The sequence below is a fragment of the Streptomyces sp. NPDC097129 genome, assembly GCF_055668065.1.
Genome location: NZ_JBVOQE010000009.1, coordinates 334,474 through 390,368, shown reverse-complemented (window position 1 = coordinate 390,368; position 55,895 = coordinate 334,474). Strand labels below are relative to the sequence as shown.

The following is a 55,895-nucleotide window of genomic DNA, read 5'->3' as shown; positions in this document are numbered from 1 at the left end:
AGAGCCTGCCGGAGTTCATGGTCCCGGCCGCGGTGATGGTCCTGGACGCCTTCCCCCTCACGGTCAACCGCAAGATCGACCGCCGCGCCCTGCCCGCCCCCGACTATGTCGCCGGTTCCTACCGCGCACCGCGAGATGCGCGGGAAGAGGCTCTGTGCGCGGTGTTCGCGGAGGTTCTTGGCGTGGAGGCGGTCGGCATTGACGACAGCTTCTTCGACCTGGGCGGCCACTCCCTGCTCGCCACCCGCGTCGTCAGCCGCATCCGTACCACGTTCGGCGTCGAGATTCCGCTGCGGGCACTGTTCGAGACGCCGACCGTCGCTCAACTCGCCGAGCAGATAGGCGGGGCTGCGGGCGCTCGAACCGCGCTGGTCGCCGGAGAACGGCCGGCAGAGGTCCCGTTGTCGTTCGGCCAGCGACGTCTCTGGTTCCTCAACCGCCTCGAAGGCGCAGAGGCAGCGACGTACAACATGCCGGTCGTCCTGCGCCTGACCGGCGACCTCGACCAGGCTGCCCTCCGGGCCGCCTTCCATGACGTGGTCGGACGTCACGAGAGTCTCCGCACCGTCTTCCCGGAGAACTCCGCCGGAGAGCCCTACCAGCACGTCCTCGTGCCCCACGCCCCGCAGAGTGCCGAACTCACGGTGGAGGAAGTGGAGATCTCGGTGTTGGCGGAGCGCCTCGCGGCCCTTGTGGGTACCGGCTTCGACCTGACCACCGAAATTCCCCTTCGTACACGCCTCTTGGCGGTGGGTGACGGATCGCACGTCCTCGTTGTGGTGCTGCATCACATCGCGGGCGACGGCTGGTCTATGGCGCCGCTGGCGCGTGACATCGCCACCGCGTACGCGGCACGTGCCGAGGGCCGCGTCCCGGACTGGGGGCCGCTCCCCATCCAGTACGCCGACTTCAGCCTCTGGCAGCGCGACCTGCTGGGCAGCGAAGACGATCCCGACAGCCTGGCTTCGCGCCAGCTCGCCCACTGGGCCGCGGCTCTGGACGGCGTACCCGACGAACTGGAGCTGCCGACGGACCGGCCGCGCCCTGCCGTGGCGTCTCATCGCGGCGACGCGGTGCCCTTCGCGGTCGATGCGCAGACCCACGACCGCCTCGTCGAACTCTCGCGGGAGTCAGGTGCGAGTGTGTTCATGGTGCTCCAGGCCGCGCTGGCCACGCTGTTGTCGCGGCTGGGTGCTGGTACGGACATCCCGATCGGTTCGCCGATCGCGGGTCGTACGGACGAGGCGCTGGACGATCTGGTCGGGTTCTTCGTCAACACGCTTGTCCTGCGCACGGATCTTTCCGGTGGTCCGACCTTCCGTGAGCTGATCGCGCGCGTCCGGGAGACGGACCTGGCGGCCTACGCCCACCAGGACGTGCCCTTCGAGCACCTCGTCGAGGTCCTGAATCCGGCGCGCTCAATGTCCCGCCATCCGCTCTTCCAGGTGATGCTCGCCCTCCAGAGCAACGACGAGGCCGACCTGCGCCTGCCCGGCCTCACCGTGTCGGCCGGAGTCGATGAGGCGGCCCGCGTCTCGGCCGCCCGTTTCGACCTCACCGTCAACGTCGGCGAGCGCCACACCGAGAGCGGCGAGGCGGCCGGGCTGGCCGGTGTCTTCGAGTACGCGACCGATCTGTTCAACCGCACCACAGTCGAACGCATGGTCGAGCGTTTCGGTCTGTTCCTCGCCCACGCCGTACGGAACCCGGACGCACGCCTGGCGGATCTGGAACTCCTCCCCGAGCAGGAGCGCCACCAACTCCTCGTCGATTGGCAGGGTCCGGCCCGGTCCGAGAACGACGCATCGGCGATCAGCGGAGGGTCGGCCACCGTGCCGGCGATGTTTGCCGCCGCCGCAGCCCGTACGCCCGAGGCGGTCGCCGTCGAGGGCGGCGAAATCCGGTGGACGTTCGCCGAACTCGACGCCCGCTCACGGCTCGTGGCCGAACGCCTGACCGCGCTCGGTGTCGCCGCGGAGACCCCGGTCGCCGTACTCATGGAGCGTTCGGCGGACCTGATCGCGGCTCTGCTCGCCGTGCTCCGGGCCGGCGGCACGTACGTACCGCTGCACACGGGCTACCCGGTCGCACGCATGCGAGCGGTCCTGGACGAGGCCGACGCGCCGGTCCTGCTGACCGATGCGGCGTTCGCTGGGCATGCCCTGGCCGCCGCGCAGCGGGACAAGGGCGTCGCGGTCCTCGTCATCGATGACGTCGCCTCCACAGCTGAGTCCACCACCGTGACCGATGCGGCAGCGGACGAGGCGGACGTGCTTCCGGACACCCTGGCGTACGTGATGTACACGTCCGGCTCCACCGGTGTGCCCAAGGGCGTGGCCGTCTCGCACCGCAATATCATGGACCTCGTCGTGGACTCGGGCTGGAACGTAGGCCCAGGGGACAGCGTGCTGATGCACGCCCCGCACGCCTTCGACATCTCCGTGTACGAGATTTGGGTCCCGCTGCTGAACGGCGCCCGCGTCGTGGTGGCTCCTGAAGGCGCCCTGGAAGCTGCGGACTTGGACAACCTGGTGCGGTCGTACGAGGTGTCACACCTCCACCTCACAGCGGGCCTCTTCCGCGTCGTGGCCGAAGAGCTGGTCACGGCCTTCTCCTGTACGCGGGAGGTTCTCACCGGTGGCGACGTGATCTCGGCTGACGCGATGCGCCACGTGTTGACCCACTGTCCCGAGACGAACCTGCGCACGCTGTACGGTCCGACCGAGACGACCCTGTGCGTGACGGGCACCGTATGGCGGGAAGCCGACGACGTCACCAGCCCTGTGCCGCTGGGGCGGCCGCTGGAGCAGACGCGTGCGTACGTCCTGGACCGCACGCTGCGACCGGTGCCCGCCGGAGTCACGGGTGAGCTGTACCTCGCGGGCGCCGGATTGGCCCGCGGCTACCTGAACCGCCCTGGCCTTACCGCCGAGCGGTTCGTCGCCGACCCGTTCGGGGCACCGGGGGAGCGGATGTATCGCACCGGTGACCTGGCCCGCTGGGAGGCCTCCGGCATCCTGGAGTTCCTGGGCCGGACCGACGAGCAGGTCAAGATCCGCGGCTACCGCGTCGAGTTGGGCGAGGTGGAGTCGGCCCTGTCGGCGCATCCGCGGATCGCGCAGGTGGCAGTGATACCCCGCGAGGACCGGCCGGGGGACAAGCGCCTTGTCGCGTACGTCGTGACGGCGGCGAATGGCGCTGAACAGCCGGATCCGGCCGAACTGCGGCAGTACGTCGCGGAGGGCCTGCCCGAGTTCATGGTCCCGTCGGCCGTGGTCGTCCTCGGAGCCCTTCCGCTGACTCCCAACGGTAAGCTCGACCGCCGTGCCCTGCCCGCGCCGGCGTACGAGACGGCGGCGACCTCGCGCGCGCCGCGCAGCGCCCATGAAGAGGTGCTCTGCGCGGTCTTCGGGGAAGTTCTCGGCCTGGAGCGTATTGGGATCGACGACAGCTTCTTCGACCTGGGCGGCCACTCCCTGCTGGCCACCCGCGTGGTGAGTCGCGTCCGTACCGCTCTCGGAGTGGAACTGCCTCTGCGCGCCCTGTTCGAAGCACCTACCGTGGCGCAATTGGCCGCGTACATGGGCGAGGCCGGCACTGCTCGAACGCCGCTCGTGGCGGTGGAGCGGCCGGCGGTGGTGCCGTTGTCGTTTGCGCAGCATCGGATGTGGTTCCTGAACCGGTTCGAGGGTGCCTCGGCATCGCTGTACAACATGCCGGTCGTGCTACGGATGGACGGTGTGCTGGATCGCGCGGCACTGGCCGCGGCGCTGGGGGATGTCGTCGGACGGCACGAGTCGCTGCGGACGGTGTTCCCGGAGGGGGCGGACGGTGTTCCGTTCCAGGAGATCCGTCCGGCTGGTGCCGGTCTGGTGACCGTGCACATGGAGTCCGCGACGGAGGAGTCGCTGGTCGACCTCGTGGCCGCGTTCACCGGGCGCGGTTTCGACCTGACCTGTGAACTGCCTCTGAGAGTGGGTCTTTTCAAGGGCGGCGGAGCGAGTCACGTACTCGTGGTGGTGCTGCACCACATCGCGGGCGACGGCTGGTCCATGGCACCGCTGGCGCGGGATGTCGCGGCCGCGTACGCGGCACGCACCGAGGGCCGTACTCCGGCCTGGGATCCGCTGCCGGTGCAGTACGCCGATTACGCGTTGTGGCAGCGGGAGCTGTTGGGTGAGGAGTCCGACCCGGAAAGCGTGCTGAGCCGTCAGGTCACCTACTGGACACGGACACTCGCCGGTGTCCCGGAGCGTTTGGAACTGCCGACGGACCGTCCGAGGCCCGCGGTGGCGACATTCGATGGTGACAGCGTCCCAGTGGAGCTCGGCCCGGAGCTCCACGCGTCCCTGGTCCTGCTCGCCCGAGAGTCCGGCGCGAGCGTCTTCATGGTGCTCCAGGCCGCCTTCGCCACTCTCCTGTCGCGGCTGGGTGCTGGTACGGACATCCCGATCGGTTCGCCGATCGCGGGTCGTACGGACGAGGCGCTGGATGATCTGGTCGGGTTCTTCGTGAACACGCTGGTGCTGCGCACGGATGTGTCCGGGGACCCGACGTTCCGTGAGCTGATCGAGCGTGTACGGGAGACGGACCTGGCGGCTTACGCCAACCAGGACGTGCCCTTCGAGCATCTGGTGGAGGTGCTGAACCCGGCGCGGTCGATGTCCCGCCACCCGCTCTTCCAGGTCATGCTCGCCCTCCAGAACACCACACCGGCCGAGCTGCGGCTGTCTTCACTGGAGATGATCGGGCAGGTTTCCAGCAGCACCAGCTCCAAGTTCGACCTCTTCCTCACCATGAGCGAGCACCGGAACGGCGAGGGTGCCCCCGCGGGACTGGCCGGCGTGCTGGAGTTCGCGACCGACCTCTTCGACCGTTCCTCGGCCGTGCGTCTGGTGGAGCGGTTCGTCCGCTTGCTGACCGAGGTCGTGGCGTCCCCGGACGTGCGGGTGGGCTCCACTCGGGTGTTGTCGGCGGATGAGCGTGCGGAGCTGGTGTCGGCCTTCAACGACACGGCGGTGGACGTACCGTGGGTGTCACTCCCCGAGCTGTTCGCGCGTCGCGTCGCGCAGTCTCCGGATGCGTTGGCCGTCGTCTTCGAGGACGTGCGGCTGACGTACGCGGAGCTGGACGCCGCATCGACCCGACTGGCGCACGTTCTGCGCGGTGCGGGTGCGCGACCGGGGAAGACGGTGGCCCTGATGCTGCCGCGCTCCCAGTGGCTGCCGGTGGCGCTGCTGGCCGTGGTCAAGACCGGTGCCGCCTACCTGCCCGTGGATCCGGACTACCCGGCGGACCGGATCGCGTATATGTTCGAGGACGCCGACCCGGTGTCCGTGATCACGGACACCGGCACGGTGGACAACATCCCCACCGACGTGTCCCCCGAGGCGATCGTCGTCGACGCACCCGGCTTTGCCCAGACCCTGGCCGAGGTCGCTTGCGGTCCGGTCGAGGTCCAGGACCTGCGGCCCGAGCACCCCGTCTACCTGATCTACACCTCCGGCTCCACAGGGCGCCCGAAGGGCGTCGTCCTCCCCGCCGGCGCCATGGTCAATCTGCTGGCCTGGCACGAGCGGACTCGTCCCGAGGGTGTCGGGGTGGTCACCGCCAACTTCACGTCGATCAGCTTCGACGTGGCGGCGCAGGAGCTCTTCACCACACTTTGGTCCGGACGCACCCTTGCCGTTCCTCGCGACGAAGTACGCCGCCACCCCGGCGACTTCGCGCGCTGGTTGGACCGGTACCGAGTGAACGAGTTGTTCGCCCCCAACCTGATGGTCGAGGCCCTCGCCGGGGCTGCCGCCGAGCTCGGGCTCTCACTGCCCGAGCTGCGTGACGTGACGCAGGCGGGCGAGGCCCTGACCCTGCACGACCGGGTGCGGGAGTTCTTCGCGGCGGTGCCGGACGGGCGCAGGCTGCACAACCACTACGGGCCCACCGAGTCGCACGTCGTCACGACGCTGGCCCTGCACGGCGATTCCGGCGACTGGCCGGTGTCCCCGTCAATCGGCGCGCCGGTCGACAACAGCCAGGTCTACGTCCTCGACGCCGGCCTCCGGCCCGTCCCCGTGGGCGTGACCGGTGAGCTCTACCTCGCGGGCGCCCAGCTGGCGCGCGGCTACCTCAACCGCCCTGGCCTCACGGCCGAGCGATTCGTCGCCAACCCCTACGGCACCGCCGGTGAGCGCATGTATCGCACCGGTGACCTGGCCCGCTGGCGGGGGGACGGTAAGCTGGAGTTCCTGGGGCGCGCCGACTTCCAGGTCAAGATCCGCGGCTACCGGATCGAGCCGGCCGAGGTGGAGTTGGCGCTGGCCGCCCACCCGCAGGTCGCCCAGGTGGCGGTCCTCGCGCGTGAGAACCGGCCGGGGGACAAGCGCCTGGTCGCCTACGTCGTACCGGCGAACAGCGCCGAACAGCCGGAGCCGTCCGCGCTGCGGCGGTACGTCGGTGAGGGCCTGCCCGAGTTCATGGTCCCCTCTGCCGTGGTGGTCCTGGACCATCTTCCGCTGACGGTCAACCGCAAGCTCGACCGCCGGGCCCTGCCCGCCCCCGAGTACGCCTCGGAGGCCGCCTCGCGCGGGCCGCGCACCGCGCACGAGGAAGTGCTGTGCGCGGTGTTCGGCGAGGTTCTCGGCCTGGAGCGGGTCGGCATCGACGACGGGTTCTTCGACCTGGGCGGGCACTCGCTGCTCGCCACCCGCGTCGTCAGCCGCGTCCGTACCGTCCTCGGTGTCGAGCTGCCGCTGCGGGCCCTGTTCGAGTCGCCCACCGTCGCCGAGCTTGCCCGGCACATCGGGCGGGCCGACACGGCGCGGGTGCCGATCGCCCCGATGGAGCGCCCCGAGCGGCCGCCGCTGGCGTTCGCCCAGCGCCGCATGTGGTTCCTCAACCGGTTCGAGGGGACGGGCGCGTCCACGTACAACCTGCCCATCACCCTGCGGCTGACGGGTGGACTCGACCGCACCGCCCTGGAGACAGCCCTCCAGAACGTTGTCGAGCGGCACGAGTCGCTGCGCACGCTCTTCCCCGAGGGCCCCGACGGTGTTCCGTACCAGAGGATCCTGCCGGTGGACGACGCGCGTATCGGACTCCCCGTGGTCGAGGTGGGGTCGGCGCCGGAATTGGAGGAGCGTCTCGCCGAGGAGGCGTCCCGAGGCTTCGACCTGGCGAGGGAACTGCCATTGCGGGCCTCCTTGTTCGTCGCCGAGGATGGGACGCATGTCCTTCTCGTGGTGCTGCACCACATCGCGGGTGACGGCTGGTCGATGGCGCCGTTGGCGCGGGACATCACGACGGCGTACGCGGCACGCACCGAGGGGCGCGCTCCGCAGTGGGAGCCGCTTCCGGTGCAGTACGCGGACTACGCCTTGTGGCAGCGGGAGTTGCTGGGTGACGAGTCCGACCAGGGCAGCGTGCTCGGTGCCCAGCTGGAGCACTGGACCCGGGTGCTCGCCGGTCTGCCGGAGCAGCTTGAGCTGCCGACGGACCGGCCCAGACCCGCGGTGGCCTCGTACCGGGGCGACAGTGTTCCGGTGGACGTCGCCGCCGGGCTGCACGCGGAGCTGGCCGCGCTGGCGCGTGAGTCGGGCGCGAGCATGTTCATGGTTCTCCAGGCGGCCTTCGTCGTTCTCCTGTCCCGTCTGGGTGCGGGTACGGACATCCCCATCGGCTCGCCGATCGCCGGCCGTACCGACGAAGCGCTCGACGACCTGGTCGGGTTCTTCGTCAACACGCTCGTCCTGCGCACGGACGTGTCCGGCGACCCGACGTTCCGTGAGCTGATTGAGCACGTACGCGAGACGGACCTGGCAGCGTACGCGCACCAGGACGTGCCCTTCGAGCACCTCGTCGAGGTGCTGAACCCTGCGCGGTCGATGTCCCGCCACCCTCTCTTCCAGGTCATGCTCGCCCTTCAGAACAACACCCGGGCCGAACTGCTCCTTCCGGGCGTGACGATGACCGGTCAATCGGCGCGGTCGGCGGTGGCGAAGTTCGACCTGTCGCTGGCGCTGCGCGAGGAGTACGCGTCCGACGGTGCACCGGTCGGCATCACCGGCGGGTTGGAGTTCGCCTCCGACCTGTTCGACGCCTCCACGGTCCGCCTCTTCGCCGACCGTTGGACCCGGCTGCTCGCGGCCCTCGTGGCAGAACCCGATCGGCCGATCGGTGACGCGGACATCCTCACCGCGGACGAGCGACGAGAACTCGTCGGGGAACAGGCCCCGGTCGTGGAACGGCTGGCGGACACACTGCCCGCGCTGTTCGAGGAGCAGGTGGCCCGGACGCCCGACGCCGTGGCGGTCGTCGGCGACGGCGTCCAGGTGACGTATGCCGAACTCGACGCTCGGGCGAACCGCATGGCCCGGCTCCTGGTGGGCCGGGGAGTCGGCCCCGAGTCGGTCGTCGGGCTGCTGCTGCCCCGCTCGGTGGAGCTGCTGGTAGCGATGGTCGCCGTCGCCAAGTCCGGGGGCGCGTACCTGCCGGTCGACCCGGGGTATCCGGCCGACCGCATCGCCCTGCTGCTGTCCGAGGCGAAGCCGGTAGTCCTGCTGACCGACGGGTCGGAGCACGAGGCGGTTGCCGGGCGGCACGACGCAGATGTGACCGTGCTGCGCGTGGCGGACCTCGAACAGGAGCTGTCGGGGCTGGGGACCGGCGGCCTGAGCAACGCCGAACGGCGAGCGGCGCTGTGCGCCGACCATCCTGCGTATGTGATCTACACGTCCGGTTCCACCGGCAAGCCCAAGGGAGTCGTGGCCACACACCGGGGCATCGGCGGGCACCTGCGGTGGATGGCGCGGGAGTATCCGCTCGACGGGCGCGACAGGGTGCTGGCGCGTACCTCGCCGAGCTTCGACGCCTCCGTGTGGGAGCTCTGGCTTCCCCTGGTGTCCGGAGCCACCGTGCAGGTGGTCCCGGCGGCGGTGGCGGCGGATCCGGAGCGCCTGACTGCGTACATGAGCGAGAACGGGACGACAGTCGCGCAGCTGGTGCCCTCCCTCGTCCCCGCCGTGTGCGACGCTGCGGAGGCTACCGGAGGAACGTCGGCGCTGCGCCGGCTCTTCGTGGGCGGTGAGCCGCTTCCGGACGCGATCGTGAAGCGCGTGTCCCGCGTCTGGGGCATGCCGTGCGTCAACCTGTACGGCCCGACCGAGACGACCGTGCAGGTCACCCACCGCGAGGTGGGGCCCGACGCCGCCGTGTCCGGTGAGTCCTTCGTGCCGCTGGGCGTTCCGGTCGCAGGCATGCGAGCGTACGTCCTCGACGGCCGCCTGCGGCCGGTTCCGGAGGGCGTGCCCGGCGAGCTGTATCTGGCGGGCCCCCAGGTGGCGCGCGGGTACGCGGGCCGCCCCGGTCTGACCGCGGAGCGGTTCGTCGCCGATCCGTACGGCCCGGCGGGCGGGCGCATGTACCGCACGGGCGACGTCGTACGGCGCCGTGGCGATGAGCTGGAGTTCGTGGGGCGCGCCGACGACCAGGTCAAGCTGCGCGGCTTCCGCATCGAGCTCGGCGAGGTGGAGGCGGCCCTGGCCGCCCTGCCTGAGGTCGAGCGGGCTGCGGTCGCGGTGCGGGAGAACGCGCGCGGCGAGAAGGTGCTCGCCGCCTATGTGGTAGCGGCCGCAGGCGCGCCGGCAGACCTGGGTGCGCTGCGGCGCTCGCTCGCCGCGGTGCTGCCGGACTTCATGCTGCCGACGGCGATCGTCGAGCTGGACGTGCTGCCGCTGGGCGTGCACGGAAAGCTGGACCGTCGTGCGCTGCCCGCGCCGGAACCGGGCGCCGCCACGCTGTCGGGCCGGGCACCGCGCAATCCCCAGGAAGAGGCGCTGTGCGGGTTGTTCGCCGAGGTGCTGGGGGTCGCGTCGGTGGGGATCGACGACAGCTTCTTCTCCCTGGGCGGGCACTCCCTGTCGGCGGTGCGCCTGGTGAGCCGCATCCGGTCGGTCTTCGGGGCGGAGCTGCCCGTACGGGCGGTGTTCGAGGCCCCGTCGGTGGCAGAGCTAGTCCACCGCTTCGGCACGGAGAGCGGTGGCCATGACGGTTTCGGGGTGCTGCTGCCGCTGCGTGAGGCCACCAGGCCTGCGGGATCCGGTCCGGCGCCGCTGTTCTGCGTGCACCCGGCGGGCGGACTGAGCTGGCCGTACGCGGGAATCCTCCCGCACCTGGAGCTCGACCAGCCTGTGTACGGTCTGCAGGCGCGCGGTATCGCCGAGCCCGCTGAACTCCCCCAAAGCATCGAGGAGATGGCCGCCGACTACGTCGCGCACATGCGCACCGTGCAGCCCGCCGGGCCGTACCGGATCATGGGCTGGTCCCTGGGAGCGGTGATCGCGCACGCCGTGGCGACCGCGCTGCAGGACCAGGGCGAGACGGTGTCACTGCTCGCGCTGCTGGACGGCTATCCGGCGGTGGAGCCCGCCGAGGCGGTCACCGCCATCGACCAGGAGGCCGAGGAGCGACGGATCCTACGTGGCCTTCTTCAGGGGATGGGGTTGGTGGACGCGTCGGACGAGGAGGGCCACGAGCCGTCACTGTCCGAGGCGATCGCGCTGCTGCGTGGGCAGGGCGGGGTGCTGGCCGGGTTCGACGAGGTGACGCTGGCGCGGCTGCTGGCAGCCTGTGTGAACGGGACGCGGCTCGCGGGCCGGTTCACGCCGTCGGTCTTCGACGGCGACGTCGTGTTCTTCACGGCGGCCGCCGAGCGTGTGGCGGATGGCGCCGCCGAGCACGGCGTCGACTTCTCGGTGTGGGAGCCGCACGTCGGTGGCTCCGTGGAGAACTACGACGTCGACTGCGCGCACACCGACATGACGGCCGTCGCGCCGATCCGGGAGATCTCCAAGGTGATCGCGCAGGAACTCCGCAAGCGCGGCTGAGGCCGCATCCTGGCGCACAACCAGCCCCCGGCCCTTGATGGATGACGTGGCACGTGCCCGTGGAGTTGCCATGGGCACGTGCCTGAGCAAGAGGAAGAAGGAAGCGAACTGATGCAGTACAGCCCCGCAGGGGAAGGTGTCCGGCTCGACCACGTCGAGTTCTTCGTGGCGGACGCGGCGGTCCACGCCGCTTCGATGGTGGACGAGTTTGGCTTCCGTGTCTGCGGATCCGCCGGTTTCGGGAAGGACGGCGCCGCGCGCTCGGTGGCGGTGCGCCAGGGCGACGCGGTCATCGTGTTCACCCAGGGCCTGGAAGAGGAGCACCCGGCCGCTGTGTACGTCACCCGGCACGGCGACGGCGTTGGCGGCATCACGCTGCGCGTCGACGACGTACGGGCGGTCTTCGCCCACGCTGTGGCCAACGGGGCGACTGTCATCGAGGAGCCGGTGGACCTGGTGGACGACGTGGTGGAGACCACCGCGGTGATCGGCGGATTCGGCGACGTCGTGCACCGGCTGGTCCAGCCCGCGCCGGGAGCCGACGTCCGCGGCGTCCTGCTTCCTGGGTTCGCGGCCGCCTCGGCCGCCTCCGAGCGGGGCATCGTCCGCGGCATCGACCACTTCGCGGTGTGCCTGGAGGCCGACGGCCTCGTCCCGGCCGCCGAGTTCTACCGGCGCGCGCTCGGCTTCCGGGAGATATTCGAGGAGCGCATCATCGTCGGGGGCCAGGCGATGATCTCGAAAGTCGTGCAGAACGCAACGCACGACGTGACCTTCACCCTCATCGAGCCCGACCTGTCCGCCCAGCCGGGCCAGATCGACGCGTTCCTCAAGGACCACGGCGGGGCGGGGGTCCAGCACATTGCCCTGGCCGCCGGGGACATCGTCGGTACCGTCGGAGACCTTGCGAGCCGCGGCATCGGCTTCCTCACGACACCCGGTACCTACTACGACATGCTGGGCGACCGACTCTCCCCGGAGGCCTACACGGTGGAGCAGCTGAAGGGGCTGGGGATCCTGGCCGACGAGGACCACGGCGGACAGCTCTTCCAGATCTTCGCCAAGTCGACTCACCCGCGCCGGACGTTCTTCTGGGAGGTCATCGAGCGGCTCGGCGCCAAGAGTTTCGGGACGCGGAACATCAAGGCCCTGTACGAAGCCGTCGCCCGCGATCTGGAACAGGCCCACCCGGCCCGGGAAGGCGGTCGCGCATGAGCACCCTCGACGCGACACCGCGCACCGAACCGGCCCAGGGCGCACCGCGCCGCGCGGCGGGCAGCGCCCAGTGGCTGACCTCCGCCGACGCCCAGCGGGCCGCCGAACTGGCCCTGCCCCAGGACGTCCGGGACTTCCTGGAGGGCGGCAGCGGCGCCGAGGCGACGCTCGCCGCCAACCGGGCCGCGTTCGAGGACCTCTTCCTCGTGCCGCGCGTCCTGGCGGACGTGTCCGGCACCGACACGGCGACCACCGTCCTCGGTGCCACCGCGGCCATGCCGGTGGGCATTGCGCCCATGGCGTACCAGCGGCTGTTCCACCCCGACGGCGAGCTGGCCGCCGCGCGCGCCGCCGAGGCGGCCGGTATCCCTTACGTGGCGGGGGTGCTGAGCACGTACACGCTGGAGGAGATCACTGCGGTCTGCTCGCAGACCTGGCTCCAGCTGTACTGGCTGCGTGACCGGGTCCTGCTGACGGACCTGATCGACCGCGCCGAGGCCGCGGGCTGCAAGGCGCTCGTCCTGACGGTGGACGTCCCCCGGATGGGGCGGCGGCTGCGGGACATGCGCAACGCATTCGTTCTCCCGCAGGACGTCGTGGCGGCCAACTTCCCCGCCGCCGCGACCCTTTCCGCACGCCGCGGCGGGGCCGGCATGTCGTCGGTGATGGTGCACACCAGCGAGGCGTTCGACCCGACCCTGACCTGGAACGACGTGGCCTGGCTGCGCGGGCAGACCGATCTGCCGCTGGTCCTCAAGGGCGTGCTGCACCCCGAGGACGCGGCGCGCGCCGCCGAACTGGGTGTCGACGCAGTCGTGGTGTCCAACCACGGGGGCCGCCAGCTGGACGGAGCGGTGGCCGGTCCGAACGTGCTGCCCGCCGTGCGCGACGCCATCGCGGGCCGTGTCGAGGTGCTCCTCGACGGCGGCGCGCGGAGCGGTACGGACGTGCTCAAGGCGCTCGCGCTGGGGGCGTCGGCGGTGCTGGTGGGCCGCCCGGTCCTGTGGGGTCTTGCAGCCGACGGGCAGCGCGGCGTGGAGCGCCTCCTGTCGTTGCTGCGCACCGAGCTGGAGGACGCGCTGGCCCTGTCGGGCTGCGCGGACGTGACGCGGGCGCGGGGCCTGGACGTGCTGCCCCGGGGCGCCTCGCTCCCCTCCTCGGTGCGAAGGGGGCAGCGGTGGTGACGGCGGACCTGTTCGCGGCGGAGCTGCACTCCTCGCTGACCGACGCATTGCTGTCGTCGATGAACTTCCTCAACGAGGTGGCCCAGCGGTTTCCCGAGGCGATTTCCTTCGCCGCGGGCCGCCCGCACGAGGCGAACTTCGACGTGGCACTGATTCACGAGTACCTCGACACATACTGTCGCCACCTGGCGGAGAGCGAGGGCCGCACCGAGGAGCAGGTGCGGCGCGCCCTGTTCCAGTACGGGCGCACCAAGGGCATAGTCCACGACCTCGTCGCCAGGAACCTGGAGGTCGACGAGGACATCGTCGTCGACCCCGAGGCGATCGTGGTGACCGTGGGCTGCCAGGAGGCCATGGTTCTGACCCTGCGGGCGCTGCGCCGCGACGAGCGGGACGTCCTCCTGGCGGTGTCGCCGACGTACGTGGGGATCACAGGGGCAGCTCGGCTGGTGGACATGCCCGTGCTGCCGGTGCGCTCCGGAGACGGCGGCGTCGACCTGAACGACCTGGCCGCCGTGGTGCGGCGGGCCCGCTCCGAGGGGTTGCGGCCGCGCGCGTTCTACGTCGTCCCCGATTTCTCCAACCCGGCGGGTGAGACCCTGTCAATCGAGCAGCGCCGTGAACTCCTCCACATCGCGAATGAGTTCGGTCTTTTGCTGCTGGAGGACAATCCTTACGGATTGTTCCGGGCGCGGGGCGAGCGGCTGCCGACGCTGAAGTCGCTGGACCGCGCCCGCCACGTGGTCTACCTCGGCTCATTCGCCAAGACCGGGCTGCCCGGCGCCCGCGTGGGGTACGTGGTGGCGGACCAGCTCGTCGACGGCGGAATGGGCGGTGCGCTCACGCTGTTCGCGGATGAACTCTCCAAGATCAAGAGCATGGTTACGGTCAACACGCCCCCCGTCGCGCAGGCGGTGATCGGCGGCAAGCTGATCGCCCACGACTACAGCCTGCTGCGGGCCAACGAGCGCGAGATCGCCACCTACGCCCGCAACCTGCGCCAGGTCCTCGATGGGCTCGAGCGCCGCTTCCCTCGCCCGTTCGACGGAGAAGTGCCTGAGGTCACCTGGAACACCCCGGCCGGAGGCTTTTTCGCCGTGGTGACCGTGCCCTTCGACGTCACGGACGAGCTCCTGGCGCTGTCGGCGGAGAAGTACGGGGTGATCTGGACCCCCATGCACCACTTCTACGACGGCGCGGGAGGTGAGCGCCAACTGCGCCTGTCCTGCAGTCTGCTGGAACCGGACACCCTCGACGAGGGGCTCGACAGGCTCGCCGCGTTCATCAAGGACCAGGTGTGATGCGCCAGGCGAAAGAGCGGCACCGCGCCAAACCGGCCCCCGTGGACCGAGGGCTGCGCCGCCTGCTGTCGTACAGCCTCCGCCACCGCCGTACGGTCGCGTGCGCGCTCCTCGCCACGCTGCTGGTCACCGGCGCGGCGCTGATGGTGCCGCTGATCCAGCGCACGGTCGTTGACCGGGTCGTCCTCACCGACGAACTCGGCCTGCTGCCTTGCGTGGCCGCCTTGGTCGCCACAGGCCTCGCGCGGTTCGGCGCGGGCGCCGCGCGGCGCTACCTCGCGGCCCGGCTCTCGTACGACGTGCAGTACGGCTTGCGCAACGACATCTTCCGCACCCTGTCGCGGCTCGACGGAGCGCGCCAGGACGAGTTGAGGGCCGGACAGGTCGTCAGCAGGGCGATCTCCGACCTCACCATGGTTCAAGGTCTGCTGATGCTCCTGCCCCATGTGCTCGCCGGCCTATTGATGTTCGTCCTGGCGCTGGGCGTCATGCTGGTGCTGTCGCCCGCCCTGACCCTGGTCATGCTGCTGGTGCTGCCGCTCCTGCTGCTCACCGCGCTGCACAGCGACCGGCGCATGTACGGGGCGGCCCGCGAGGCGCAGCAGCGCGAGGCGCTGGTCGCCGGGGTCGTCGACGACTCCATCGCCGGCGTCCGCGTCGTGAAGGGCTTCGCGCAGGAGGCACGGGAGATGCGGCGGCTGGAGGCGGCCGCGCGTCGACTGTTCACGGCCCGCTCCCGCGTCGTAGGGCTCAACGGCCTGTACGGTGCGACCCTGCAGGCCCTGCCGCTGCTCGGGCAGGTCGGCATCCTGGCCCTCGGGGGCTGGATGGCGGCCCGGGGGAACATCTCAGTCGGCACGTTCGTGGCGTTCTCCACGTACCTCGCCGAGATGGTTGTGCCCATGCGCGGCCTCGCCGCCCTGGTGACCGGGGTCCACCAGGGCCGCGCCAGCGTCGCGCGCGTCTTTGAACTCATCGATACCCGCCCTCTGGTCACCGAGGCCCCCCAGGCGGTGGCCCTGTCCCCGGCGGCCCCGCCGACCGTCGAACTGGACAACGTGACCTTCGGATACGGCTCCGGGGCTCCGGTCCTGAAGGGGCTCACGCTGACGGTCGCGGCGGGGGAGACCCTCGCCCTGGTCGGCGCCCCGGGCTCGGGCAAGTCGACCGTGACGACGCTGCTGCCGCGCTTTTACGACGTACGGCAGGGAGCCGTCCGCGTCGGCGGCACCGACGTGCGCGAGCTGACGCTCGACTCGCTGCGCTCGGCTTTCGGCCTGGTGCCCGAGGACAGCTTCCTGTTCTCCGGCACCATTCGGGGCAACATCGCCTATGGCCGGCCCGACGCCACCGACGAGCAGGTGCGCGCAGCGGCCCGGGCGGCGGGCGCCGACCGGTTCGTGGAGGAACTGCCCGAGGGCTACGACACCGCCGTCGGAGAACGGGGACTGACCCTGTCCGGCGGGCAGCGGCAGCGCCTCGCGCTCGCCCGCGCCCTGCTCACCGAGCCACGGATCCTGCTGCTCGACGACGCCACGTCCCACGTGGACCCGCGCACCGAGGCGGAGATCCACCGCACCCTGCGGCGCATCACCCGCGACCGCACCACCGTGCTCGTCGCCCGCCGCCGCTCCACCCTCGAACTGGCCGACCGCATCGCCGTACTCGACGAGGGACGGCTCGTGGACACGGGCACGCACAGCGACCTCATGGCCCGATGCGCCCGCTACCGGACGCTGCTCGCGCGGCAGGAAGAGACGGCGCCCGAAATCGCGCCGTCGGCGACGGAATCCGAACCACAGGTGGTACGGGCCGGGCCGGTGACCGTGCTGGCGCCTTCCGGCGAGGTGCCGTCACGGCCCGCGCCGCGCGCGCTGGCCCGGCTCACCGGGGCAGCTGTCGCCCCCGCCCTGCGGCCCGAACCGGACTACGGCCCGTCGAGGCTGTTGAGGCCCTTCCGCGTGGCGCTCGCCGTCGGGGCACTGATGGTGGTGCTCGACGCCCTGGGCGGTGTCTTCGTCCCGCTGTTCATCCGCAGCGGGATCGACGACGGTGTCCGGCAGGCGGCCACGGAGGCAGTCCTGGCGATGGCCCTGGCGGCGGGGGCCGTCGTCGTCGCGGGCTGGGGCGTGAGCCTCGCGCAGATCCGCCTCAACGGCGCCACCGGCGAACGCATCCGGTATCTCCTTCGGCTGCGGACCTTCGCCCATCTGCACCGGCTCGACCTCCAGTACTACGAACGCGAGCTGTCCGGGCGGATCATGACCCGGCTGACCGCCGACGTGGAGGCCGTGGCGTCGTTCGCGCAGACCGGGTTCGCCACGGCTGCCGTGAGCGTCCTGTCGACGCTCACCGTGCTGGCGGTGCAGTTCTCCCTGGACTGGCCGCTGGCGCTGGTGGTGTGCGGGGCCGTGCCGGTCCTGCTGCTGGTGACCGTCCTGTTCCGTGCCGCCTCGGCCAAGGCGTACGACGAGGCGCGTGAGAAGGCCGGCACGGTCAATGCCCTGCTGCGCGAGAGCACTGAAGGGCTGCGCGTGACCCAGGCCTTCGGTCGTACGGGCGCCGACGCCGAAAGCTTCGCGCACCATGGGGACGTGTATCGCCGGGCGCGTCTAAAGACGCAGCGGCTGATGGCGCTCTACTTCGGGTTCGTGGAGTTCTTGCCCGAAGCGGTCGCCTCTTGCGTCCTGGTGGTCGGTGCCAGCCGCGTCGCGGCCGGCACCCTCACCGTCGGCACCCTCGTCGTTCTGCTGCTGTACGTGTCGGCGTTCTTTGCCTCCGTACTGCAGTTGTCGCAGGTCCTCGACGGATACCAGCAGGCTTCGACTGGCTTCCGCCGCATCCAGGAGCTGTTCCACGACCCGGCGGGGACACCGCAGGCCGAGGAGCCCCTGCCGGTGGAACGGCTTGCCGGAAACATCGAGTTCGAGGACGTCCGCTTCCGCTATCGGGGAGCGCACCGCGACGCCCTGGCGGGTATCGACCTCACCGTCCCGGCAGGGCAGACCCTCGCGCTGGTCGGTGAGACGGGCGCGGGCAAGTCGACCCTCGTCAAGCTCGTGGCGCGGTACTACGACGTCACCTCGGGCACCGTGCGCGTGGACGGCCACGACGTACGGGACCTGGATTGCGCCGCCTACCGGGGTCGCCTCGGCATCGTCCCCCAGGAGAGCCACCTGCAGGCGGGGACGGTTGCCGGGGCCATCGCCTACGGACGCCCCGGCGCGAGTGGCACCGAGATCGAGGCCGCGGCCCGGGCGGTGGGAGCGCACGACCTGCTCTCCCGGCTGCCCGGCGGCTACGCGCACCCCGTCGCCGAAGGCGGCCGGAACCTCTCCGCGGGGGAGCGGCAGCTGATAGCTCTGGCCCGGGCCCAACTCGTCGCGCCGGACGTCCTCCTCCTGGACGAGGCCACCTCGGCGCTCGATCCGGCCACTGAGGCCGCCGTGTCGGAGGCGATCGGAAAGCTGAGCGCGGGCCGCACCGCGCTGATCGTCGCCCACCGCCCGGACACGGCGGCACGCGCCGACCGCGTCGTGCTCGTCGACGCCGGCAGCGTCGTCGAGTCGGGAACGCACGAGGAGCTGATGGCCGCGGGCGGGCGCTATGCCCGGCTGTGGCGGGGTGACGACCTTGTCGACCTGCCCCTTTGAACCCTCTGACGGCCGCGTCCGGCCGTTACGCACTACGAGATCAACGAACACGAGTTCAACGAACAGAGGAGAACCTTCCATGACTGTGTCCACTGTCGCGGGGACAGCCTTGTCCGAACTGAAGTCTGCCTATGACAAGGACGGTTACTGCCCCTTGCCCCACCGATTCGGCGAGGCCTCGGTCGAACTGCTGCGCCAGCGGGTGGCGGCGATCAGTGCCCAGTCCAGGCCGGAGGTGGTCCACGAGAAGGGCAGCGACATCGTTCGGGCCATCCACGGCTGCCACGAGTTCGACGAGGTGTGCGCGGCTCTCGTGCGCCACCCGGTGCTCGTGGAACTGGCTGAGACGCTGATCGGCGGGCCGGTCTACGTGTACCAGTTCAAGGTCAACCTGAAGCAGGCCCGCGAGGGCGCGGCCTGGCCATGGCACCAGGACTTCGCGTTCTGGAGCGAGGAGGACGGCATGCCGCGCCCCGACGCCATCAACTTCGCGATCCCGCTGGACGACGTGCACGAGGACAATGGTCCGCTGCTCGTCATCCCCGGCTCGCACGACCTCGGGCTGTTCGACCTGCCCGACCGGTCGGCGCGGACCGGCGACTGGCGGCAGCACGTTTCGAACGACCTGGCCTACACGGTGAGCGCGGAACGCGCCGAGCGGATGGCCGAGGAGCGCGGCAGGACCCTGATCCTTGGCGGCGCCGGCTCCCTGCACGCGTTCCACCCGAGCATCGTGCACTCGTCGTCCAACAACGGTTCCGCCGACCGACGCGCGCTGCTTTTGATCACCTACAACGCGGTCGACAACGCACCCGCCAACCCGATACGCCCGGCCTTCCTGGTCGGCCGGGACACGACACCGGTCACGGCTCGCCATGACGAGCGTCTGGTGCTGGAGTCTGCATGACGCGACCGCCGCTCAGACGATGGCTAGGCAGACTGAACCACCTCATGAGGGCCCAGGCGTCCCCCGCGTGCTGCCCAGTCTGCATCGCAGTCCATGCCCGTGGACTCCGCCCACCCGGACACGGGAACGGGCGGTAGCCGCCCGATGGCCCCGGCTTCTCGGCGTCCTCGGCCCCTCTTCGGCCGGGGACGCCCGGCCCCCACTGGGTGCTGCCGCCTCTGGAAAGGGAGGATCCGGCCGATGTCTTCCGCCCGAACATTGCTCGACCTGCTGCCGTCGCGGCAGACAGTCGGGGCTGCCGAACCGGCCTGAAAGGGCGTCGGAAAAGTCAGCGATCGGTCAGCATGAGTCCTGAAAGACCTGGGGAAAGCTGACCGAACATGCGAATCGTTGTAGGCTGCGGAGACCGCCCTTGACCTGCGTGAAGCTGGCAGGGAGCAGACATTTCGGGAGTTTCTTCATGTTTCGTACGATGTTCAAGTCCAAGATCCACCGCGCCACCGTCACCCAGGCCGACCTGCACTACGTGGGGTCCGTGACCATCGACGCCGATCTTCTCGATGCCGCCGATCTGCTGCCCGGTGAGCTGGTGCACATCGTCGACATCACCAATGGGGCGCGGCTCGAGACGTACGTCATCGAGGGGGAGCGCGGGTCCGGGGTCATCGGGATCAACGGGGCCGCCGCCCATCTCGTGCACCCCGGCGACCTGGTGATCATCATCAGCTACGCTCAGGTAACCGACGCCGAGGCGCGGGCGCTGACGCCGCGGGTGGTGCACGTGGACCAGGGGAACCGGATCGTGGCCCTGGGTGCCGACCCGTCGGAGCCGGTGCCGGGCTCCGACCAGGAGCGCAGCCCGCAGGCCGTCACAGCCTGACGCCACCCGGGACCACAGGACCAGGAGCATGGCCATGATCGACATCGAGATCCGTGACGACCGGGGCGCCGGCCGGCTGGAGGCCCTCGGCGACGGCGAGGTCGTCGGACACATCGAGTACTTCGTGCTCGACGCCCCGCGCACCGCCCTGGTCCCGGTCCACACGATCGTCGAGCCCGCGCACGAGGGGCAGGGCATCGCCTCCTCCCTCGCGCGCGAGCTGTACGCCATCGCCGGGCGCGAGGGTGTTCCGGTCGCGCCCCTGTGCCCGTACGTCGTGAAGTGGGCCGCCAAGCATCCCGAGGAGGCCCCGGCGTCCGACCCCGAGCTGCGCACCGCGGCGAAGGAGTGGCTGGCCGCGCACCCCGGGCGGTTCTAGGGCTCGCGCCGACGTCCTTCGCCGACGTGGCGCAGGTCACATCTGAAGCTGTCACATCGGGGCGGTCCGCGGCGTCGTATGGGTGCACGTGACGACGACTCACAAGGAGCCCATGATGGATGCTCGGCTGAACATGTTCGAGAACCCGGTGACGAGCAAGCTCTTCCGGCACTTCAACGCGGCCGGAAAGGTGATCGGTGACTCCTCGCTGCCCGCCTCGACGCAGGAGCTGGTGAAGATCCGGGCCAGCCAGATCAACGGCTGCGGCTTCTGCACCGACATGCACACCAAGGACGCGGCGGCCGCGGGGGAGACTTCGGTACGCCTCCATCTTGTCGCGGCGTGGCGGGAGGCGACCGTGTTCACCGACGCCGAGCGCGCCGCCCTGGAGTTGGCCGAGGAGGGCACGCGGATCGCGGACGCGGCCGGCGGCGTCTCCGACGAGGTCTGGGCGAACGCCGCCAAGCACTACGACGAGGAGCAGCTCGGCGCGCTGGTCGGGCTGATCGCTCTGATCAACGCCTACAACCGCGCCAACGTCCTCGTGCGGCAGCCGGCCGGCGGCTACGAGCCGGGCATGTTCGGCTGACGGGACGTCCGGTCGGGGCGCGGTGCCGTCGGGCCGGGGCACGGGGCTGTCTGGTCGGGGTGCAGGGCCGTGCGGGGCCGTCGGGGGCGGGGCACGGCGGGGCCTGTCGTCCTCGTCCCGGGCGTGTGCGCCGGGACCCCGTGACGGCCGGGTCCCGGTGCCGGGCTCCCGCGTTGGGCCATGCGGAGGGTGCGTCACGGCTCCACCGGGTGACTGGCCGCACGGGCGCCGGGTACGCGGGGGAGTAGTCCAGGAGCCACCGTCGACCGACCGGCCGGAGGACGCCATGACCGACCCGTACCACGACCCGGTACATCCGGGCCCGACACCCGGCCCGCATCCCGAGCAGCCCTACCCGGAGCCGGTGTCGCCCCCGGACCCCTCACCGGGCCCGGGACCTCAGCCGACGCCACAGCCGCCTGGACCGGGACCCCAGCCGACCCCGCAGCCGCCCGGCCCGGGACCCGAACCGACTCCGCAGCCGCCGGGGCCGGGGCCGGAACCCACCCCGCAACCCCCGGGGCCGGGTCCGCAGCCCACGCCGCCACCGCCCGGGCCCGGGCCGGGGCCGGTGCCGCCTCCAGGCCCCGGACCCGGCCCGAACCCGCAGCCCCCTGGCCCGACCCCGCTCCCGGAGCCGGACCCGTCCCCGATCCCCCCGGGCCCCGAACCGGTCCCGAACCCGGAGCCGGGTCCACCGCTGACCTGACCGGGACCTGACCCCTGGCGCGGGAGGCGAGGCGGGGGGCGGGTGAAGGAGCTGGGGTGGGGCGGGTGAAGGAGGTGGGGGGGCAGGCCGCCCCCACCGAGCGCCGAGCCCCGGTCAGCCCGCTACGCCGTGACCTCCGACCGGTCCCCGCCCCACAGCGTGTGGAAGGAACCGTCGCGGTCCACCCGCCGGTAGGTGTGCGCGCCGAAGAAGTCGCGCTGGCCCTGGGTGAGGGCGGCCGGGAGGCGTTCGGCGCGCAGGGCGTCGTAGTAGGCGAGGGCGGCGGCGAAGCCGGGGGTCGGGACGCCCTGGAGGGTCGCGGCGACCAGCACCTCGCGCCAGCTGTCCTGCGCCGCCGCGATCTCCCGCGCGAACGTCTCGTCGCTCAGCAGGCTCGGCAGGTCCGGCCGCGCGTCGTACGCCGTGCGGATGCGGTCCAGGAACGCCGCCCGGATGATGCAGCCGCCGCGCCAGATCGACGACACCGCGCCGAGATCGATGTCCCAGCCGTACTCCTCGCTGCCCGCGGCGATCTCGTGGAAGCCCTGCGTGTACGACACGATCTTCGAGGCGTACAGCGCCTGCTCCACCCGGTCGGCGAAGGCCGCCGCGTCCGCCTTCGTCAGCGGCGACGCCTTCGGGCCGGCCAGATCGCGGGACGCGGCCCGCAGCGCCGCGTGGCCCGAGAGCGACCGCGCGAAGACCGCCTCCGCGATGCCCGACACCGGCACGCCGAGGTCGAGGGCGATCTGGACCGTCCAGCGGCCGGTGCCCTTCTGCTCCGCCTCGTCCACCACCACGTCCACGAACGGCTTGCCCGTCGCCGCGTCGACGTGCGCCAGCACCTCCGCCGTGATCTCGATCAGATACGAGTCGAGCCGGCCGGTGTTCCAGGTGCGGAAGATCTCCGCGATCTCGGCGGGCGTGTACCCGGCGACCTCGCGCAGCAGCTGGTACGCCTCGCCGATCAGCTGCATGTCGGCGTACTCGATGCCGTTGTGCACCATCTTCACGAAGTGCCCGGCGCCGTCCGGGCCGACGTGCGTCACGCAGGGCGCCCCGTCCGCCGCCTTCGCGGAGATCTTCTCCAGCATCGGGCCGAGGGAGTCGTACGACTCCGTCGAGCCGCCCGGCATGATGCTCGGGCCGTTCAGCGCGCCCTCCTCGCCGCCGGAGATGCCCGTGCCGACGAAGTGGATGCCCCGCTCGCGCAGCTCCCGCTCCCGGCGCCGGGTGTCCGCGAAGTGCGCGTTGCCACCGTCGATGATCATGTCGCCGGGTTCCAGCAGCGGGGCGAACTCCTGGATCACCGCGTCCGTCGGCTCGCCGGCCTTCACCATGATCACCAGGCGGCGCGGCCGCTCCAGCGCGTCCACGAACTCCTTGGCGGTCTCGGTCGGGACGAAGTCGCCCTCGTGTCCGAACTCCTCCACCAGCGCGTGCGTCCGCGCCGCCGTCCGGTTGTGCAGCGCGACCGCGTAGCCGTTGCGCGCGAAGTTGCGGGCCAGATTGCGGCCCATCACCGCGAGTCCGGTGACACCGATCTGGGCTGAAGTGCTCATACCGCCTGCTCCCGAAGACCTAGAAGACATAGGGAAGGGTGGGGGGAAGATCGTGCCGTTCCTGACCGTCAGTATCGCCTCTCGACCATGCTGACGTGCCGGTACGGCGGCCGCACGTCCGGCCGCGCCGCACCCCCGGTACGCACGGCAGGCACCAGGCGCCTCAGCCTCCGGCTCAACGGACAGCGATTCCCGGCCACTTGGCCCCGCTGGGAGGCCGAATCGCTGTCTTGTCATGGCCTGTTCCCCGCGCCTACTGTGCCGCTCCTGACGCTCACGTGTGTCGAGGGGGGCTCCCAGCATGGCCGTACGCGGCCGGCACCGCCGGTACCAGCCGAACAGGATCAACCGCGCCTCACTCACCGTCACGGCGGGCGGTGCGGGCCTCGCCCTGCCGCTCATCGGCGCCGGTGCCGCGCACGCCGCCGACGTGAGCACCTGGAACAAGGTCGCCGCGTGCGAGTCCAGCGGCCACTGGAGCGTCAACACCGGCAACGGCTATTACGGCGGCCTGCAGTTCACGCAGTCCACCTGGGCGGCGTACGGCGGCACCGCCTACGCCGAGCGCGCCGACCTCGCCACGCGGCAGCAGCAGATCGCCGTCGCCGAGAAGGTGCTCGACGGACAGGGACCCGGCGCCTGGCCGGTGTGCTCCGTGCGCGCCGGGCTGAACGGCGCAGGTCCCGCACCCGACGTCCACCCGGACACGGCCCGCACCGCTCCCCGCACCGCCTCCCGGTCCGCCGAGCGGCCGGTCCAGCGAACCCCCGGGCGATCCGCCGACCGAACCGCCGGGCGATCCGCCGAGCGGTCGGTGCGCGACGTCCAGCCCCAGACCACTCCGCAGTCCCGGGCGGGCCGCACCGAGATGTACACGGTGGTCCACGGCGACACCCTCTCCGGTATCGCCGAGTCCGAGCACGTGCCCGGCGGCTGGCATCGGCTGTACGAGGCGAACCACGCCACCATCGGCGCCGACCCCGACCTCATCGTGCCCGGTCAGCGGCTGCGCGTGCACGGCGGCGGGACGACGAAGGCCGCCCCGAAGAGCCACGGCCACGCCGGGAGCGCGGCGCCCGCGAAGAAGACCAGGAAAGCGACGCCGCAGCCGAGCCGGAACGCCGGCCGTCACGCCCTCGTCGCGCCCGTCAGCGGTGGCGTCGGCACGATGTACCGGGTGGCCGGTTCCTCCTGGTCGAAGGGCTATCACACCGGCGTCGACTTCCCCGTGCCGACCGGCACCTCGGTGCGGGCCGTCGGTCCCGGCGAGGTCGTCGACGCGGGGTGGGGCGGGTCGTTCGGCTACCAGGTGGTGATCCGGCACGCCGACGGCCGCTACACCCAGTACGCGCATCTGTCGGCGATCTCCGTGCGGGCCGGGCAGTCCGTGGGCGGTGGTCAGCGCATCGGCCGTACGGGGTCCACCGGGAACAGCACGGGCCCACACCTGCACTTCGAGGTCCGCACGGGACCTGGCTTCGGCACGGACGTGGACCCGCTGGCGTATCTGCGCGCCGGCGGCGTCAGGATCTGACCCGGGTGCGATGCCGGTCCGGCCGGTCCGGCACCAGGTCCGGCACGCCCGGCACGAGCACCGGGACGCAGGGGCTGACGTGGAGCGGGGCGCAGATGTACAGCACCTCGTCCGTCGCGCTCGCCGCCTCCCCGTTCGGGTACGCCACCGGACGCCCGCCGTGACCCGACGCCGCGGGAACGGGCCGTACCCCTCCTTGCACGGGCACGGCTGCCACGACGGGCGCCGGTGCCGACGCCGGTTCCGGCACCTGCGTCTCCAGCAACGCCTCCACCAGCGCCTCCGGCGCCGCCGGCTCGCGCACCGCCACCACCTCGACCGGCCCCGTGTCCGCCGCGTCCGTCGCGGCGAGCCCCGCGGGGGCAACCAGCCGTTCCGTCGTCAGCAGGATCAGCCCGCCCGCCGCGAGGACACCGCAGCCCAGCGCGAGCACCGTGCCCGTCGTGCCGTGGCGGAAGGTCTCGCCGAACATCGTGATGCCCACCGCCGCCGCGACCACCGGGTTCACCACCGTCAGGGTGGCCAGCGGCGCCGCCAGACCGGCGCCCCGGTAGGAGGCCTGGGACAGCAGCACCCCCACACACGCGAACACGGCGATGACCGCCAGCGACGGCACCTCGGACACCGCGGGGCCGCCGCCGAGGTCCACGGCGACGGTCTTGGTGAACACCGACGACATGCCGAACGCCACGCCCGAGCCGGTCGCCAGCAGCACACTGCGCACCGCCGGATGCCGGTGCGCGGCCCGGCCCGCCACCATCAGCGCCGCGATCGCGCCGCCCGCGACCAGCGCGGTGGTCACGCGCTGCGCCGTGTCCAGCGACTGCGCCGCCGACGCCCCGACCAGGGCCAGCAGACCCGCCAGCCCCACCGTCGCCATGACCGCGCCGCGCCAGGCGGTCGCCCCGGCCCTACGGCCGACGAACAGCGCCGCCATGGGCAGCGCCAGCACGATGGTGAGCGCGCCGAGCGGCTGCACCAGGCTGAGCGGGCCGTAGGCTAGTGCCACCACGTGCAGCAGCCCGCCGAGACCGTTCAGCGCCAGCGCCCCCCACCAGGCGGGCCGGCGCAGCGGGGCGTAGCTTTCGCCGGGGTCGGTCGCGGCGACCCGCTCCTGCACGATCGCCCCGGCCGCGTAGGCGACGGCGGAGACGAGCGAGAGCAGGACGGACAACGCGAGGGCGCTCATGGGCGGCTCCTCCGCGGAAGGCGGGACCCTGGGCCCCGGCGCGACGAACGGTCGGCGTGCATGAGCAACACGATGCCCCTTCGCCCTGTTCCCGTCGTCGTCCCTGAGCACGCAATGCTTCCTACTGCCGATGGAGTACGACCCGCGCGCCGTCATCCCTCAGGGGGGTGACACGGGCGACGCCCCGGTGATCACGGTCGCGCATCGCCCCTGGTACTACTGCTGCCCGTGGACCTCGACCCCGACCTCGCCGCCCTCAGTCCGCTCGGCGGCTTCTTCCTCCTGCGCGCGGCCGGACCCGGGCAGCGCGCCCTGCCCACCCTCGCGGACGCCTACGGCGGCGGGGGCCCGCGGCTCCAGCCGGATCCGCTGGACGTCCGGGTGCGCCGGGTCGCGGCCGGCATCCGGGCGCCCGAGGCGCGGGTCGCGGCGTCCATCGCCCACCAGGGGCTGGCGGCCCGGCTGTGGTCCGTCGCCCTCGGCTGTGCCGCGCTGTACGGCACGCTCCCCGACCTGGACCCGCGGCTGCTGCACTGGGACCCGGAGGGCAGCGCCCCCGACGACCTGTGGCTGACGGCGCCGCGCCCGGGCACGGACGACACCCACGCCGCGCCAGAGGACCAGGCTCACGCCGGACCAGAGGACCAGGCCCACGCCGGACCAGAGGACCAGGCCCACGCCGCACCGGTGGACCAGGCCCACGCCGCACCGGAGGATCACGCCCACGCCATACCGGTGGACCCCCGGGCCGCCGCGCAGGACCTGGCCCGCGCCGTCCTGGAAGGTCACCTCCGGCCGCTCGCCACCGCTCTGCGCGCCCGTCACCGTCTCGCCCCCGGCCTGCTGCGCGGCAACGCCGCCTCCGCGCTGGTGGGCGCCACCCGGCAGCTGGACCGCTGGGCGCTCGCCCACGACCGCCCCGACGCCGCGGCCCGCGCCCGTACCCTGACCGCCGTCCTGCTCGCCCACCCGGACCTCGCCGGCGCCGGCACCACGACCGGCCTGCAGGGGTTCCGTCGCCGCAGCTGCTGCCTGTACTACCGGGTGCCCGGCGGAGGCGTGTGCGGCGACTGTTGCTTCCCGAGGCCCCCGCGCTCTTCCCCACGCGCCCCGTCTGGGTGACCATGAAGGTGACCGATGGGCAACTGCCGCCGAGCACAGGGGGTCGACGGGTGCGAGTGGGACTGCTGACCCGGGAGTACCCCCCGGACGTGTACGGCGGCGCGGGCGTCCACGTCGAGTTCCTGGCCCGGGAGCTGGCACCCCTGGTCGATCTCGACGTGCACTGCTGGGGCGAGCCCTCCTCGGCGGACAAGGCGGCCGGCATCCTGCGGCACCGCCCCTGGTCCCGCCTCGACGCCGCCAACGACGCCCTGCGCACCTTCTCCGGGGACCTGTCGATGGCCGCCGCCCTCCAGGGCCGCGACCTGGTCCACTCGCACACCTGGTACGCCAACCTCGGCGGCCACCTCGCGAAGCTGCTGTACGGCGTCCCGCACGTGGTGACCGCGCACTCGCTGGAGCCGCTGCGCCCCTGGAAGGCCGAGCAGCTCGGCGGCGGCTACGCCCTGTCGAGCTGGGCCGAGCGCACCGCGATCGAGGCCGCCGACGCGGTGATCGCCGTCTCCGGCGCGATGCGCGAGGACATCCTCGCCTGCTATCCGGCGCTCGACCCGGCCCGGGTGCACATCGTCCACAACGGCATCGACACCGCGCTGTACCGGCCGGACACCGGCACCGACGCCCTCGTCCGGGCCGGCGTCGACCCGGACCGCCCGTACGTGCTGTTCGTCGGCCGCATCACCCGGCAGAAGGGCGTCCCGCATCTGCTGCGGGCCGTGCGGGACATCGACCGGGGCGCGCAGGTCGTGCTGTGCGCGGGCGCGCCCGACACCCCGGAGATCGACCGGGAGTTCCGCACGCTGTACGAGGAGCTCAGCGCCGTACGCGACGGGGTGCACTGGATCCCGCGCATGCTGCCGCGCCCCGACGTGATCCAGCTGCTCACGCACGCGGCGGCCTTCGTCTGCCCGTCGGTGTACGAGCCCCTCGGCATCGTGAACCTGGAGGCGATGGCCTGCGGCACCCCGGTGGTCGCCTCCCGGGTCGGCGGGATCCCCGAGGTCGTCGAGGACGGCGAGAGCGGGGTGCTCGTCGACGTGGACGAACACTTCGAGACGAACCTCGCCCGCGCACTGGACGGCGTCCTCGCGGATCCGGCGGCCGGCCGGCGGATGGGCGAGGCGGGACGGGAGCGGGCGGTCACCCGGTTCGGCTGGGACGCGGTCGCCCGGCGCACGGTGCGGCTGTACGAGGAGATCCTCGGTGGCGGGAAACAGGCTTGAAAAGCCTGACCAGGGGCAGTCATGTGTGAACCAGGGTGAGGGGAGCGGCCATGCGTCGTGGTGGTCCTTCGGTGCTCGGCATCGTGCTCGCGGGCGGAGAGGGCAAGCGCCTGATGCCCCTGACCACCGATCGCGCCAAACCAGCGGTCACCTTCGGCGGGACCTACCGCCTGGTCGACTTCGTCCTGTCCAACCTCGTCAACGGCGACATCCTGCGCATCTGCGTGCTGACCCAGTACAAGTCGCACTCGCTGGACCGGCACATCACCACCACCTGGCGGATGTCCAGTCTGCTCGGCAACTACGTCACCCCCGTGCCGGCGCAGCAGCGCCTCGGCCCGCGCTGGTACCTGGGCAGCGCCGACGCGATCCTGCAGTCGCTGAACCTCATCCACGACGAGCAGCCGGAGTACGTCGCGGTGTTCGGCGCCGACCACGTCTACCGGATGGACCCGCGGCAGATGCTGGCCCAGCACATCGAGAGCGGCGCGGGCGTCACGGTGGCCGGCATCCGCGTGCCGCGCGGCGAGTCGTCGTCGTTCGGCGTGATCACGCCCGGCTCGGACGGGCGGACGGTGCACGGCTTCCTGGAGAAGCCCGCCGACCCGCCGGGCCTCGCGGAGGACCCCGCGTGCGTGTTCGCGTCGATGGGCAACTACATCTTCACCACCAAGGCGCTGATCGAGGCCCTGCACCGGGACGCCGAGGACGAGACGTCCGTCCACGACATGGGCGGCTCGATCCTGCCCCAGCTCACCGAGCGCGGTGAGGCACAGCTGTACGACTTCAGCGCCAACCACGTCCCCGGCGAGACCAGCCGCGACCAGGGCTACTGGCGGGACGTGGGCACCCTGGACGCCTACTACGAGGCGCACATGGACCTCATCGCCGAGCGCCCCGCGTTCAACCTGTACAACCGCCAGTGGCCCATCTACACCCACTCCACCGACCTGTCACCGGCCCGCTTCAACGCCGGCGGCATAGCGGGCGAGTCGATCATCAGCGCCGGCTGTCTGATCCGCGGCCAGGTCACCCGGTCCGTGCTGTCCCCGGGAGTCGTGGTCGACCCGGGCGCGGTGGTGCAGGGTTCGGTGCTGCACGACAACGTCCACGTGGGCCGGGGCGCGATCGTGCGCGGCGCGATCCTCGACAAGAACGTGCAGGTCCCCCCGGGCGCCACGATCGGAGTGAACCCCAGCCGGGACGCCGAGCTGTACACCGTGTCCAAGAGCGGAGTGATCGCCCTCGGGAAGGACCAGCGGGTGCCGTAGGGCTCCCGGGTACGGCGGCCCGACGCCGGCCGCATTCCGCCCCCCGTCCCGGTCGGCTCGCGGCCGTCCGGGTGGGGTGCGGAGGTGTCCGTCCGGGTGGAGTGCGGGAGCGGGCGGCTGCCCTCCGCGCCAACTGACCTCAGATGTCCCATGAGTCCCACCCCTCACTCAAAGGGTGGGACTTAATCTGCTGTTAACTGTGCGTAGCCTGATCGTACTTGACCGTAATCGGTTGCAGGGGTTTGACTGCTGGCTCATCGGTCCGTCGACGCGAGGCAAGCCCTTGACTTCTGATCTGCTCGCACCACTCGACCTGGCGTTCTGGAACATCGAGTCCCCCGAGCACCCCATGCACCTGGGCGCCCTCGGCATCTTCTCCGCCCACTCGCCGACCGCCGGTGCGCACGCGGCCGACCTGCTCGCCGCGCGCGCCGCCGCCGTGCCCGGGCTGCGCATGCGGATCCGTGACGTGTGGCGGCCGCTGCGGACGCGTTCGCCGTTCGCCTTCGGCGGGGCCGTCCGCGAGGGCGTGCCGGACTTCGACCCGCTCGACCACATCCGGTTGCACGCCCCGGCCGCCGACTTCCACGCCGAGGCCGGCCGGCTCATGGAGCGCCCGCTGGAACGCGACCGGCCGCCGTGGGAGGCGCATGTACTGCCCGGCGCGGACGGGCTGTCGTTCGCGGTGCTGTTCAAGTTCCACCACGCCCTGGCCGACGGGCTGCGGGCGCTCGGCCTCGCCGCCGCCCTCCTCGACCCCGTCGACATGCCCGCGCCCCGGCCCCGTCCCGCCGAGCCGCCCCGCGGACTGCTGCCCGACGTCCGCGAGCTGCCCGCGCTGGTGCGCGGCGCGGTGTCCGGGGCGCTGTCCGACGTCGGCCGCGCCCTCGACATCGGCGCCTCCGTGGCCGTGTCCACCCTCGCCATGCGCAGCACGCCCGCGCTGACCGCCGAGCCCTCGGGCACCCGACGCACCGCCGGCGTGGTCCTCGACCTGGACGACGTGCACCGGATCCGCAAGGCCGTCGGCGGCACCGTCAACGACGTACTGATCGCGGTCGTCGCCGGGGCTCTGCGCACCTGGCTCGACGAGCGCGGCGACGGCAGCGAGGGCGTCGCGCCCCGCGCCCTGATCCCGGTGTCCAAGCGCCGCCCGCGCACCGCGCACCCGCAGGGCAACCGGCTCTCCGGGTACCTGATACGGCTTCCGGTCGGCGAGAGCGATCCGCTGGGCCGGCTCGCCGCGGTCCGGGTCGCCATGGACCGCAACAAGGACGCCGGGCCGGGCCGGGGCGCCGGCGCGGTCGCGCTGCTCGCCGACCACGTCCCGGCGCTCGGCCACCGGCTCGGCGGGCCGCTGGTCTCGCAGGCCGCCCGGCTGTGGTTCGACATCCTGGTCACCAGCGTGCCGCTGCCCAGCCTCAGCCTGAAGCTCGGCGGAAACCCGCTCACCGCGGTCCATCCGCTCGCGCCGCTGGCCCGCGGTCAGTCCCTGGCGGTCGCCGTCTCGACCTATCAGGGCCGCGTCCACTACGGCCTCGTCGCCGACGCGGAGGCGGTGCCGGACCTCGACCGGTTCGCGGCGGCGCTGACCCGGGAGGTGGAGACACTGCTCACAGCGTGCGCGGACTGAGCCCGCGCGTTTGGTTCCCGGGTGCGGCGCTCCGTTAGAATTCCGCGTTCGACAGCGGGCGCGGCCGGAGCGCCGCGGGACCAGACCAGGGATCGGCAGCGCGATGACGGTGACAGAGGACGGCTCGGCGACCACGGACGAGGTGGTGTACGGGCCCGGCATCGACCCCGAGCGCCTGGCCGTGTGCCTGAGCGTGCTGGAGGAGCTCGACCGGATCGACGTCGACCACCCCGACGCGATCGCGGTGCGCCGGGCCACCTCGCACATCTACCGCACGGTCAAGCAGCGCCGCCGCCAGGAGCGCCGCGCCGCCAAGACCGCCCACGACCGCGCCGTCACCGAGGCCACCGCCACCGGCTCCGCCGAGCGCATCGACGACGAGACCGAGGGCATCCTGCCGTCCTCCAAGGTCGAGGCCGGCCGGATCGCGGGGATACTCCAGCGCCCCCGCTCCTGCTACACCTGCAAGGCCCGCTACGTCGAGGTCGACTACTTCTACCACCAGCTCTGCCAGGACTGCGCCGCCCAGAACCGCGCCAAGCGCGACGTCCGCGCCGACCTCACCGGCAAGCGGGCCCTGCTCACCGGCGGCCGCGCCAAGATCGGCATGTACATCGCGCTGCGGCTGCTGCGCGACGGCGCGCACACCACGATCACCACGCGCTTCCCCAAGGACGCCATCCGCCGCTTCAAGGCGATGGAGGACTCCGCGGACTGGCTGCACCGCCTCGAGGTCGTCGGCATCGACCTGCGCGACCCCGCGCAGGCCGTCGCCCTGGCCGAGCAGGTCACCGAGGCCGGCCCGCTCGACATCCTGATCAACAACGCGACGCAGACCGTGCGCCGCCTGCCCTCCGCGTACGCGGCCCTCGTCGAGGGCGAGAGCGCCCCGCTGCCCGCCGGGGAACTCCCCGCCCACCACGTGATCGGCGCCTTCAACTCCGGCGCGGTCGACGGCATCGCCGCCCTCCCCATCGGCACCAGCGGCCTGGACGCGCAGAAGGTCGCCGACCTCGCCCTCGTCGCAGGCAACGCCAGCGTCGCCCGGCACCTGGACGGCACCGCCATCGACGCCGGCGGTCTCGTCCCGGACGTCGTCGACAGCAACACATGGGTGCAGACCATCGACCAGATCTCCCCGGTCGAGCTGCTCGAGACCCAGCTGTGCAACTACACGTCCCCGTTCATCCTGATCAGCGCGCTGCGCCCGGCGATGGCCGACGCCGCGAAGAAGGCCGCCAGCGGCCGGGCGTACGTCGTCAACGTCTCCGCGATGGAGGGTGTCTTCAACCGCGGCTACAAGGGCGCCGGGCACCCCAACACCAACGCCGCGAAGGCCGCCATGAACATGGTCACGCGGACCAGCGCCCAGGAGATGTTCGACACCGACCGCATCCTCATGACCTCCGTCGACACCGGCTGGATCACCGACGAGCGCCCGCACTACGACAAGCTGCGTCTGGCCGAGGCCGGTTTCCACGCGCCCCTCGACCTGGTCGACGGCGCGGCCCGCGTCTACGACCCGATCGTGCGCGGCGAGGTGGGCGAGGACCTGTACGGCGTCTTCCTGAAGGACTACGCGCCCGGCAAGTGGTGAGCGCGCACCCCTGTTGAGTGAGCGGCCCTCGCTCCGGCGGGCCGCTCGTCCCGTACCGGCTCAGTCCACCGCGCCGGTACGGGAGTTGTGCGCGGCGACCAGTTCCAGCACCGTGCGCCAGTCCTCCAGGACCCCGCCGTCCAGGGCGTCGGTGCGCGCCTCCTCGTCCGCCTGACGCAGGGCGAGCAGCGCGTCGTCCGCCGCTGCGGGCTCGCGCGGGACCGAGCGGACCAGCCCGTGGACCCGCTCGCCGAGCAGTGAGCGCACCGCCTCGGCCGCCCGCTCGGCGCCGCCGGCCGCGTCCCCGGGGCGCAGCAGCCGTCCCACGGCGAGCACCAGCCCGGCGATCTGGAGTTCCTTGTCGGCGGGCCGGCGGCGGCGCAGCAGCGCCGCGGTGCGCAGGGCGCGGTCGTGCAGATCGCCCGGGGCTCCGGCGCGCGCCGGAAGGTCCTGTACGCCCCGGCAGGCGTACAGCAGATCCATCAGCTCCTCGACGCTGCGCAGTTCCATGTCTCCTGTCCTCCCGCGAGACAGCCGGTGCCGTGCCGGCACGCCAGCAGAGCATGGCCGGCTTATCGATCGGCCAACGGCACTTGAACTGCGGACCGAAGTCGAAGACCCGCGCGGGCACATAGGCCGATCGAGTGACTGATAAAAGGCATCAAACCGGTCAAAAGGGTTCAATTCCCTAGTGGGGACATGTGCGTGACTTGCCATGGTTACCCCAAATTTTCAGCCCCATCGAGCGGGGCCCCGCTCATTTGGTTAGTCTGTAGCGGACGGACAGCAGAACGGGGTCCCACCCACACCCACCGTCCGTCATGGGACAAGCCGGACCACCACGGCCTGATCCACTGTGAGTTGTCGACGCCACCGCGTCCGAACGCCTTGAGAGATACCCGAGCGGGCGTCGAGGAACAGGCCGCAGCATGGCCCGTACGTCCCCCGGGTGACCGACACATAAGGAGTGCGCGGTGACACCAGAGAAGACGAATCGCGAGCAGCGCCCCAAGGAACGCACGGAGCGCGCCGGCCGCCGACCCGGAGAGATCGGCAGCCTCGACGTGTGGGCCCGGTCCGCCCCCATCCGCCTCGCCGGATACGAGGACGACCTCGCCGAGCCGCACATCCTGCCCAGCGTGGACTGACCCCCTTCCGGGCCTGACCCCCTTCCAGGCAGGACCATCGCGATCGCCGGCCGCATGGGCGTGCCAGACTCACGCCCATGCTGATCAGACAAGCCGCGGCCGAGGACTGGCAGCGGATCTGGCCGTTCTGGCACCGCATCGTCGCCGCCGCCGACACCTACGCCTGGGACCCGGACACCACCGAGGAAGCGGCCCGCGCCCTGTGGATGAGCCCGGCCAAACGCGTCTACGTCGCCGAGGACGAGACCGGAGCCGTCGTCGGCTCCGCGTATCTGACGTCCAACTACGGCGGGCCGGCCGCCCGCATCGCCAACGCCGGCTTCATGGTCGACCCCGGACAGGGCAGCCGCGGCATCGGCCGCGCCCTCGCCGGGCACGTGCTGGCCGAGGCCAAGGCCCACGGCTACCGGGGCATGGTCTTCAACGCCGTCGTCGAGACGAACCCGGCCGTCGGCCTGTGGCAGTCCCTCGGCTTCACGATCCTGGGCACCGTCCCGGAGGCGTTCGAGCATCCCCGCCACGGGCTGGTGGGACTGCACATCATGTACAAGCCGCTGTAGCCGAGCCGAGCCGAGCCGAGCCGAGCCGAGCCGAGCCGAACCAGGCCGGGTCTGTCGTCCGGCACAGGAGCGCGCCCCGCGCACGAACGCCCCCCGGTCGGCGGCCGGAAGCGTGCCGAGCAGAGGTTTCCTCGCCCTCCCCGGACGGCCGCCCGTACGGTGTTCCGGAGCCGGCGGCCTTCCGCGGTGAGGGAGAGCAGACGCACCCGCCGGTCCGCCGGATCGGGCCGGCGGGTGGGCAGCCCGCGGGACTCCAGGTCGTCGCCCGGCCGCCGCCCGTCGAGATCCTGCGCGCATGCCGGGGGAGGGGCGCTCTGACCTCGGCCACCTGGCACGCCGACGCCTTCGAACCGGCGGCCACCTGGGCCCTCGCCCGCGCCCGCCTGGGCGTTCCGAGACCTGAGCGCCCGATGCCTGAGCGCCCGGGACCGGCACCCTCAGGTCGTCTCCCCGCGCCAGTCGCCGTCCCGGTGCGCCCAGCGGACCGCGGGTGCCACCGCGAGGCCGGCCAGGGCGAACAGGGCGCCCAACACCGCCCAGCCCAGCGACCCGTGGGCGATCGCGGTGACCGTGACCAGCGCGGGGCCCGCCATCATGCCCGCCGACATGCCCGCGCCGAAGACGCCCTGGTAGACGCCGTGGGCGCGGGCGTCGGCGAGTTCGTAGCCGAGGGTCCAGCCGCCGGCCGCCGACAGCACCTCGGCGAACACCTGCACCACCGCGCCGGCGCTCAGCGCCAGCACCGCCCACAGCGGGGACAGGCCGGCCGACAGGGCGTACACCGCGCACGCCGCGGCCAGCAGCAGGCCGGACCAGGCCATCGCCCGCACGGCGACCGGCACCCGCCCGGTGCGGCGGGCCACCGGCACCTGGAGCAGCGCCACCAGCACGCAGTTGACGATCATCAGCAGGGCCGCCGTCCAGCGCGGCGCCCCGGTCCGCTCCACGATCCACAGCGGCAGCCCCACCTCGGACAGCGAGAACTGCACGACCAGCACGGCGTTCAGCACCGTCACCGCCAGGAACGGCAGATCCCGCACCGCACGCCAGCGGCCGCCGGCCGGCGCGCCGCCGTCCGGCCCGTGCCGCCCGGCCACATGCGCCGCCAGTGGCAGCCGCGGCACCAGCAGGGCCGGACCCGCGAACGACAGCGCGTTCAGCGCGATCACCGTCACATACGCGGCCCGCGAGTCCAGTTGCAGCGCCACGGCGCCCAGCGCGCCGCCCGCCCCCATGCCGACGTTCGTCACCATCCGCAGATACGCGCGCGCCTCCACCCGGGTCGCCGCAGGCAGCACGTCCGCGTACAGAGCGCCCTGCACCCCGCGGCTCGCCATCTGCAGGCCCGTCGCCACGATCACCGTGACGAGGAAGCCGGCGTAGGAGTGCACCAGCGTGTACGCGGCCGTCGCCAGGCCCGTACCGCCCCACAGCAGCGCCCCGACCCGCCGGGCGCCCCACCGGTCGGCGGCCCGCCCGGCGGGCACCCCGGCCGCCACGCCGACCAGTCCGGCGACCGTCATGCCGACGCCGACCGCGGTCGCGTCCAGGCCGACGATACGGGTGAAGTACAGGACGCCGAGGGGGAAGTACAGCCCGTTGCCGAGGGAGTTGACAGCGGTGAGCACGGTGGCCAGGCGCAGGCCCGGGTCGGTGGGCAGCAGTCCGCCGGCCCGCGTGGCGCGGCCGGTCCCCGGTACGGGGTGTGGGCGTGTCGTGGTCATGCGGATCAGGCAACCCGGTCGCGGGACCGTCCGGCATTGATTTAGCGTGGCGCTCAATGATCGAGTTCCACTTCGGCATCGGCGACCTGGCCACCACGTCCTTCGCGTACTCCCCGCTGCAGGAGGCGGTGTTCTCGCTGCGCTGCCTGCACGACCCGGCACGCTACCCGCACCACCGGCCATGGCTGCGCAGGATCCGGCCGCGCCTGGCCGGCCTCGACCACGAGGTGCTGACCGCCGTGTCCGCGCCCTGGTTGTGGGTGCCGGACTTCCTCACCCCGCGGCCCTGCCGCGCCCGCCCCTCCTTCGCCGACGAACTCGACACGCTCCGCCGTACCCCGCCGAAGGTCGTCGCCGCCGACTTCCGCGCCGCCTACCGCACCGCGAGCGCGCTGCCCGCGGTCATCGCCCGGGGCCTGACCGACCCGCCGGCCCTGCTGACGCGGGTCGCGAACGCCCTCGAGGGCTACTGGCGCACCTGCCTCGCCGACGCCTGGTGGCCGCGTGTCCAGGCCGTCCTGGAGGCGGACCTCGCCCACCGGGGGCGGGTGCTCGCCGAGCAGGGCGCCGCCGCGATGCTGTCCGGGCTGGACGACCGGCTCACCTGGGACGACGGCCGACTGCGGCTGTCCACCCAGCACTTCGGCGTCCCGGCCCCGTGGACCGACGCCGTCGGCATCGCCGGGCGCGGGATGGTGCTGCTGCCCACGCTGTTCGCCCGCGGCGCCCAGCCCACGATCGATCCGTCCCGCCCGCCGGTACTGGCCTATCCGGCCCGCGGCCGCGCCACCCTCTCCGAGCAGCCCCCGCCGGTCACCGACGACGCGCTCGTCCGCCTCCTGGGCCGCCCCCGCGCCCGCCTGCTGCTCCTGCTCGCCGAGCCCGCCACCACCACGGAACTCGCCCACCGTCTCGGCGTCACCCCGGGCGCCGTCAGCCAGCACCTCACGGTCCTCTACGACGCGGGCCTGCTCACCCGCACCCGCACCGGCCGCCTCGTCCACTACGCCCGCACCGCGCTCGGCGACGACCTGTGCCGTTAGTCCGAGGGTTCGAGGCCCGCGAGGACCGTGCCCGTGCGGTACAGCTCCACGAGCAGCGGCCGCAGGGCGCGCCCGGCCGGGGTGAGCGTGTAGCGGGTGCGGACGGGGAAGCCGGGCAGCCGGTCCTGCTCGGCCAGGCCCCGCTCGCGCAGGGCGTGCAGCCGCTCGGTGAGCACCTTCGGGCTGATCTCCGGCAGCCGGGCGCGCAGCTCACCGAAGGACAGCGGGCCCCGCATCAGTTCGCGCAGGACGAGCGTGGTCCAGCGGCCCGCGACCGCCGACAGGGCGACCTCCACCGGGCAGTCCGGCTCGGGCCGGGCCGTGCGTCCCGCCGCCGAGGGCACCAACTCGGCGTCCCACCCGTGGGTTTCCGTTTGGTGAGCCACGCCGCCACCGGCTTGGCTGCCGCCATGAGCATCCCCGCGAACGATCACGCCCCCACTGTCGCCCTCACCCCGGACGCCGCGCAACACCCCCAGGTGTTCGCCGCCGCCTTCAACTCCGGCAGCCCGCACGAGCTCGCCGCCGTCTACGAGGAGGGCGCGGTGTTCGTGCCCCGCCCCGGGACGGCGGTGACCGGCCCGGACCGCACGGCCGCCAACACGGCGTTCCAGTCGCTCGGCGTACCGATCGCGGTCCGCCCCCGGCACACCTATGTCGCCGGCGACCTCGCCCTGCTCGTCGTCGACTGGGTCATCGACGGCCCCGGCCCGGACGGCGGCCACGTCCACCTGGAGGGCACCGCCACCGATGTCGCTCGCCGCGGGCGCGACGGCCTGTGGCGCTATGTCATCGACAACCCGTTCGGCACCGCCGGGTGACGTCGGTCTCTACAGCGGCGGCTCCTCCAGCGGCGCCGTCCGCCGCCACGGCAGCAGGCCCTCCAACTGCTCGGCGAGCTGCAGGAGTTCCGCCTCCGACCCGGGGCGCCCCACCAGCTGCACGGCGGTGGGAGCGCCCGAGGGCAGCGTGCCGAGCGGGATCGTCGCGGCCGGCCAGCCGGTGAGGTTCCACGGCGGGGTGAACGGCGAGTAGGCGGTGTTGGCCGCGATGTTGCGCAGCCAGCCCCGCTCGTGCCAGGGCGCGGCCTCGGGGGAGCGGCGGGCCAGCGCGGGCGTCAGCAGCACGTCGTACCGGGTGAAGAACGGCTCCAGCCGCTCACCCAGCTGCTCCCGGGCCCGCCCGGTGCGCACGGTGTTGAGGAAACGGCGGCCGACGGCCGCGTGGACGCGGGTGCGGCGGGTCAGCAGGCGCGGGTCCAGACCGGCCGCGTCGACGGCGGTGCCCGCCGTCCAGTGGCTCAGCGCGGTCACCCCGAGCGAGAGCGGATACGGCGGCTCGTCGCGCCGTACCGTGTGCCCGGCGCGCGCCAGCAGCCCGGCCGCCGCACGCGCCGCAGCCCTGTAGGGCGCACTCACCGCGACCCCGGCGAGCGGGCTGCGCAGGGACAGGGCGATCTTGCGGGTGCCGGGCGCCGGAGGCCGTACGGCGTCGGCGCCGGCCAGGACCGACAGGGCCAGGCGGACGTCCTCGACGGTCGTGGCCAGCGGGCCGTTCTCCGCCATGCCGAACCAGTCGCCCTCGCCGATGCCGGCCGGCACCACGTCGCGCCCAGGCTTGATCGTGGCCAGGCCGCAGTTGGCGGCCGGGATGCGCAGCGACCCCATGCCGTCGTTGCCGAGCGCCAGAGGCACGAAACCGGCGGCGACCGCGGCCGCGCTGCCGCCCGAGGAGCCGCCCGCCGTGCGGGAGGTGTCCCACGGGTTGCGGGAGGTGCCGTGCACGCCCTCCGTCGTACCGAAGACGCACAGCTCGGGCACGTTCGTCAGGCCCACGACCACGGCGCCCGCCGCGCGCAGCCGGGCCACGGTGACATGGTCGGCCCCGGCGGGCGTGTCCGGGGTCGCGGCGGAGCCGACGCGCATCGACTCACCGCGCACGGCGAGGTTGTCCTTCACCGCCACCGGCACCCCGGCCAGCGGCAGTTCAGCGAGGTCGCCCCGGCCGCCGACCTCGTCCGCCTCGGCGAGCGCCGCCTGCGCGCGCACCGTGCGGAAGGCGCCGATGCGCCCGTCCAGCCGGTCGATCCGGGCGAGATGCTCGGCGACCACCTCGCGCGGCGTGGCCCGCTTCTCGCGGACGGCGGCGGCGATCTCGGCGGCGGACAGACCGACCCAGCTGGTCACGGGCGCTCCTCGGGGCGATTACCGGTGAGTAGTAGGCAGCACTGTGCCCTGCCGGGCGCCTCCCGTCGAGGGGGCGGCGACCGGCGGGCCCTCACGTGTCGCGCGCCGCACCCGTGCTGTCCCGTTCGATCAGCCGCGGCACCGGCACCCGCACCGTCCGCGCCGGACCCCCGTCCAGCAGCGCGAGCAGTTCGCGGGCCGCCGTGCGGCCGAACTCCACGCTGTCCCGCGACAGCGCCGACAGCCACGGCTCGACCAGCCGGCACAGCGCCGAGTCCTCCCAGGAGACCACCGATACGTCTGCGGGCACCGCGCGGCCCAGCCCCCTCGCGGCCGCGATCCCGGCGACGGCCATCACGTCGTTGTCGTAGACGAGGGCGGTCGGCGCGGGCCGGCGCTCCAGCACCCGGCGGGTCACCGCGGCGCCCTGCGCGTCGGAGTAGTCCGTGGTCACCGACTCCACCCCGGTCAGGCCCCGCCGCCGCGCCTCGGCGCGCAGGGTGCGCATCCGGCGCTCGGTGTGCGCGAGATCCAGCAGCCCGGCGATGTGCACGATCCGCCGGTGGCCCAGCGCGTACAGCCGGTCCACCACCGACGCCATCGCGCCGGCGTCGTCCGCCCACACCGAGGACAGGCCCGGGTGCCGTTCGTCCGGCGCGCCGCCGATCACCACGGCGGGCAGCCCCAGTTCGTCCAGCAGGGCGGGCCGCGGGTCGTCGCTGCGCGGGTCGGCCACCAGCACGCCGTCCACCCGGTGCTCGGCCCACCAGCGGCGGTAGACCGCGCACTCCTCGGTGACGTCCTGCGTGACCTGGAACAGCAGCCCGAGATGGCGTTCGGCGAGCACCTCCTGGATGCCGGAGACCAGTTGGAGGAAGAAGGAGTCCACGCCGAGGGTGTCGGCGGGGCGGGCCAGCACGAAGCCGACCGTCGCCACGCCCTCGCCGGACAGCGCGCGCGCCGCCGTGCTCGGCCGCCAGCCCAGCTGCTCCGCGACCCGGCGCACCCGGTCCCGGGTGACCTCCGAGACGCCCGGACGGCCGTTGAGCGCGAAGGAGACCGCGCTCTCGGAGACACCGGCGCGCCGCGCGATGTCCTTCATCGTCGGCCGGCGCGCCGGCACCCGCTTGCCCGACAACCCGTGCCCCCTTCGGAAACCACCGATGCGCTAATGCGCTTGAGTGCACACAGGCTAAAGCGCATTAGCGATCTGCGGCAAGAGAGTGCAAGAGATCGTTGTCAAACTCGCTGACCTGGCCAAATGGCCAACTAAAGACATTAGTTCGCGTGAATCCATTGACGTCGTCGGGAATCGGCGGGCAAGGTCTGCCCCGGCGCCACCGGCCGGCCGTCCACCCCACCGCACACCGTCCTCGACAAGGAGCACACCGTCGTGCGCATCTCCCGCAGAACCTTCGCCGCCGCTGCCGCCGCCGTCGTCCTGTTGCCGCTGAGCGCCTGCGGCAGCGGCGGCGACGACGGCGGCTCGGACGACGCCTCGGGCAAGGTCCAGGGCGACATCACGTTCCAGACCTGGAACCTGAAGGCCAACTTCAAGGACTACTTCCAGGGCGTCGTCGCCGAGTTCGAGAAGAAGTACCCAGGCACGCACGTCAAGTGGATCGACCAGCCCGCCGAGGGCTACGCCGACAAGATCAGCGCCGACGCGGGCGGCGGCACCCTGCCCGACGTCGTCAACGTCTCCCCGGACCTGGTCGCCCCGCTCGCCAAGGCCGGCCTCGCGCTCGACCTCGACAAGGCGGCCGGGCAGTACAAGAAGGAGTACCTGGACGGCGCCTGGGCCAGCCACCAGGTCCCCGGCCTCGGCGGCACGTACGCCTTCCCCTGGTACCTCAACACCGGGCCGCTGTTCTACAACAAGTCCCTGTTCACCAAGGCCGGACTCGACGCGGACAAGCCGCCGAAGACGTACGACGACCTCTTCGCGGACGCCCTGCGGATGGCCGACCGGACCGACGGCAAGGTAGCCACCCTCGCCAACGTGCCCACCATCGAGGACTTCGGCCGCTACGGCGTCGAGCCGATGAACAAGGAGGGCACCGCCTTCACCTTCAACGACGCCAAGGGCGTCGAACTCCTCACCAAGTACAAGGAGTTGTACGACGCGAAGGCGCTCGACCCGCAGGCGCTGACCGCCACCCCGGAGTCGTCCGGAAAGAAGTTCCTCACCGGGGCCGTCGCCATGAACCCCGGCAGCGCCCTCGACCTCGACAACTTCAAGAAGAACGCGCCGAACCTGTACAAGAACATCGGCATCACCGACCAGATCACCAGCACCGGGCACGTCAACATGTACGTGATGGGCGTGATGGTCAACGCGCAGACCAAGAAGAAGCCCGCCGCGATCGCCTTCGCGCACTTCGTCACCGACGCCGCGCACCAGATGTCCTTCGCCAAGAAGGTCGCCATCTTCCCCTCCACCGCCGGCTCGCTCGACGACCCGTACTTCACCCGGCAGGACGGCAGTGACGAGACCCGGGTGCGCGTCGCCGCCGCCCAGTCGCTGAAGAGCGCGGTCAACTACACGCCGGTGCTGTTCAGCGACCAGATGAAGACCGCGCTGCGCAACGAGGTTGCCAAGGCGCTCCAGGGCAAGCAGAGCCCCCAGGAAGCTCTCGACAACGCTGTCAAGCAGTGCGACACGCTGCTGAAGCAGCAGGGCTGAGCCACCATGGCCGGCTCCACCGCCTCCCGGGTACGGCGCCAACTTCCCGCCAGCCCCTGGCTGTTCGCCGCCCCCGGACTGCTGATCATCGGCGCGTTCGTCCTGTGGCCGTTCCTGTCCACGGTGATCAACGCCTTCACCGACCGCCGCACCCTGGTCCCCGGGCAGTTCGTCGGGCTCGCCAACTTCCGTGAACTGCTGCACGACGACATGTTCTGGACCGGCCTGCGCAACAGCGCGCTCTACGTCGTCGGGGTCGTCCCCGCCCTCGTCGTGCTGCCGCTGCTGCTGGCCCTGCTGGTGCAGAAGAACATTCCCGGCATCGCCTTCTTCCGCTCCGCCTTCTACACCCCGGTCGTCGCCTCGATCGTCGTCGTCGGCCTGATCTGGGTGTGGCTGCTCGACGAGCGCGGACTGGTGAACTCCCTGCTGGAGACGGTCGGAGCGGGCCGGATCGGCTTCCTCAGCGACCAGTGGCTGCTGTTGCTGAGCGCCATGGCCGTCACGGTGTGGAAGGGCCTCGGCTACTACATGATCATCTATCTGGCGGCGCTGGCGAACGTGCCGCGCGAGCTGCACGAGGCCGCCGCCGTGGACGGGGCGGGCGCGTTCCGCCGCTTCCTCACCGTCACCGTGCCCGCCGTGCGCTCCACGATGGTGCTGGTCGGCGCGCTGTCCTCGGTGGCCGCGTTCAAGGTGTTCTCCGAGGTGTATCTGATGGCCGGGCCCAGCGGCGGCCCGGCCGGCGAGGACACCACCCTCGTCATGCTGGTCCAGCGCACCGGCACCGGCCTCACCGGCCGCGTCGGCTACGCCTCCGCCATCTCCCTGGTCGTCTTCGCCGTCACCGTCGTGCTGATGCTGCTCGTGCTGCGCGCCGACCGGAAGGAGGACCGGTGAGCGTCCTCGAGAAGGTGCGGCCCGCGCCCCGCGCCCGGGCCGTGCCCGAACCCCGCCTCACCGACGAACACGGCCGGCGCATCCGGGTGTGGGAGCTGGCCTGGCGCTACGTGCTGCTGCTCGCCGTGCTCGCGCTGACCGCCGGCCCGTTCCTGTGGCAGCTGTCGACCTCCCTCAAGGGGCCGACCGAGGACATCTTCAGCTCCCCGCCCCGCTTCCTGCCCGAGCACCCCACCCTGCACAACTACGAACGGGTCGCCGACACCATCCCCGTCTGGGACTACGCCCTGAACTCGCTGAAGGTCGCCACCGCGAACGTCGTCACCAACTGCGTCGGCTCCGCCCTCGCCGGCTACGCGCTCGCCCGGCTGCGCTACCGGGGCCGGCGCGCCGCCACCCTCGCCTTCGTCCTGGCGATGCTGGTTCCGGTGGAGGGCATCGTCATCGCCCAGTTCACCACCATGCGGGAACTCGGCCTGAACAACACCCTGATCGGTGTCGTCCTGCCCGGCTCGGTCGGCGCGATGAACGTGCTGCTGATGCGCAACGCCTTCCTGAACCTGCCGTACGAGATCGAGGAGGCCGCCTTCGTCGACGGCGCCAACGTCTGGCAGCGCTTCACCCGCATCGCGCTGCCCGCGGTCAGGGGCACCCTCGCCGTCGTCGCGATCTTCGCCTTCATGGGCGCCTGGGACGACTTCCTGTGGCCGCTGATCGTGCTCAGCGACCCGTCCCGGTTCACCCTCACCATCGGCCTGAACTATCTGCACGGCACGTTCGCGAGCGACGAGCGGCTGGTCGCCGCCGGCACCGTCATCGCCGTCGCCCCGCTCATCGTCCTCTTCGCCTGCCTGCAGCGGTACTTCTTCCGCGGCGTCGGCGAGGGCGCGGTGAAGGGCTGAACCCCGCCCCACGCCTCCGCCGTCACGGCCCTGCCCTCACCGCCCCTCTCAAGGACCCCGCGTATGCCCGCTGCCCCGCGCTTCGGCGTCAACTACACCCCCAGCGAAGGGTGGTTCCACCACTGGCTCGACTACGACCCCGGCGCCGTGCGCGCCGACCTGGACTCGATCGCCGCCCTCGGCGTCGACCACATCCGCGTCTTCCCGCTGTGGCCCTACTTCCAGCCCGACCGCGCCCTGATCCGGCCCCGGGCGATCGAGCAGCTTCTCGACCTGGCCGACGCGGCCGCCGAACGCGGGCTCGACGTCAACATCGACGGCCTGCAGGGCCACTTGTCGAGCTTCGACTTCCTGCCCGCCTGGACCCGCACCTGGCACCGGCGCAACCTCTTCACCGACCCCGAGGTCCTCGACGGCCAGGCCGCCTACCTGCACGCCCTGGCCGCCGCGCTCGCCGACCGCCCCCACTTCCTCGGCATGACCCTCGGAAACGAGGTCAACCAGTTCTCCGCCGGCCCCCACCCCGACCCGGACCGGGCGAGCGCCGACCAGATCGACGCCTGGCTGCAGCGCATGCTCGCCGCCTGCGAGAAGGGCGCCCCCGGCCGGCTGCACCTGCACGCCGAGTACGACGCCACCTGGTACCAGGACGACCAGCCCTTCACCCCCGCCCAGGCCGCCCGGCACGGCGCCCTCACCGCCGTCCACTCCTGGGTCTTCAACGGCACCGCCCAGCGCCACGGCCGCACCGGCATCCCCACCGAGCACCACGCCGCCTATCTGATCGAGCTGAGCAAGGCCTGGGCCGGCGATCCGGCGCGGCCGGTGTGGCTCCAGGAGGTCGGCGCGCCCGCCCCCCTGATCCCGCCCGAGCACGCCGCCGCGTTCACCGAGGCCACCATCGCCGCCGCCCTGGACTGCCCCGACCTGTGGGGCGTCACCTGGTGGTGCTCCCACGACGTCTCCCGCTCCCTCGCCGACTTCCCCGACCTGGAGTACGGCCTCGGGCTCCTCACCAACGACCGGCGGCCCAAGGACACCGCACGCGTCCTCGCCCGGGCCGCCTGCGCGCCCCGGGACACCCCCGCCGCCCGCACCACGGCCCTCGTCGTACCCGCCGACCCCGCTCTGCGCTCCCGCTGTGCCCCCGGCGGCCCCGTCTTCGACGCCTTCTTCCGGCTGGTCGCCGACGGCGTCCGCCCCACCACCGTCCTCCACACCCGCGCCCGGGACAGGGCCCATCTGGCCGCCCGGGGCATCACCGAGGTCGTCGCTCCCGAACAGGTACTCCCCACCCCGTAAGGAGACACCCGCTCGTGAACCCCACCGGACGCCCCACCAGACGCACCGTCCTGCTCGCCGCCGGCGCCACCGCAGCCGCCGCGCTGGTGCCCTCGCCGCCCGCGCAGGCCGCCCCCGGGGCGGCGGCGTCGCTCCAGCCGTACGCCTCCTACTGGTACCCGGACTCCCTGCCCGCCGGCAGCCCCGGCCCCGGCATCACGTGGCGCAGCCTGAAGTCCTGGCGCGCGGCCACCGACCCCGACCTGCCCCTCAACGCGGCCTCCGTCCCGCTCGCACCCCGCTTCACCCCGGCCCCGGCCAACGCCACGGCCCGCTCCGGTCAGGCCCGCGTCCAGGCCCTGGTCTCCTTCGGCCCGACGTCCGGCAACCCCTCCCAGGGCTCGGCCACCGCCGACTTCTACGCCCTCACCCACTGGGCGTACATCGACGAACTGGTTTTCTGGGGCGGCTCGGCGGGGGAGGGGCTGATCCTCGCGCCCAACGCGCCGATCGTGGACGCCGCCCACCGGCACGGCGTGCCCGTCCTCGGCAACGTCTTCCTGCCGCCCGCCGCCTACGGCGGGCAACTGCGGTGGACCCGCGACCTGGTACGCAGGGACGCCGCCGGGCACTACCCGCTCGCCGCGCAGCTCGTCGCGGTCGCCTGTGCCCACGGCTTCGACGGGTGGTTCCTCAACGCCGAGACCGGCGGCGGCGACAGCGCGCTCGGGGCGGACATGCTCGGGTTCGTGCGCGAGCTGAGGACGCTGGCGGCGGCCCGCGGGCAGCGCGTGACCTGGTACGACGCGATGACCGTGGACGGCAGCGTCGACTGGCAGAACGCGCTCACCAGCCGCAACCAGCCCTTCTTCCAGGCCGCCGACGACCTGTTCGTCAACTTCGGCTGGAGCACGGGCGGCCTCGCCTCCTCCGGGGCCACCGCCGAGCGGCTCGGCCGCAGCCGCTACGACCTGTGGGCGGGCGTGGACGTGGAGGCGAACGGCTGGGACACGCCCGTGAACTGGGACGGAGTCGTGCCGACCGGGTCGGACCACGTCACCTCGATCGGGTTCTACCGGCCGGAGTGGACCCGCAACCACCTGCCCGGCGACCGGCGTTCCCCCGGCGACTTCCACGCGGCCGACGACCGGTTCTGGACCGGGCGTTCGCTGGACCCGGCGCGCCCCGACCCGGCCGACCCGTGGCGGGCGCCGGCGGTGTCCGTGGCGGACCGCTCGACGGTGACGTCGCTGCCGTTCGCCAGCGTCTTCAACACCGGGCACGGGCTGCGCTGGTACGAGGACGGCGCGGTCGTCTCCGACGCGCCCTGGAACCACCTCGGGCTCCAGGACCGGCTGCCGTCGCGGCGGTGGGCGGTGCACACGGCCGGGCGGCGGCCGGCGGTCTCCTTCGACTTCGCGGACGCCTGGCGGGGCGGGAGCAGCGTCCTGGTCGACAGCGAGGGTGGTGAACTCGACGAACCGGTGGTCGTCGAGCTGTACGCGACACGGCTGCCGCTCGCTGTGAACACGGTCGTCGAGGTGACGCATCGGGTCGACGCCGGGGCTGTGAACGTGGAGCTCGGTGTGGCCACCGCCGAGCCGAGGACACCGGGCGCACCGAGGACACCGGGGGCACCGGGTACGCCGCCGCCGTACACCTATCTGCCTGTGAACGCGGTCAACAGTGACTTCCGGGGCGGGCCGGTCAACGGCTGGCGGACCGTGACCGTGCCGCTCACAGCACTGACGGGCGAAACCCCCACCGGCGGCACCCTGCACGCCCTCGGGATCCGGCTCACCGCCACCGGTGGCGGGCCCGTCCGCTGGCGGCTCGGACGGCTCGCCGTCCGCACCGCACACCGCACGCCGGACGCGCCCACCGGCTTCCGCGTCACCGCGGCCACCGCCGGCGAGCTGCGCCTGGCGTGGAACCGGGCGGGCGGCGACGTACGGCAGTACACCCTGCACCGGGTCCTGCCCGACGGGGCCCGGCGCTTCCTCGGCGCCACCGGACAGTGCGCCTTCCACGCCGCCGGCCTGCGGCCCGAGCAGGGGGAGCGCGCCGCACGGTTCGAAGTGCGCGCGGTGGGGGAGCTGTACACCTCGTCGGCCCCCGCGACGTTGACCCACCCCTGGTAACCACCCGCGGACGATTACGGAGCACCCGCATGCATGACGACCGCAGCCTGGTCGAAGCCCGCCTCAAGCGCGTCCTCGACGAGCGCATCCGCCCCGCCGTCCACCCCGAGTCCGTGCCGCTGGACGTGGCGGTGTGGCACGCGCCCGGCGAGCCGGTGCCGGTCGCGGAGGGCCTGGCCGCCGAGCCCGAGCCGATCGTGGTCGGCGCCCGCTGGGGCGCTCCGTGGGGCACCAGCTGGTTCCGGGTCACCGGCACCGTCCCCGGGGCGTGGGCCGGCAGGACCGTGGAGGCCCTGCTCGACCTCGGCTTCGACGAGAACATGCCCGGCTTCCAGTGCGAGGGCCTGGTCTACCGGAGCGACGGCACCCCGGTGAAGGGCCTCAACCCGCGCAACCAGTGGGTGCGGATCGGGGCGCCCGTCGAGGGCGGCGAACAGGTGCGGCTGCACATCGAGGCCGCCTCCAACCCCGTCATCCTCGACTACCACCCCTTCGTGCCCACACAGCTCGGCGACAAGGACACCGCCGGCAGTGAGCCGCAGTACACGCTGACCCGCATGGACCTCGCCGTCTTCGACGAGACCGTGTGGCAGCTGGTGCTCGACCTGGAGGTGCTCGGCGAGCTGATGGCCGAGCTGCCAGTGGACGCCCAGCGCCGCTGGGACGTGCTGCGGGCGGTCGAGCGGGCCCTGGACGCGGTCGACCTCCAGGACGTCAACGGCACCGCGGCCGCCGCCCGCGCCGAGCTGGCGGACGTCCTCGCCGCGCCGGCCGTCCCCTCAGCGCACCGGGTCAGCGCGGTCGGGCACGCGCACATCGACTCGGCGTGGCTGTGGCCGCTGCGCGAGACCGTCCGCAAGGTCGCCCGCACCACCTCCAACATGACCGCGCTCCTCGACGACGAGCCGGAGTTCGTCTTCGCCATGTCGCAGGCCCAGCAGTGGGCGTGGGTGAAGGAGCACCGGCCCGAGGTGTGGGCGCGGGTGAAGAAGGCGGTGGCTCAGGGGCGGTTCGTGCCGGCCGGCGGGATGTGGGTGGAGTCGGACACCAACATGCCCGGCTCGGAGGCGATGGCCCGGCAGTTCGTGCACGGCAAACGGTTCTTCCTCGACGAGTTCGGCATCGAGAACGACGAGGCATGGCTGCCGGACACCTTCGGCTTCGCCGCCGGCCTGCCGCAGATCATCAAGGCGGCCGGCTCGAAGTACCTGCTGACGCAGAAGATCTCCTGGTCGCAGACGAACAGGTTCCCGCACCACACCTTCCGCTGGGAGGGCATCGACGGCACCCGGATCTTCACCCACTTCCCGCCCGTCGACACCTACAACTGCTCCATGAAGGGCAGCGAACTCGCCCACGCGGAGCGCAACTTCAAGGACAAGGGCGTCGCCCGGCACTCCCTCGCCCCGACCGGCTGGGGCGACGGGGGCGGCGGCACCACCCGTGAGATGGTCGCCAAGGCGGCCCGGCTGAAGAACCTGGAGGGCTCGCCCACGGTGGTGTGGGAGCCGCCGCACGCCTTCTTCACCAAGGCCGAGGCCGAGTGCCCCGAACCGCCCGTCTGGGTCGGCGAGCTGTACCTCGAACTGCACCGCGCGACCCTGACCAGCCAGGCCCAGACCAAGCAGGGCAACCGGCGCAGCGAGCACCTGCTGCGGGAGGCCGAGCTGTGGGCGGCCACCGCCGCCGTACGCACCGGATTCCCCTACCCCTACGAGGAGTTGGACCGTATCTGGAAGACGGTCCTGCTGCACCAGTTCCACGACATCCTGCCCGGCTCCTCCATCGCCTGGGTGCACCGCGAGGCCCGGGCCACCTATGAGCGCGTCGCGGCCGAGCTGAACGGCGTCATCGAGGCCGCCCAGCGGGCGCTGGCCGGTGAGGGCGAGGTGCCGCTCGTGTTCAACGCGGCCCCGCACCCCCGCTCCGGCGTCCCGGCGGGCGGCGCCGGCACCTCGGCGGCCGAGGGACACACGACCCGCGAGGACCGCACCGGTGGCGGCCACGTCCTCAGCAACGGTCTCCTGCGGGTGGAGATCGACGAACGCGGCCTGGTCGTCTCCGTGTACGACGTCGACGCCGACCGCGAGACCCTCGCGCCCGGTCAGACGGCGGCCCTTCTTCAACTGCACCCCGACTTCCCGAACATGTGGGACGCCTGGGACGTCGACAGGTTCTACCGCAACACGGTCACCGACCTCACCGACGCCGACACCGTCACCCCCGGCGAGGACGGGCAGTCGGTGCGGGTCACACGCTCCTTCGGCTCCTCGAAGGTCACCCAGGTGCTGTCCCTGGCGCCGGACGAGCGGCGGCTGGTCATCGACACGGAGGTCGACTGGCACGAGACGGAGAAGTTCCTGAAGCTGGCCTTCCCGCTCGACGTGCACGCCGAACGGTACGCGTCCGAGACGCAGTTCGGGCACTACCACCGCCCCAGCCACACCAACACCTCCTGGGAGGCCGCCAAGTTCGAGGCGTGCAACCACCGCTTCCTGCACCTGGAGGAGCCCGGCTGGGGCGCCGCGATCGTCAACGACTCCACCTACGGCCACGACGTCACCCGCACGGTCCGCGCCGACGGCGGTACGACCACGACGGTGCGCGTCTCGCTGCTGCGCGCCCCGCGCTTCCCCGACCCCGAGACCGACCAGGGCGTGCACCGCTTCCGGCACGCGCTGGTGCCCGGCGCGGGGATCGGCGACGCGGTGCGCGAGGGCTGGCGGATCAACCTGCCCGAGCGGCGGCTGACGGGCGCGGGCGAGGTCGCCCCGCTGGTGACCGCCGACCGGGACGCGGTCGTGATCACGGCGGTGAAGCTCGCCGACGACGGCAGCGGCGACGTGGTCGTCCGCTTCCACGAGGCGCACGGCGGCCGCACCCGCGCCACCCTGACCGCCGGTTTCCCGCTCGCCGGGGTCACGGTCACCGACCTGCTGGAACGCCCGCTGCCGGACGCCTCGGCGCCTGTCGTCGACGGTGACCGTGTCGCCGTACGTCTGCGGCCGTTCGAGCTGGTGACGCTGCGGCTGCGCAGGGGGTGAGGCGTGCGCCCGGGGCGCGGCGACGGGATCGTGCGCCCCGCCCGGGGCGGGCGGTCAGTGCTTGCCCTTCTGCCCCTTCCCCCGGGGCTTCTTGCCCTTCTCCTTCTTCGGCGGGCCGTCCGGTCGGGAGTGCGGCGGCGCCGCCGCGGTGGTGTGCCGCGCCGGTTCGCCGGCCGCCTCCCGGCTCGGGCGGGCGGGGGCCTGAGGCCGGGAGCTCTGTTCCAGGGCCGCGTCACGGAGCCGGGGGGTGGCGGCTGCGGGCGAAGGGGACGCGGCGGGGGCCGCCCCGGACCGCGCGCCCGAAGCGGCGGGCGGCGGCTGGGCCGTGACGGTCCGGGTCGCCGTGGCGCCGGGCCCCGAGGACGAAGAGGCGTCCGACGCGGCGAACGTCGCGGCCATGGCCGTGGCGAGCGCGACGGCTCCGCCGGCGACCAGGACGCGTCGGCGCACGGGCGTGCCCGGTGACGCGGCCGCGTCCGCGGCCGGCGAGGGTCCGGGGAGTGTCGGGTCGGCGTCCCGTGCCGGCGCGTCCCGGGGAACCGGGGCCGGCAGGAACCCGGGACCGGCGGCGGGGCCGGCCAGCGCGCCCAGCACCCGGGCGCAGTCGCGCGCCGACGGGCGGTCCGCCTCGTCCAGTGCGGTCATCTCCCGCAGCAGCCCGGCGAGTTCCCCCGGGAGGGACGAGGGCACTACGGGATGGCGGTGCAGCCGCGCTATCGCCGCCTCCAGGGGGACACCGTCGTACTCCAGCCGGGACGTGAGGCATTCGAGGAGGACCAGTCCGAGGGCGTAGACGTCCGCGGCCGGGCCGACGGGCCGGCCGAGGACCTGCTCGGGGGCCAGGTAGGCGGCCGTGCCGACGAGTGCTTCGGTGGCGGTGCGGGTGGTGGCGTCGAGCAGCCGGGAGATGCCGAAGTCGGTCAGGTGCGGGCGGCCGGACGCGTCGAAGATGATGTTGGACGGTTTGACGTCGCGGTGCACGATCCCCGACTCGTGCGCGTGGGCCAGGGCCCGGGCGAGGGGTGCGCCGAGTGCGGCGGTCGCGTCCGGGGACAGCGGTCCCTCGGCGATGCGCCGCTTCAGCGTCGGGCCGTCGAGCAGCTGCATGACGAGGTAGGGCCTGCCGTCGTGCCGGCCCGCGTCGTAGACGGTGACCAGTCCGGGATGCTGCAGCCGGGCCAGGATCACGCCCTCGTCGGGGAAGCGTCGTTCCAGTGAGGCGTCGGCGCCGGTGCGGAAGACCTTGACCGCGACCGGGCGTTCCAGCCGCAGATCGTGGCCGCGGTGGACGTCGGCGGCACCGCCGGAGCCGAGGAGCGCGTCCAGGCGGTACCGCCCGGCGAGGACGTTCTCGGAGCACCGTGACGGTGCCGGCTGGCGGAGCCGCATCTCATCTCCCACTGCTTTCAAAGGCGCTGTGTGCTGGGCGCTCGGTACCCGGGGTGCCGGACACGCGTACCCCCGAGGAGGCGGCCTACCCTCCGCCCGTCCTGACGCCGGCTCAGGGCAGGCCGACCAGCTTGCCCATCCTGCCGCCCTCCTCCAGGTCCCGGTGCGCGGTGCGGATGTCGTCCAGAGCGTAGACGTGCACCGGGCCGAGGGTGACTTCGCCGGTGGCGAGCCGGTCGAGCCAGCTCTGGAGCACATCGGCCGGCAGGTCGCCGGCGTCGCCGCCGTACGCGCTGAGCCGGACACCGCGCGGGAGGTAGGAGAGCGGGTAGAAGTCGGGCACGGTCCACTCGTTGGACAGCATCCCGGTGAAGCAGACCGTGCCGTGCACCCGGGTTGCGCGCAAGGTGTCGGGCAGGGTCGGGGTGCCGACCAGTTCCAGCGCCGCGTCCAGCCCGTCGGGCAGGATGCGGCGGACCTGCGCGGCGACGTCGCCGTCGTCCAGCAGGGGATGGTCGACGCCGTGGCCGGCGAGGTGGCGCAGGCGCTCGGGGCTGCGGGTGGTGGCGAGCACGGTCGCGCCGAGGTCCTTGGCGAGGGTGGCGGTGGCCAGGCCGAGCGCGGAGGTGCCGCCGCGGATGAGGAGGGTCTGCCCGGCGCGCAGGCCGAGGCCGGTGGTGAGCGAGCCGTACGCCGTCTGGAGGGTCTCGGGCACCGCGCCGATCGTCTCCCACGGCAGGCCGGAGACGAAGGGGACGACCTGCGAACGCGGTACGACGGTGTATTCGGCGTAGCCGCCGTCGTAGACCCGGCCCATGCCGCCCATGAGCGCGGCCACCTGCTGCCCCGGCCGCAGTACCCCGTCGGGATCGGCGTCCACCGTGCCGCTCGCCTCGATGCCGGGGACCCGGGGGAAGGTCACGCCGTCGGCGAGCCCCAGCCGGGTGTGCAGCTCCGAGCGGTTCAGGCCGAACGCCGCGACCTTGATGCGGATCCATCCGGGCGGCGGTTCGGGCAGCGGCAGGCGGCGCACGTGCAGGTTCGTCACCGGTCCCGGGGCGTCGAGGACGACGGCGCGCATGGTGGCGTCCATGGGTCTCCTGAGTCTCCTGGGTCTCCTGGGTCTACTGGATCTGCTGGGTCTGCTTGGCGGTCGTGCGGGCGTATATCGAAACGAGGTACTTGTTTCTTCCGAAGGCTATCTCGAAACGAGGTATTCCCTGGCGGGTTTCAGGCCCGCTCGGCGACCCCCGCCAGCCGGGTCGGCGGCAGATACTCGCGCACATACGTCCGCTCCCAGCAGGCGCCCGTCTCCCGCAGCTCCCGCCACGTCGTGTACCGGTAACGGAAGAGGCGGGCGCGCACGTGGCGCGGGGGAGTTCCGGGCGGGAAGGGGGAGCGGCGCAGCAGGCGCAGGGTGTCCCGGTCGTTCTCCAGCAGCCGCTCCACCAGGCCCTCGAACCACGCCCCCGCGTACGCCGGCGACAGCGCCGCGAACCACATCAGCCAGTCCAGGCGCAGGTGGTACGGCGCGAACTGGCGCGGCCAGTGCCCGGGGTCCCCCGGCTTGCCCTTGAACTCGTACTCCCGCCAGTCGGAGTCCTCGCGCGGCACCTCGTCGAGGGTGCCCTCGACCACCACCTCGTAGCGGACCCGGCTGACGCTGCCGAACGCGCCGTAGGTGTTGACCAGGTGCAGCGGGTCGAAGGAGCGGTTCATCACCTGGCGGCGCGAGATCATGTTGGCCACCGGGTGATAGCTGAGGAACACCAGCAGCGCCGCCACCGCCAGGACGACCACCTCGTACCACAGGGGTGCGCCGGAGGGCGCCGACGCCGGGGCGCCGCCGTCCGGGAAGCGCAGGGCCGGCACCGCCAGCACGATCGTGATCCAGTTCAGCCAGGCGAAGTTGCCCGACAGCACCAGCCACAGCTGGGTGAGGATCATCAGCGAGGCGGCCGCCGTCGCGACGGGCTGCGGGGTGAACAGCAGGAACGGCACGATCAGCTGGGTGACGTGGTTGGCGGCCACCTCCACCCGGTGCAGGGGTTTGGGGAGGTGGTGGAAGAACCAGCTCAGCGGGCCCGGCATCGGCTGCGTCTCGTGGTGGTGGTACAGGCAGGTCAGCTTCCGCCAGCACTCGTCCCCGCGCATCTTGATCAGGCCCGCGCCGAACTCCACCCGGAACAGGATCCAGCGCAGCAGGAACAGCACCACGACCGGCGGCGCCACGTCGTCGTTGCCGAGGAAAGCGGCGAGGAACCCGGTCTCCAGCAGCAGCGACTCCCAGCCGAAGGAGTACCAGGTCTGGCCGACGTTCACGATCGACAGGTACAGCGCCCACGGCACCAGCCACAGCGCGATCGCCGCCCCCAGCGGCAGAAACCCGTCCAGCCCCGCCAGCAGCGCCGCCGACACCGCGCAGCCCGCCCACGCGCAGCCCGCGAAGAAGCGGTCCGAGTAGTGCAGGTGGAACAGGCTCGGCGCCCGCCGCAGCGGCACCCGCGCGACGAACCGGGGGATCGGCAGCATGCCCCGCTCACCCAGCAGCGCACGGAACTGCAGGGCCGCCGCGAGGAACGCGACCAGATACAGGCCGGCCAGGGCCCGCTGGAAGACCAGCCGGCTCAGCCAGTAGTCGGATGCGGTGAACCAGTCCACGCTCGCGCTCCTCTCCTGACATTCTCCCGCTGCCCGATCGTCACGCTCCGTGTGTCACGGCGTCGCCCGGGTAACCCGAACGAGGGAGAGTCGCACCCCCGCCCCCGGTCGAATAATCAGGCAAAGCCTGGCAAGGTGGGCGCATGGTTGATCGGGGAGCGAGCGCCCTGTCACTCCCGGACGACTGGCCCGCCCACCCGGATCCGATCCTGGCGCTCAACCGCATGGGCACCTTCGACTGGGACCTGGACGCCGGCCAGATGAGCATGGACCCCCAGGCCCACGAGGCGTTCGACGTGCGCCCGGACGAATACGACGGCCGGCCCGAGACCCTCGCCGCCCGGGTGCCGCCCGGCGAGGCCCGCCGCCTGGACGCCCTGGTCGCCCAGGCCATCAAGGACGGCAGCGAGACCTACGGCGCCTACTTCCGCATCCGCTGCCGCACCGGCGAACTGCGCTGGACCCACACCCAGGGCTACATCCGGCGCGACGAGAGCGGCCGGCCGCGCCGCATCGTCGGCATCGTCCGCGACGCCACCCGCGAGCTCGACGAGTTCGCCGCCCACCGCCAGCAGGCCTCCCTGGACCAGGCCCGCCGCGAGCAGACCAACGTCGTCCAGCTCACCACCGCCGCCCTCGCCCACGCCCGCACCGTCCAGGACGTCATCGACGTCCTCAAGGACACCCACGGCCTGGTCCACCTCGGCGCCGCCAGCCTCGTCATGGGCCTGGCCGAGGCCGGCCGCATCCGGCTGATCGCCGAGGGCCCCGCCGGCGCCTCCGTCCCCGGCACCCTCGTCACCCGCATCGACGAGCCGTACCCGATGAGCGAGGTCGTGCGCACCCTCATCCCGCGCTTCATCGAGTCGCCCGAGGAGTTCGCCGCCGACTACCCGATCCTGTGGCCGCACCTCACCGACCTGCACATCACCTCCGCCGCCTATCTGCCCCTCATCGTCCAGGCCCGCCCGATCGGCGCGATGGGCCTGCTCTACAACGACCGGCGCGGCTTCACCCCCGAGGAACGCAACATCCTCGTCGCCCTCGGCAGCAGCATCGCGCAGAGCCTGCAGCGCGCGATGTTCTACGAGGAGGAGAAGGACATCGCGCAGGGCCTGCAGCAGGCCATGCTGCCGCGCACCATCCCCAGCGTGCCCGGCGCCGACGTCGCCGTCCGCTACCGCGCCGGCAGCGCGGGCGGCGTCCTCGGCCGGGACATCGGCGGCGACTGGTACGACCTGATCCCGCTGCCCGGGGGCCGCGTCGGCGCCGTCATCGGCGACGTCCAGGGCCACGACACCCACGCCGCCGCCGTCATGGGCCAGCTGCGCATCGTGCTGCGCGCCTACGCGGCCGAAGGCCACCCCCCGGCCACCGTGATGGCCCGCGCGTCGGTGTTCCT

General features: G+C 72.5%; 36 protein-coding genes (1 of these 36 running past the window's edge). 26 read left to right on the top strand and 10 right to left on the bottom strand.

The window, feature by feature from the left end; all coding sequences use genetic code 11:
• From AC0B9F_RS26425 to AC0B9F_RS26385, 9 genes are all read left to right on the top strand, one after another.
• Positions 1-10,880, top strand: a 10,880-nt coding sequence (locus AC0B9F_RS26425; protein WP_472006725.1) for a non-ribosomal peptide synthetase, incomplete at its 5' end; no start/stop codon positions are given.
• Between the two features lie 78 nt (positions 10,881-10,958).
• Positions 10,959-12,095 (top strand): 4-hydroxyphenylpyruvate dioxygenase, encoded by a 1,137-nt coding sequence (gene hppD / locus AC0B9F_RS26420; RefSeq protein WP_472006723.1) that lies wholly within the window; start codon positions 10,959-10,961, stop codon positions 12,093-12,095.
• A complete protein-coding gene (locus AC0B9F_RS26415; RefSeq protein ID WP_472006721.1) occupies positions 12,092-13,279 on the top strand; it encodes an alpha-hydroxy acid oxidase in 1,188 nt (395 codons plus the stop codon). Before hppD ends, AC0B9F_RS26415 begins: the two co-directional genes overlap by 4 nt.
• Entirely contained in the window at positions 13,273-14,580 is a 1,308-nt protein-coding gene (locus AC0B9F_RS26410) for an aminotransferase-like domain-containing protein (protein ID WP_472006719.1), read from the top strand. The genes AC0B9F_RS26415 and AC0B9F_RS26410 overlap by 7 nt, the downstream gene beginning before the upstream one ends.
• Positions 14,580-18,233, top strand: a complete 3,654-nt coding sequence (locus AC0B9F_RS26405; protein WP_472006717.1) for an ABC transporter ATP-binding protein — start codon at positions 14,580-14,582, stop codon at positions 18,231-18,233. Before AC0B9F_RS26410 ends, AC0B9F_RS26405 begins: the two co-directional genes overlap by 1 nt.
• A 79-nt stretch (positions 18,234-18,312) precedes the next feature.
• Positions 18,313-19,140 carry a phytanoyl-CoA dioxygenase family protein gene (locus AC0B9F_RS26400; RefSeq protein ID WP_472006715.1) on the top strand — a complete coding sequence of 276 codons (828 nt, stop codon included), beginning with the start codon at positions 18,313-18,315 and terminating at the stop codon, positions 19,138-19,140.
• A gap of 460 nt (positions 19,141-19,600) precedes the next feature.
• Entirely contained in the window at positions 19,601-20,020 is a 420-nt protein-coding gene (panD, locus tag AC0B9F_RS26395) for an aspartate 1-decarboxylase (RefSeq protein ID WP_472006713.1), read from the top strand.
• Between the two features lie 34 nt (positions 20,021-20,054).
• Positions 20,055-20,399: a GNAT family N-acetyltransferase gene (locus tag AC0B9F_RS26390; protein ID WP_472006760.1), complete on the top strand. Its 345-nt coding sequence runs from the start codon at positions 20,055-20,057 to the stop codon at positions 20,397-20,399.
• Positions 20,400-20,514: 115 nt separating this feature from the next.
• The gene (locus AC0B9F_RS26385) at positions 20,515-20,988 is read left to right on the top strand and encodes a carboxymuconolactone decarboxylase family protein (RefSeq protein ID WP_472006711.1); all 474 of its coding nucleotides are present in this window, start codon (positions 20,515-20,517) and stop codon (positions 20,986-20,988) included.
• A gap of 831 nt (positions 20,989-21,819) precedes the next feature.
• On the opposite strand, the gene gndA is transcribed toward AC0B9F_RS26385, so the two are convergent.
• Entirely contained in the window at positions 21,820-23,259 is a 1,440-nt protein-coding gene (gene gndA / locus AC0B9F_RS26380; protein WP_472006709.1) for an NADP-dependent phosphogluconate dehydrogenase, read from the bottom strand.
• Between the two features lie 301 nt (positions 23,260-23,560).
• On the opposite strand from gndA, the gene AC0B9F_RS26375 reads away from it, so the two are divergent.
• On the top strand, positions 23,561-24,793 hold the full coding sequence (locus tag AC0B9F_RS26375) for a transglycosylase family protein (RefSeq protein ID WP_472006707.1): 1,233 nt from the start codon (positions 23,561-23,563) through the stop codon (positions 24,791-24,793).
• Here AC0B9F_RS26375 and AC0B9F_RS26370 read toward each other — a convergent pair.
• Positions 24,783-25,982, bottom strand: a complete 1,200-nt coding sequence (locus tag AC0B9F_RS26370) for a DMT family transporter (RefSeq protein WP_472006705.1) — start codon at positions 25,980-25,982, stop codon at positions 24,783-24,785. The genes AC0B9F_RS26375 and AC0B9F_RS26370 overlap by 11 nt on opposite strands.
• A 228-nt stretch (positions 25,983-26,210) precedes the next feature.
• On the opposite strand from AC0B9F_RS26370, the gene AC0B9F_RS26365 reads away from it, so the two are divergent.
• From AC0B9F_RS26365 to AC0B9F_RS26345, 5 genes are all read left to right on the top strand, one after another.
• A complete protein-coding gene (locus tag AC0B9F_RS26365; protein WP_472006703.1) occupies positions 26,211-27,104 on the top strand; it encodes a (2Fe-2S)-binding protein in 894 nt (297 codons plus the stop codon).
• 50 nt (positions 27,105-27,154) lie between these two features.
• Positions 27,155-28,327, top strand: coding sequence for a glycogen synthase (glgA, locus tag AC0B9F_RS26360; RefSeq protein WP_472006701.1), 1,173 nt, complete (start codon positions 27,155-27,157; stop codon positions 28,325-28,327).
• 50 nt (positions 28,328-28,377) lie between these two features.
• The gene (gene glgC, locus AC0B9F_RS26355) at positions 28,378-29,598 is read left to right on the top strand and encodes a glucose-1-phosphate adenylyltransferase (RefSeq protein ID WP_472006699.1); all 1,221 of its coding nucleotides are present in this window, start codon (positions 28,378-28,380) and stop codon (positions 29,596-29,598) included.
• 283 nt (positions 29,599-29,881) lie between these two features.
• Positions 29,882-31,231 (top strand): wax ester/triacylglycerol synthase family O-acyltransferase, encoded by a 1,350-nt coding sequence (locus AC0B9F_RS26350; RefSeq protein WP_472006697.1) that lies wholly within the window; start codon positions 29,882-29,884, stop codon positions 31,229-31,231.
• 103 nt (positions 31,232-31,334) lie between these two features.
• Complete coding sequence (locus tag AC0B9F_RS26345; protein ID WP_472006695.1) at positions 31,335-32,828, top strand: SDR family NAD(P)-dependent oxidoreductase; 1,494 nt, start codon at positions 31,335-31,337, stop codon at positions 32,826-32,828.
• A 60-nt stretch (positions 32,829-32,888) separates the two neighbouring features.
• On the opposite strand, the gene AC0B9F_RS26340 is transcribed toward AC0B9F_RS26345, so the two are convergent.
• Positions 32,889-33,338, bottom strand: coding sequence for a hypothetical protein (locus AC0B9F_RS26340; RefSeq protein ID WP_472006693.1), 450 nt, complete (start codon positions 33,336-33,338; stop codon positions 32,889-32,891).
• A 464-nt stretch (positions 33,339-33,802) separates the two neighbouring features.
• Between AC0B9F_RS26340 and AC0B9F_RS26335 the strand changes: the two genes are divergently transcribed.
• Positions 33,803-33,976: a hypothetical protein gene (locus AC0B9F_RS26335; RefSeq protein WP_107082809.1), complete on the top strand. Its 174-nt coding sequence runs from the start codon at positions 33,803-33,805 to the stop codon at positions 33,974-33,976.
• 77 nt (positions 33,977-34,053) lie between these two features.
• Positions 34,054-34,536: a GNAT family N-acetyltransferase gene (locus AC0B9F_RS26330; RefSeq protein ID WP_472006691.1), complete on the top strand. Its 483-nt coding sequence runs from the start codon at positions 34,054-34,056 to the stop codon at positions 34,534-34,536.
• Positions 34,537-34,973: 437 nt separating this feature from the next.
• On the opposite strand, the gene AC0B9F_RS26325 is transcribed toward AC0B9F_RS26330, so the two are convergent.
• Positions 34,974-36,260, bottom strand: coding sequence for an MFS transporter (locus tag AC0B9F_RS26325; protein WP_472006689.1), 1,287 nt, complete (start codon positions 36,258-36,260; stop codon positions 34,974-34,976).
• A 56-nt stretch (positions 36,261-36,316) separates the two neighbouring features.
• Between AC0B9F_RS26325 and AC0B9F_RS26320 the strand changes: the two genes are divergently transcribed.
• Complete coding sequence (locus AC0B9F_RS26320) at positions 36,317-37,303, top strand: DUF5937 family protein (RefSeq protein WP_472006687.1); 987 nt, start codon at positions 36,317-36,319, stop codon at positions 37,301-37,303.
• Here the strand turns inward: AC0B9F_RS26320 and AC0B9F_RS26315 are convergent.
• Positions 37,300-37,689, bottom strand: coding sequence for a winged helix-turn-helix transcriptional regulator (locus tag AC0B9F_RS26315; RefSeq protein WP_472006685.1), 390 nt, complete (start codon positions 37,687-37,689; stop codon positions 37,300-37,302). The two genes, AC0B9F_RS26320 and AC0B9F_RS26315, sit on opposite strands and share 4 nt — an antisense overlap.
• A 24-nt stretch (positions 37,690-37,713) precedes the next feature.
• Between AC0B9F_RS26315 and AC0B9F_RS26310 the strand changes: the two genes are divergently transcribed.
• A complete protein-coding gene (locus AC0B9F_RS26310; RefSeq protein WP_472006683.1) occupies positions 37,714-38,124 on the top strand; it encodes a YybH family protein in 411 nt (136 codons plus the stop codon).
• 9 nt (positions 38,125-38,133) lie between these two features.
• Here AC0B9F_RS26310 and AC0B9F_RS26305 read toward each other — a convergent pair whose 3' ends face one another.
• Both AC0B9F_RS26305 and AC0B9F_RS26300 read right to left on the bottom strand, forming a co-directional pair.
• Entirely contained in the window at positions 38,134-39,489 is a 1,356-nt protein-coding gene (locus tag AC0B9F_RS26305; RefSeq protein WP_472006681.1) for an amidase, read from the bottom strand.
• 91 nt (positions 39,490-39,580) lie between these two features.
• Positions 39,581-40,591, bottom strand: coding sequence for a LacI family DNA-binding transcriptional regulator (locus AC0B9F_RS26300; RefSeq protein ID WP_472006758.1), 1,011 nt, complete (start codon positions 40,589-40,591; stop codon positions 39,581-39,583).
• A gap of 291 nt (positions 40,592-40,882) precedes the next feature.
• Here AC0B9F_RS26300 and AC0B9F_RS26295 point away from each other — a divergent pair, with 291 nt between their 5' ends.
• The 6 genes from AC0B9F_RS26295 (at position 40,883) to AC0B9F_RS26270 (ending at position 50,443) form a co-directional block, all read left to right on the top strand.
• The gene (locus AC0B9F_RS26295; protein ID WP_472006679.1) at positions 40,883-42,175 is read left to right on the top strand and encodes an ABC transporter substrate-binding protein; all 1,293 of its coding nucleotides are present in this window, start codon (positions 40,883-40,885) and stop codon (positions 42,173-42,175) included.
• 6 nt (positions 42,176-42,181) lie between these two features.
• Positions 42,182-43,075, top strand: a complete 894-nt coding sequence (locus AC0B9F_RS26290) for a carbohydrate ABC transporter permease (RefSeq protein ID WP_472006677.1) — start codon at positions 42,182-42,184, stop codon at positions 43,073-43,075.
• Positions 43,072-43,977, top strand: coding sequence for a carbohydrate ABC transporter permease (locus tag AC0B9F_RS26285; RefSeq protein ID WP_472006675.1), 906 nt, complete (start codon positions 43,072-43,074; stop codon positions 43,975-43,977). The genes AC0B9F_RS26290 and AC0B9F_RS26285 overlap by 4 nt, the downstream gene beginning before the upstream one ends.
• A gap of 63 nt (positions 43,978-44,040) precedes the next feature.
• Complete coding sequence (locus AC0B9F_RS26280) at positions 44,041-45,279, top strand: glycoside hydrolase 5 family protein (protein ID WP_472006673.1); 1,239 nt, start codon at positions 44,041-44,043, stop codon at positions 45,277-45,279.
• A 14-nt stretch (positions 45,280-45,293) separates the two neighbouring features.
• Positions 45,294-47,399 carry an endo-beta-N-acetylglucosaminidase gene (locus AC0B9F_RS26275; protein WP_472006671.1) on the top strand — a complete coding sequence of 702 codons (2,106 nt, stop codon included), beginning with the start codon at positions 45,294-45,296 and terminating at the stop codon, positions 47,397-47,399.
• Between the two features lie 29 nt (positions 47,400-47,428).
• Entirely contained in the window at positions 47,429-50,443 is a 3,015-nt protein-coding gene (locus tag AC0B9F_RS26270) for an alpha-mannosidase (protein ID WP_472006669.1), read from the top strand.
• A gap of 54 nt (positions 50,444-50,497) precedes the next feature.
• On the opposite strand, the gene AC0B9F_RS26265 is transcribed toward AC0B9F_RS26270, so the two are convergent.
• From AC0B9F_RS26265 to AC0B9F_RS26255, 3 genes are all read right to left on the bottom strand, one after another.
• Complete coding sequence (locus AC0B9F_RS26265; protein ID WP_472006667.1) at positions 50,498-51,832, bottom strand: serine/threonine-protein kinase; 1,335 nt, start codon at positions 51,830-51,832, stop codon at positions 50,498-50,500.
• Between the two features lie 112 nt (positions 51,833-51,944).
• Entirely contained in the window at positions 51,945-52,925 is a 981-nt protein-coding gene (locus AC0B9F_RS26260; protein WP_472006665.1) for a zinc-binding dehydrogenase, read from the bottom strand.
• Between the two features lie 137 nt (positions 52,926-53,062).
• On the bottom strand, positions 53,063-54,493 hold the full coding sequence (locus tag AC0B9F_RS26255; protein WP_472006664.1) for a lipase maturation factor family protein: 1,431 nt from the start codon (positions 54,491-54,493) through the stop codon (positions 53,063-53,065).
• Positions 54,494-54,636: 143 nt separating this feature from the next.
• On the opposite strand from AC0B9F_RS26255, the gene AC0B9F_RS26250 reads away from it, so the two are divergent.
• Positions 54,637-55,895 carry the 5' portion of a SpoIIE family protein phosphatase gene (locus AC0B9F_RS26250; protein ID WP_472006661.1) on the top strand. It continues 829 nt past the right edge of the window, so 1,259 of the gene's 2,088 nt are visible here — the first part of the coding sequence; it begins with the start codon at positions 54,637-54,639; its stop codon lies off the right edge, out of view.

Coding starts and splice junctions, on each gene's coding strand:
- AC0B9F_RS26415 (WP_472006721.1), top strand. CDS start 12,092: ATGAGCACCCTCGACGCGACACCGCGCACCGAACCGGCCCAGGGCGCA.
- AC0B9F_RS26405 (WP_472006717.1), top strand. CDS start 14,580: ATGCGCCAGGCGAAAGAGCGGCACCGCGCCAAACCGGCCCCCGTGGAC.
- AC0B9F_RS26400 (WP_472006715.1), top strand. CDS start 18,313: ATGACTGTGTCCACTGTCGCGGGGACAGCCTTGTCCGAACTGAAGTCT.
- panD (WP_472006713.1), top strand. CDS start 19,601: ATGTTTCGTACGATGTTCAAGTCCAAGATCCACCGCGCCACCGTCACC.
- AC0B9F_RS26390 (WP_472006760.1), top strand. CDS start 20,055: ATGATCGACATCGAGATCCGTGACGACCGGGGCGCCGGCCGGCTGGAG.
- AC0B9F_RS26385 (WP_472006711.1), top strand. CDS start 20,515: ATGGATGCTCGGCTGAACATGTTCGAGAACCCGGTGACGAGCAAGCTC.
- gndA (WP_472006709.1), bottom strand. CDS start 23,259: ATGAGCACTTCAGCCCAGATCGGTGTCACCGGACTCGCGGTGATGGGC.
- AC0B9F_RS26375 (WP_472006707.1), top strand. CDS start 23,561: ATGGCCGTACGCGGCCGGCACCGCCGGTACCAGCCGAACAGGATCAAC.
- AC0B9F_RS26370 (WP_472006705.1), bottom strand. CDS start 25,982: ATGAGCGCCCTCGCGTTGTCCGTCCTGCTCTCGCTCGTCTCCGCCGTC.
- glgC (WP_472006699.1), top strand. CDS start 28,378: ATGCGTCGTGGTGGTCCTTCGGTGCTCGGCATCGTGCTCGCGGGCGGA.
- AC0B9F_RS26345 (WP_472006695.1), top strand. CDS start 31,335: ATGACGGTGACAGAGGACGGCTCGGCGACCACGGACGAGGTGGTGTAC.
- AC0B9F_RS26340 (WP_472006693.1), bottom strand. CDS start 33,338: ATGGAACTGCGCAGCGTCGAGGAGCTGATGGATCTGCTGTACGCCTGC.
- AC0B9F_RS26330 (WP_472006691.1), top strand. CDS start 34,054: ATGCTGATCAGACAAGCCGCGGCCGAGGACTGGCAGCGGATCTGGCCG.
- AC0B9F_RS26325 (WP_472006689.1), bottom strand. CDS start 36,260: ATGACCACGACACGCCCACACCCCGTACCGGGGACCGGCCGCGCCACG.
- AC0B9F_RS26320 (WP_472006687.1), top strand. CDS start 36,317: ATGATCGAGTTCCACTTCGGCATCGGCGACCTGGCCACCACGTCCTTC.
- AC0B9F_RS26310 (WP_472006683.1), top strand. CDS start 37,714: ATGAGCATCCCCGCGAACGATCACGCCCCCACTGTCGCCCTCACCCCG.
- AC0B9F_RS26300 (WP_472006758.1), bottom strand. CDS start 40,591: ATGAAGGACATCGCGCGGCGCGCCGGTGTCTCCGAGAGCGCGGTCTCC.
- AC0B9F_RS26290 (WP_472006677.1), top strand. CDS start 42,182: ATGGCCGGCTCCACCGCCTCCCGGGTACGGCGCCAACTTCCCGCCAGC.
- AC0B9F_RS26280 (WP_472006673.1), top strand. CDS start 44,041: ATGCCCGCTGCCCCGCGCTTCGGCGTCAACTACACCCCCAGCGAAGGG.
- AC0B9F_RS26270 (WP_472006669.1), top strand. CDS start 47,429: ATGCATGACGACCGCAGCCTGGTCGAAGCCCGCCTCAAGCGCGTCCTC.
- AC0B9F_RS26265 (WP_472006667.1), bottom strand. CDS start 51,832: ATGCGGCTCCGCCAGCCGGCACCGTCACGGTGCTCCGAGAACGTCCTC.
- AC0B9F_RS26260 (WP_472006665.1), bottom strand. CDS start 52,925: ATGGACGCCACCATGCGCGCCGTCGTCCTCGACGCCCCGGGACCGGTG.